Consider the following 57,671-nt stretch of genomic DNA (forward strand, 5'->3'; position numbering starts at 1 on the left):
CGGCAGCGGGGAGGGCGAGCGGTGAACCCCACGCAACTGGCCGTCGCGGCCACGTCGACGGGGGAGGCCGTGCAGTTCTGGGTGCTCGGCACCGTCGCCGTGCTCGGCGGGCTCGGCACGGTCCTGATCCGCCGCGCGGTGCACAGCGCGCTCTGCCTCGCCGGCACCATGATCATCCTGGCGATGTTCTACCTCGCCAACGGCGCCTACTTCCTCGGCGTCGTACAGATCGTCGTCTACACCGGCGCGGTCATGATGCTGTTCCTGTTCGTGCTGATGCTCGTCGGCGTCAGCGCGGCCGACTCCCTCAAGGAGACGCTCAAGGGCCAGCGCTGGCTGGCCGCCTGCTGTGCGCTGGGCCTCGGCATCCTGCTGATCACCGGCATCGGCCAGGCGTCGGTCGGCAGCTTCACCGGGCTCGGCGCCGCCAACGCCGGCGGCAACGTCCCGGCGCTGGCGGAGCTGCTGTTCACCAAGTACGTCGTCGCCTTCGAGGTGATCGGCGCGCTGCTGACGGTCGCCGCCGTCGGTGCCACGCTGCTCACCCACCGCGAGCGGGTGGAGAAGAGCAAGTCGCAGCGTGAGCAGGCCGAGGAGCGGGTGCGCGCGGGCAAGCAGCTGCCCCCGCTGCCGGCGCCCGGCGTCTACGCCCGGCACAACGCCGTCGACCGGCCGGGGCTGCTGCCCGACGGCACCCCGGCCGAGTCCAGCGTCAGCCACACCCTGCGCAGCCGTGGCCAGATCCGCGAGGTCAGCGCCGAACAGATGGCCTCCCTCGCGGCGTTGGAGCAGCGCACCGCCGAGTACCACGGGCAGCCCTCGCCGCGCCGCGGTCCGGCGGAGCCGAGCAGGCGGGCGATCGAGCGTGCCCGGCCGCAGGACGCCGGGGAGGAGCCCGCGGACGGCGACGGCGGGCGTGACAGCGAGCGCGAGGAGGCCGCCAAGTGAGCCCCGCCAACTACGTCTATCTGGCAGCCCTGTTGTTCACCATCGGCGCCGCGGGTGTGCTGCTGCGGCGCAACGCGATCGTCGTGTTCATGTGCGTCGAGCTGATGCTGAACGCGGCCAACCTCACGCTGATCGCCTTCTCCCGGATGCACGGCAACCTCGACGGCCAGATCATGGCGTTCTTCGTCATGGTCGTCGCCGCCGCCGAGGTCGTGGTGGGCCTGGCGATCATCGTCATGCTCTACCGCTCCCGTCATTCGGCCTCGGTCGACGACGCCAACCTGATGAAGCTCTGAGGGGTACGGACCAGTGGAGTCATTGATCGGAGTGCTCGTCGGTGCGCCCCTGCTGGGCGCGGCCGTGCTGTTGTGCGGAGGGAAGGCGCTGGACCGGGCCGGGCACTGGCTCGGCACCCTGCTGGCTGCCGCGTCGTTCGTGGTCGGCGCGGTGCTCTTCTTCGGCATGCTCGGCCGCGCCGGCGACGACAGGGCGATGCACTCGCACCTGTGGTCGTGGATCCCGGTGGACGGTTTCCGCGCCGATGTGGCCTTCCAGCTCGACCAGTTGTCCATGACGTTCGTGCTGCTGATCACCGGCGTGGGCACGCTCATCCACGTCTATTCGATCGGCTACATGGAGCACGACGAGCGGCGCCGCCGCTTCTTCGGCTATCTGAACCTGTTCCTCGCGGCGATGCTGCTGCTCGTCCTGGCCGACAACTTCCTGCTGCTGTACGTCGGCTGGGAGGGCGTGGGCCTCGCCTCCTATCTGCTGATCGGCTTCTGGCAGCACAAGCCCAGCGCGGCCACGGCGGCGAAGAAGGCGTTCCTCGTCAACCGGGTCGGCGACGCCGGGCTGGCCATCGCCATCTTTTTGATGTTCACCACGTTCGGCAGCTTCGCGTTCGCGCCCGTGCTGGCGAACGCCGGGGACGCGAGCGAGGGCAAGCTGACGGCCATCGGCCTGATGCTGCTGCTGGCGGCCTGCGGCAAGTCGGCCCAGGTGCCGCTCCAGTCCTGGCTGGGCGACGCGATGGAGGGCCCGACGCCCGTCTCCGCGCTCATCCACGCGGCGACGATGGTGACCGCCGGGGTCTATCTGATCACCCGCTCCGGCGCGATCTTCAACGGTGCCCCGGACGCCCAGCTGGCGGTGGTCGTCGTCGGCGCGGTCACGCTGCTGTTCGGTGCGATCGTCGGGTGTGCGAAGGACGACATCAAGAAGGCGCTGGCCGGTTCGACGATGTCGCAGATCGGCTACATGATCCTGGCCGCCGGACTGGGCCCGGTGGGCTACGCGTTCGCCATCATGCACCTGGTCACCCACGGCTTCTTCAAGGCCGGGCTGTTCCTGGGCGCCGGCTCGGTGATGCACGGCATGAACGACGAGGTCGACATGCGCCGCTACGGCGGGCTGCGCAAGTACATGCCGGTCACGTTCGTCACCTTCGGCCTCGGCTATCTGGCGATCATCGGTTTCCCCGGCCTGTCCGGCTTCTTCTCCAAGGACCAGATCATCGAGGCGGCCTTCGGCAAGGGCGGCACCCAGGGCTGGATCCTGGGCGGCGTGGCCCTGCTGGGCGCGGCCATCACCGCGTACTACATGACGCGGGTGATGATCATGACCTTCTTCGGCGAGGAGCGCTGGCGCACCGAGCGCACCCCCTCGCCGGACCGGCCCGATGTGGAGCCGGCGGCCTCGGTGCGCGGCGAGCACGCGGAGCCCCACCCCCATGAGTCCCCGGGCGTCATGACGATCCCCATGATCGTGCTGGCCATCGGCTCGGTCGCCGCGGGTGCCGTCTTCAAGCTGGGCGACTCCTTCGTGAACTGGCTGGAGCCCGTCACGCAGTTCGAGCACGGGCATCCGCCGGTGTCCGCCACGGTGGTCACCACGGCGACGATCGTCGCGCTGGTCATCGGCGTCGGCGCGGCCTGGCTCCAGTACGGGCGCCGCCCCGTGCCGGCCGTGGCCCCGCGCGGCAATCTGCTCACCCGGGCCGCCCGGCGTGATCTGCTCCAGGACGACTTCAACCACGCCGTGCTGGTCACCGGCGGCACGCATCTGACCCGCAGTCTCGTCTACACCGACAACAAGGTCGTGGACGGCGCGGTGAACGGTACGGCGGCCGCCTTCGGCGGGCTGTCCGGGCGGCTGCGCCGGGTCCAGAACGGGTTCGCGCGCACCTACGCGGTCTCGATGTTCGGCGGCGCGGCGGTGCTGATCGCCGCCACCTTGCTGATGAGGGCGGTCTGAGACATGTCATTTCCTCTGCTGACGGTCACGGCGGCGCTGCCCGCCGTCGGCGCGGTCGCCACGGCGGCCGTCCCGGCGGCACGGCGCACCGCGGCCAAGTGGTCGGCGCTGCTGTTCTCGCTGGCCACACTGGTGCTCGCCGCCGTGGTGCTGGCCCGCTTCGACCCGGACGGCGGGCGCTACCAACTGACCGAATCGCACGCCTGGATCGCCGACTTCGGGGTCCGCTACGAACTCGGGGTGGACGGCATCGGCGCGGTGATGATCGCGCTGACGGCGCTGCTCATCCCCTTCGTCGTCGCCGCCGGCTGGCACGACGCCGACCCCGGCGAGGAGCGCCCCTCCTCCCGGTGGCGCCCCACCCAGGGCTTCTTCGCGCTGATCCTGGCCGTCGAGGCGATGGTGATCGTCTCCTTCGCGGCCACGGACGTCTTCCTCTTCTACATCTTCTTCGAGGCCATGCTCATCCCGATGTACTTCCTCATCGGAGGCTTCGGGGACCGGGCGCACGCCGCCGGGGAGGACGAGGGCGCCAAGCAGCGCTCCTACGCCGCGGTGAAGTTCCTGCTGTACAACCTCGCCGGCGGGCTGATCATGCTGGCCGCCGTCGTCGGGCTGTACGCCGTCACCGCCGACCAGCTCGGCACCGGGACGTTCTCGCTCCAGCAGATCGCCGAGGCGCGCTCCTCCGGCGAGCTGACGATGGCCACCACCACCGAACGCCTGCTGTTCCTCGGCTTCTTCGTCGCCTTCGCGATCAAGGCGCCGCTGTGGCCGGTGCACACCTGGCTGCCCAACGCGATGGGCGAGGCGACGGCCCCGGTGGCGGTGCTCATCACGGCGGTCGTCGACAAGGTGGGCACCTTCGCGATGCTCCGCTTCTGTCTGGGCCTGTTCCCCGGCGCCAGCGACTGGGCGACGCCGGTGGTGATCGCGCTCGCGCTGGTCAGCATCCTGTACGGGGCGCTGCTCGCGGTCGGCCAGCGGGACATCAAGCGGCTGGTGGCCTACGCGTCGATCTCCCACTTCGGCTTCATCATCCTGGGCATCTTCGCGATGACGAGCCAGGGCCAGGGCGGCGCGACGCTGTACATGGTCTTCCACGGCATCTCGACGGCCGCGCTGATGCTCGTCGCCGGCTTCCTCATCTCGCGCCGCGGCTCGCGTCTGATCGCGGACTTCGGCGGGGTGCAGAAGGTGGCGCCGGTGCTGGCCGGGACCTTCCTGGTGGGCGGCCTGGCCACGCTCTCGCTGCCGGGGCTCGCGCCGTTCGTCAGCGAATTCCTCGTCCTGGTGGGCACGTTCAGCCGCTATCCGGTCGCGGGCATCGTGGCGACGGCGGGCATCATCCTGGCCGCGCTGTACGTGCTGCTGCTCTACCAGCGCACCATGACGGGCCCCGTCAAGCGCCCGGAGATCGAGAAGATGCCGGATCTGCGGGCGCGGGAGCTGGCCGTCGCGGTGCCGCTGGTCGCGCTGCTGGTCGTCCTCGGGCTCTTCCCGAAGCCGCTCACCGAGATCGTGAACCCGGCGGTGGAACACACCATGTCGGATGTGAAGAAGACGGACCCGAAGCCGCAGCGACCGGTCGCCGAGCACGGCTGGTTCGACTACAAGCCGGCTCGGCACAGCGGAGGTGAGCACGAGTGAGCGCGCTGGTTGCGGCCGGCGGCGTCCCGGGTCTGTGGACGCTCGCCGACGGGCAGAAGCTTCAGGCGCCCGACATCGAGTACGGAAAGCTGTCGCCGACGCTGATCGTGCTCGGTGCCGCGGCCGTCGGCGTGGTCCTGGAGGCGTTCCTGCCCCGCAGATCGCGCCATGTCGCGCAGGTGTTCCTCGCCCTGCTGGGGCTGGCCGCGGCGTTCGCCGCCGTGGTCGGCCTCGCGGCCAGCGGCGCCGGCAGCACCAAGGCGCAGATCGCGGGCATGGGCGCGCTCGCCGTGGACGGCCCGGCGCTCTTCCTCCAGGGCACGATCCTGCTGGTGGGCATCGTCGGTGTGATCACCTTCGCGGAGCGCCGGCTGGAGCCGCGTGCGCACGGCGCGCCCGTCGACTCCTTCGCGGCGCAGCCCGCCTCGGTGCCCGGCGGTGAGGGCGAGCAGATGGCCGTCAAGGCGGGCTGGACGACGTCCGAGGTCTTCCCGCTGCTGCTGTTCGCCGTCGGCGGCATGCTGCTCTTCCCCGCGGCGAACGATCTGCTGCTGCTGTTCATCGCGCTGGAGGTCTTCTCGCTGCCGCTGTATCTGCTGTGCGCGCTGGCGCGTCGCCGCCGGCTGCTGTCGCAGGAGGCGGCCGTCAAGTACTTCCTGCTGGGCGCCTTCTCGTCCGCCTTCCTGCTGTTCGGCACGGCACTGCTGTACGGCTACGCGGGCACCGTCAGCTACTCGGGCATCGCACGCGTGGTCTCCGGGGCGGACGCGACGACGGATCCGGTGCTCGCGCAGACGACCGGGAACGACGCGCTGCTGCTGATCGGCGGTGCGCTGGTGGTGATGGGTCTGCTGTTCAAGGTGGGCGCCGTGCCGTTCCACATGTGGACGCCGGACGTCTACCAGGGCGCGCCGACACCGGTGACGGGCTTCATGGCGGCGGCCACCAAGGTCGCGGCGTTCGGCGCGCTGCTGCGGCTGCTGTACGTCGTCCTGCCGGGCCTGCGCTGGGACTGGCGGCCGGTGATGTGGGGCGTGGCGATCCTGACGATGCTGGCCGGTGCCGTCGTGGCCATCACCCAGACGGACATCAAGCGGCTGCTGGCCTACTCCTCGATCGCGCACGCCGGGTTCCTGCTGGTGGGCACCATCGCCACCTCGAAGGACGGCATCTCCTCGGTGCTGTTCTATCTGGGCGCCTACTCGTTCGTGACACTCGGCGCGTTCTCCGTGGTGACGCTGGTGCGGGACGCGGGCGGCGAGGCGACGCATCTGTCCAAGTGGGCCGGTCTGGGCCGCCGTTCGCCGCTGCTGGCCGGGGTGTTCGCGGTGTTCCTGCTGGCGTTCGCCGGTATCCCGCTCACCTCGGGCTTCGCGGGCAAGTTCGCCGTGTTCAAGGCGGCGGCCGAGGGCGGAGCCGGTGCGCTGGTGGTCGTCGGTGTGATCGCCTCCGCGATCGCGGCGTTCTTCTATCTGCGGGTCATCGTGCTGATGTTCTTCAGCGAGCCGCGTGCCGACGGGCCGAGCGTGGCGGTGCCGAGCGTGCTGACCAGCTCCGCCATCGCCGTCGGTGTGGTCGTCACGATCGTCCTCGGTGTCGCTCCGCAGTACTTCCTCGAACTGGCGGGACACGCGGGCGTGTTCGTCCGCTGAGCCCGGACGGCGGGGCCGGGGAAGGGTTCTTTTCCAGCCATCGTCCTACCGGTCCGACGCGTCGCCGGAGGCCACAACTGGCCCTCCGGCGACGCTTTTTGATGCACCAGTGACAACCGGTGCAAAGAAACGGTAGGAATTCGGAGCATGGGTTGTGTGATTCTCCGCCGGGAAGAGGGCGGATACGAGGGGAAGCAGGGCGGCATATTCACCGAGGGGGTGTCTGCCGAGTCCGTCGGCTCGAAGGGTCTGTGCCTGCATGTGCTGCACATCCCGGCCAACTCCAAGGGGGAACCGCATCTGCACGCGGGGCACGAGTCGGCGATCTACGTCGTCAACGGAACGCACGAGATCTGGCACGGCGAGGGGCTCGCCCACCACGACACGCTGTGCCCCGGCGACATGGTGTACGTGCCGGCCAACATGCCGCACATGCCGGTCACCGGTGACGAGCCGGTGACCGTGGTGGTCGCCCGTACCGATCCGCGGGAGCAGGAGTCCGTGCACCTGCTCTCCCCGCGGGAGCCCTGAGCGGGCCGGACACCCCGGGATGCCGGTCCCGCCCGGTCCGCCGCGGCGCCACCGGGCGGGACCGGCCCCGTGAGCCGGCCCCGCGGACCGGCCCCGCAGTCCCGGTTCCGCCCGGTGCCGGGGCTCAGCCGGTGATGTCCTTCAGCTTGTCCTTGGCCCCGTCGGGAACATCCGGCATGTCGGGGACATCGGGCAGCTCGCCCAGATCGCCGGGCGACTTCGGCAGCTTCGCCGGTGCCTTCGAGACCCTGCCGTAGGTGTCCGTCGCACCGCCGTTCCAGCTGACCTTCAGCGTCTTCTCCGCCACCGAGACGACCGTGCCGTTGGTGCGGTCCTCGCCCACGCCGCCCGGGCACTTGAGGACGAGCCCGTCCTTGCCGCCGGAGTCCATCACCCGGCCGGTGCACACCTTCTCGTCACGCACCAGTGAGGCCGCGTCCCCCACGACGGTCAGCACGAGCTTCTTCCCGCCCGCCTGCGCCGCCCAGACGCCGGGCAGCCCGGCCTTCCCGCCGCCGTCCCCCGCCTCGTCCGCCGAGGGCGTCGGGTCCGCCGTCCGCTGTGTGTCCTTCGCCTTGTCCGCCCCGGCGTCCTTGCCGTCCCCTCCGTCGTCGCTGCTTCCGCAGCCGCTCACGAGCAGCGCGACAGCCGCCACCGCAGCCGCCGCCCCCGTCATCCGCTGTGCCGTGCGCACGTACCGTCTCCTTGGTAGTCCAGCAGGGTCACGACAACTTAGCAGTGCGCCGGAAGCGGGGGCCGGGCGTCGGGCGGCACCGGCGGCGCGGGCCGGGTTCAGGCGGCGTAGGGGCGTGCGGCCTTGCCCGCGCGGAGCGTCGCGCCCCACCACGCCAGCTGGTCGAGCATCACCTTCGCCGCCGCCTCCGTCTCGGCCTGGTCCTGGTGGGTGCCGTCCTCGGCGAACCGGTCCCACGGCATGTGGAAGCTGACACAGTCCCGCACGGTGACGGCGTGCAACTCGGCGAAGACCGGCCGCAGATGCTCCACCGCGCGCAGTCCGCCCGACATGCCCCCGTAGCTGACGAAGCCCACGGGCTTGGCCTGCCACTCGCTGTGGAAGAGGTCGATGGCCTGCTTCAGCCCCGCCGGATAGCTGTGGTTGTACTCGGGGGTGATGACGACGAACGCGTCGGCGGCGTGCAGCCGTTCGCTGAGCGCGCCGAGCGCGTCGCGTGCCGGGCTGCCGTGCCCCGGCAGCGCCGCGGGCAGGTCCAGCTCCGCGAGATCGAGCACGTCGACGGTGAACTCCGGGTGCACGGCGGCCCGTTGCTCCGTCCAGCGCCGCACGACCGGCGCGAAGCGCCCCTCGCGCGTGCTGCCGACGATGAGGCCGAGCCGGAGGGGAGTGGGGGCGGTGGTGCTCATGGTGGTGTCCTCTCGACAGGGGTGCGTGCCCTCGCCGCGGGTGTGCGGACGTGGGGCGTCCCCGCGCGGTCCGCCGTGGCGGCATCCGTTGCGGAACACCGATAAAGCTAGGAGTTGAAGTGAACTTCAAGTCAAGGGTGCGCCGTGAGGCCGACCGGATGCCGCGCACAAGCCGGGGCGCCGCGCATCCGCCGGGGCCGCGCACCCGCCCGGACGCCGCGCACGTGCCTGGGCGGGTGCGCACGTGCCCGCGTGCCGCGCCCGCCCCTCGCCGCCTCCTTCCCGGTGGGGGCCTTCCGGGCCCGGTGATCGGGCCCGCCCCCGGCGGTCAGCCGCGCCCCTCCGGCCCGAGAAGCCCGGACAGGACCCGGGTGACGATGCGGTCGAAGATCTGCGCGGGATCCTCGTCGCCCGCCCCGACCGCCGTGCCGGCCCCGTCCTCCCCGGCGGCTGTGCCTGCCTCGCCCTCCCCGTGCTGCGGGACGCCGCCGCCCGCCGCGGTCACCGCCGCCGCCACGTGCGGGTGTTCGCCCGCGGCGACGGTCCTGGCGAGGAACTCCCGGTCTGCGCGCTGCCACCGGGCGAGGGTGCCTCCGTCGGTCCGGCGTGCGCGTTCGGCCCGGGTCAGTGAGCCGACCACGGACTGGAGCACGCCCACGGCCTCCAGCTTCGTCCGCGCCGGAACCGGCACCGGGGCGAGCGCGGCCAGGGCGTGTTCGAGGTAGGCGACCGTGTGCGGTCCGAGCGGGCTGCCGCTCGCCGTCGCCTCCGGCAGCCACGGGTGACGCAGCTGGACCTCCCGGCTGCGGTGGGCCAGTGTGCGCAGATCGTCGAGCCAGTCCCCGGAGCCGAGCCCGTCGAAGCGGACCTCGCCGGCCGCCCGGTCGATCATCAGCTCCAGCAGTTCCTCGCGGGTGGTGACGTAGCGGTAGAGCGAGGCGGGGGCCGAGCCCAGCGAGCGGGCGACGGCCCGCATGGTCACCGCGGCGAGGCCCTCGGCGTCGGCCAGCCGGACACCGGCGTCGGCCAGCCGTTCCCGGTCGAAGGCCGGGGCAGGACCCCGGCCGGAGAGCGCGGGCCGCAGCCAGATGCTCGCGGCATCCCGCGCGGAACCGGCGGCCGGGCCCGGGCGGCCGGGGGGAGCGGACGCGTCCTGCGAACCGGTGCGGTCGGGCACGGGGACCTCCTCGACGGTGCTGTACCCCTGTTTCTGCGAACAGCGTATGCAGTACCGTGACGGAAAGGTACTGCGAACACCGATCGCAGAAAGGCCGGAAGGTGATCCCATGAACGACCCGTACGCCGACGACCTCGTCTGGACCCCGGTCCGGTACGCGCACAACGGCCCGGTCGCCCTCGCCCACGACCGGCTCGACGGGGCACACGGCACACCGCTGCTGCTCGTCATGGGGCTGGGCACGAACCGGTTCTGGTGGCCGGCCGCGCTGTGCCGGGCACTCGCCGAGGCCGGCTTCGCCGTGGCCCGCTACGACCAGCGCGACGCGGGCGGGTCGACGCGGATGCCGGACACCTCCGTCCGCAACCCGTTCAAGGCCCTCTTCGGCAGACGCGGCGAGTCCTACACCTCCGAGGACATGACCGACGACGCCGTCGCCGTCCTGGACGCCCTCGGCTGGGACCGTGCGTATGTCTTCGGCCATTCGCTGGGTGGCGTGATCGCGCAGCGCATCGCCCTGCGGCACCCGGACCGGGTGCGCGGCGTGGTCTCCTCCTCCGCCCTGTCCAGCGACACCGCCGGGCTGCGGGTGCTGCGCCATCTCCGGCCCGGCCTGCCGCTCCGGCTCGCCCGCGCCCGGTTCCCGGAGGGCCGCGAGGGCGAGGTGGAGGCCGCGCTCGCGGTCCGGCGCGGGGTCGCCTCGCCCGGCTATCCGTTCGACGAGGAGGTGGCCCGTGCCTGGGCCCGGGCACAGGCCGACGCCGGGCCCCGGGACACCCGGGCCCAGAGCCGGCAGATCGGCGCCCAGTGGCACGGCCCTCCGCTGCGGGCGCTGCGCCGGCCGCTGCTGGTCCTGCACGGGGAGCAGGACCAGCTGCTGCGGCTCTCCGCCGCCCGGGCCACCGCCCGCGCCGTCCCCGGCTCCCGCCTGGTCACCTTCCCCGGCGTCGGCCACGACCTGCCCGCGCCGCTCGCGCCCGTCGTCGCCCGCGAGGTGCGGGCGCTGGCCGACGCAGCCGACACAGCCGACACAGCCGAGGCAGCCGAGGCAGGCCAGGCAACCGGGGTAGGCGACGCGAGCGGTGCGGCCGGTGTGGCCGGTGCGGCGGACCCGGTGGACACGGCGGGTGCGGCTGACACGGCAGGCGCGGCCGACGCGGAGGGAGTGGTCGACGCGGAAGGCGCGGCGGCGGCCGGGCGGTGAGCGGGTCCAGGTGGGCGGAGCCCGGGGCCGCCACCGGAACGAGTGAAAAGGCGAACCGGTGTGTGGCCGTGCCCCCGGGTGTCCGGCGAGGCGGGGCGGCGGCCGGACGGCGGGTCCCGGCCCCCTGCCACCGGGCGTTTCACCGCATCGCGGGGCCCGGCCCGGTGCCCGGAAGGCGGCCCTGCGCCGGGGCCGGGAGCACCGTGCGGCCCGCACGCGTGTCCCCCGGGCGGCCTATGGTGGCGGCATGCTTCAGGAGAGTGCCGGCGGGGCCCAGGGGGCCGGGGAGTCGGAGGCGCTGCACACGCTGCGCCGGGTGTTCGGATACGACGCGTTCCGCGGCGAGCAGGGCCAGATCATCGATCATGTGGTCGGTGGTGGCGACGCCGTCGTGCTGATGCCGACGGGCGGCGGCAAGTCGCTGTGCTACCAGATCCCCGCGCTGGTCAGACCGGGTACGGGCGTGGTGATCTCGCCGCTGATCGCCCTCATGCAGGACCAGGTCGACGCCCTGCGGGCCCTCGGTGTCCGCGCCGGCTTCATCAACTCCACGCTGGATTTCGAGGAGCGCCGCGTCGTCGAGGCCGAATTCCTCGCCGGGGAGCTGGACCTGCTCTATCTGGCCCCCGAGCGGCTCCGCCTGGAGGCCACGGCGTCGCTGCTGGAGCGCGGCAAGATCTCCCTCTTCGCGATCGACGAGGCGCACTGCGTCTCCCAGTGGGGCCACGACTTCCGGCCCGACTACCTGGAGCTGGCCGTGCTCGGGGAGCGCTGGCCCGAGGTCCCCCGGATCGCGCTGACCGCCACCGCCACCCCCGACACCCACCGCGAGATCGGCCAGCGGCTCGGCATGCCGTCCGCGCGCTCCTTCGTGGCCAGCTTCGACCGGCCCAACATCCAGTACCGGATCGTGCCCAAGCGGGATCCGCGCAAGCAGCTCCTGCGCTTCGTGAAGGAGGAGCACGCGGGCGACGCCGGCATCGTCTACTGCCTCTCCCGCAACAGCGTGGAGCGTACCGCCGAGTTCCTGTCGGGGAACGGGGTGGAGGCCGTGCCCTACCACGCCGGGCTCGACGCGGGCACGCGCGCCGCACACCAGGCGCGGTTCCTGCGCGAGGACGGCCTGGTCGTGGTGGCCACCATCGCCTTCGGCATGGGGATCGACAAGCCCGACGTCCGCTTCGTCGCGCACCTCGATCTGCCCAAGTCCGTCGAGGGGTACTACCAGGAGACGGGCCGCGCCGGGCGTGACGGGCTGCCGTCCACGGCCTGGCTCGCCTACGGGCTCCAGGACGTCGTCCAGCAGCGCAAGTTGATCGAGAGCGGCGAGGGGGACCAGGCGTTCCAGCGCCGCGCCCGCGGCCACCTGGACGCGATGCTCGCGCTGTGCGAGACGGTGCGCTGCCGCCGGGGCGAGCTGCTGGCGTACTTCGGTCAGGAGCCGGAGCAGGGTGCCGAGGGGTACCGCTGCGGCAACTGCGACACCTGCCTCACCCCGCCCGAGACGTGGGACGCCACGGTGCCCGCGCAGAAGGTCCTCTCGGCCGTGGTCCGGCTGAAGCGGGAGCGCGGCCAGAAGTTCGGCTCGGGTCACATCGTCGATCTGCTGCTCGGCCGCAAGACGGCCAAGGTGATCCAGTTCGACCACGACGCGCTCACCGTCTTCGGCATCGGCACCGAGCTGGGCGAGCCCGAATGGCGCGGCGTGGTACGCCAGTTGCTCGCGCAGGGGCTGATGGAGGTGGAGGGCGAGCACGGCACGCTCGTCCTCACCGACGCCAGCGCGGACGTGCTGCGCGGGGCGCGCGAGGTGCGGATGCGCAAGGACGTGCTGCCGGCGCAGCAGGCCCGCTCCGGCGGTGGGCAGCGCTCCCGCGGCGGTGGGGGCGGGCGCTCCGCGGCAGCGGTCGATCTGCCCGAGGAGCTGCAACCCGTCTTCGACGCGCTCCGTGCCTGGCGCGCCGAGCGGGCGCGGGAGCAGGGCGTGCCCGCGTATGTGGTCTTCCACGACGCCACGTTGCGGGAGGTCGCGGTGCGGCAGCCGGGCACTCTCGGGGAGTTGGGGGAGCTGCCGGGGGTCGGGGAGAAGAAGCTGGCGACGTACGGGGAGAGCCTGCTGGGCGAACTGGGCCGGCTGCTCGACGGCGAGGGCGCGCCCGGCTGATCCCGCCCTGCCGGCCCCGCCCCTCCCGTCCCCGCTGGGGAGCCGGAAGGGGCGGGAGCGCGGGAGCCCCGGAAGGGGCGGGCGGGCCAGGGAGCCGTGGAAAGGACGGGCCGGGAAGAAGCTCCGGAAGGATGGGGGAAGGACAGGCAGGAACGGTAGGCGTCAGACGGCCGGGTGCACCCGGCCGGTCACCTCGCCGAGGCCGATCCGCGCACCGTCCGGGCCGGGTGCCCACGCGGCGAGCGTCACCTCGTCCCCGTCCTCCAGGAACGCCCGCTCGCCGTCGGGCAGTTGCAGCGGCGTCTTCCCGCCCCAGGTCAGCTCCAGCAGACAGCCGCGCTGTTCGGGCGCGTCCCCGCTGACGGTCCCGGAGGCGAAGAGGTCACCGGTGCGCAGCGAGGCCCCGTTCACGGTCATGTGCGCGAGCTGCTGCGCCGCCGTCCAGTACATGGCGGAGAACGGGGGTTCGGAGATGGTGTGGCCGTTGAGCCGCACGGTGAGCCGCAGATCGAGGCCCCAGTTCTCGGCGCCGTCCACGGTGTCGTCGAGGTAGGGCAGCGGCGGCACATCGCGCGGCGGCGGGGCGACGCGTGCGGCGTCGAGCGCGTCCAGCGGCGTGATCCACGGGGAGACGGAGGTGGCGAAGGACTTGCCGAGGAAGGGGCCGAGCGGCACGTACTCCCACGCCTGGATGTCCCGCGCGGACCAGTCGTTGAGCAGGGTCACGCCGAACACGTGCTCGCGGAAGTCCTCCAGGCCGACGCGGGAGCCGTGCGGGCTCGGGGTGCCCACGACGAAGCCGACCTCGGCCTCGATGTCGAGCCGGCGGGACGGGCCGAACAGCGGTGCGGTCTCGCCCGGCGGCTTGCGCTGGCCCTGCGGCCGCACGACCGGTGTGCCGGAGACGACGACGGTCCCGGCCCGGCCGTGGTAACCGATCGGCAGATGCTTCCAGTTGGGGGTGAGCGCGTCACCGTCCGGGCGGAAGATCCGGCCGACGTTGGTGGCGTGGTGCTCGCTCGCGTAGAAGTCGACGTAGTCCGCGACGTCGAACGGCAGGTGCAGCGTCACCCCGGACAGCGGGTGCAGATGGCGCGCGGCCCGCTCGCGGTGTGCGTCGTCGGTGAGCCAGGCGCGCAGCTGCGCCCGTACGTCCTGCCAGGTCGAACGCCCGGCCGCCATCAGGGCGTTGAGCGTGGGCTGTTGCAGCAGGTCCGTGTGCGCGGAGCCGAACTCGGCCGCGGCCGCGCCCGCGTCGAGCACGTCGTCGCCGAACCGGACGCCGACGCGGCGGTGGCCGGGGCGGTCCGGGGTGGTGAAGAGGCCGTACGGAAGGTTGTCCGGGCCGAAGAGGGCTGTGTCACTCATGCGGCTCAGGTTATGGCTCCGTACTGCTGTGGTGAAGGCTGCAAAGCACCGGTCAAGGTATGGCCGTGATCATGCCGTCTTGTCCCGATAACTCTTGGCGGAACGGGGGTTCGGCCGTAGCGTGCTGTGCGGGGCACGGAGGGGGGCCGCGGAGGGGAGACCGTGGCGTGCGCACGGGCCGGACCGCCCGGACGCGCCTGCCGTGACGTGCCCCGTTGGGGGGCGACCAAGTGGTGAGCACAGTGCGCGACGGCCTGCACATCGGTCTGGACACCTCGGTGCCCGGGCTCGTCGTGAAGATCGGGAACTATCCGCTGCACCACGGCGGCGTGGGGGCCATCCGCAGCCTGGGCCGGCTCGGGGTGCCGATGTACGCGCTCACCGAGGACAGATGGACCCCGGCGGCGCGTTCACGCTATCTGCGCGAGGCGTTCGTCTGGCCGACGACCGGGTGCGAGCCGGCCGAACGGCTGGTGGACGGGCTGCTCGCGGCGGCCCGCCGGCTCCGCGGACCGGCCGTGCTCTTCCCCACCGACGAGGAGGCGGCCGTGCTGGTCGCCGAGCACCACGAGGAGCTGCGCCCGCACTTCCTCCTGCCGCCCGTCGACCCGGGGCTGCCCCGCCGGCTGGCCAGCAAGCAGGCGCTGTACGAGCTGTGTGTGGAGCACGGGGTGCCCGCCCCGGTGAGCACGGCGCCGCAGACCTACGCCGAGGTCGAGTGGTTCGCCTCGCGCGCCCGCTTCCCCGTCGTCGCCAAGAACCGGGAGGCGTATCTGCGCCGGGCGCGGCCCGCCGTCCCCGGCACGACCCGGGTGTCCGGGCCCCGGGAACTCCTCGCGCTGGCCCGCGGCTGGGGCGACCGGCCGGGCGTCGTCCTCCAGGAGTATCTGCCGCCCCGGTTCGCCGAGGACTGGATCGTGCACGCCTGCTTCGGCGCCGACGGTGAACCCCGCGCGGTGTTCACCGGAGTGAAGGTGCGCTCCTGGCCGCCGCACGCGGGCATGACGGCGGCGGCCTGCACGGTGGACAACCCCGAACTCGCCTACCTGAGCGCACAGTTCGTCAAGCAGATCGGCTACGCCGGGATCGCCGACATGGACTGGCGCTTCGACCGCCGCGACGGCCGCTACAAGCTGCTGGACTTCAACCCCAGGACGGGCGCCCAGTTCCGGATGTTCGAGAGCACCACCGGCGTCGATGTCGTCCGGGCCCAGCATCTGGAGCTGACCGGGCGCACCGTTCCCGCCGGCGAACAGCGCGAAGGGCGGCGCTATGTCGTCGAACACGTCGACGCGGCGGCCCGGTTGGCGTACCTCGGCCGCGGCCGGCGCGACTACCGGCCGCGGGACCTGCCGGCGGGCCGCACCGGCGGCACGGAGCTGGCCTGGGCCGCCGCCGACGACCCGCTCCCGGCCGCCGTCGCCCTGGCCCGACTGGCCCGCCCCGGCGCCCGCCACCTGTGGCAACTCTGGCGCGGCAGCCGCGGGACACACCGCTGACCGGACCCGGCGGCCCGGGCGGGCCCGACGGCAGGACGCACCGAACGGCACGACGGACCGAACGGCACGACGGACCGAACGCACGGCCGCCCGAGCGGCACGACGACCGGGCGAGGTCGGCAACGGGCCGAACCGGCACGGCGATCGAGGACGACAGCGAGCGGCGCCCGACCGGCCCGGCGAGCAGCGGGGCGAGCAGCGCAACGACCGGCACGGCGAGCAGCGCGAGCGAGCGGCACCGGGCGGCGACAGGGCCCGGACCGACAGCGGGAGTCAAACCGGCAACGGGACACACCAACCGGACACCGACGACGGGCCACCGACAACGGGCCACCGACGACGGGCCACCGGCAACGAGGCGCGGAGAGCAGGCCGCCGACAACGAGGCGCGGAGAGCAGGCCGCCGACAACGAGGCGTCGACAACGGGACGTCGACAACGGGACGTCGACAACGGGACGTCGACAACGGGGCAGCGAGAACGGGACACCCACAACGGGACACGCGACCGGACATACGACCGGACATACGACCGGACACACAACCGGACACAGGGAGGGAACCCGGTGAGGACGACACAGCGGGACGGGACCGTCGTGGTGATCGGCGCCGGTCCGTTCGGCCTGTCCGCCGCCGCACATCTGCTGGCGCGCGGCGTGCCCACCCGTACCTTCGGGGATCCGATGGCGAGTTGGCGCGACGCCATGCCCCGCGGAATGCTGCTGAAGTCCACGCCCGCGGCCTCGGCCATCGACGCGCCCCGGCCGGGCCACACCCTCGTCGACTACTGCGAGGCCGCCGGCGAACAGCGCTACGAATCCGACTGGGACGTGGTGCCCGTCGAGACGTTCACCCGGTACGGCGAGTGGTTCCAGCGCCGGCTGGTGCCGGATCTGGAACGCGACCGGGTCGTCTCCGTCGACCTGCGGCCCCGCGGCGGCTTCGAGGTGAAGCTCGACTCCGGCGAAGTGTGCGCCGCCCGCGCCGTCGTGGTGGCCACCGGCCTGACCGGCTGCGCCTATGTGCCGCCGGAACTGGCCCGCGCGGCATCGGACGGCCCCTCGCCCGGCGCCGCCGTCTCGCACAGCTCCCAGCACCGCGACCCGGCCCGGTTCGCGGGGCGCGACCTGCTCGTCGTCGGCGCGGGCCAGTCCGCGCTGGAGACCGCCGTGCTGGCGGCCGAGGCGGGCGCCGCCTCCGTGCGCGTGGTGGCGCGCGGCCGGCGGGCCGTCGGCTTCGGCGCACCGCCGGACCACCAGCCCCGGCTGCGCCCCGAATCCCCGTTCGGCCGTGCCTGGTCGCTGTACGGCATGACATACCACGCCGACGCCTTCCGCCGACTGCCCGGCCCCGTCCGGCACGAACTGGTGCGCAGGGTGCTGGGGCCGCTGGGCGCCTGGTGGCTGCGGGAGCGGTTCACCGGCCGCGTCGGCGTCACCCAGGGCGTCCGCGTGCTCGGCGCACGGACGGTCGCCGACGGCCGGGTCCGGCTGACCACCTCGGACGGGCCCGGGCTGGAGGCCGACCACATCATCGCCGCCACCGGCTACCGCCCCGACCTCGCCGCCCTGGACTTCCTCGGCCCCGGGCTGCGCGCCGCCCTCGCCCGCACCGGCACCTCTCCGCACCTCGGCCCCGGCTACCGCTCCTCCGTGCCCGGCCTCCACTTCACGGGCCTGTCGGCGGCCGCCACCTACGGCCCGGTGATGCGCTTCGTCGTCGGCACCCAGTACGCCTCCCACCGCCTGGCCACGGCCCTCGCCCGCCCGTCGCCCCACCCACCGCCCCATGGGTCGAGCGGTGAGGTGAGGGGGAGGTGGGGGCGGGGCTGAGCGTCGTCGGGGTGGGGTGGGGAAGGGCGGGGGTCAGGTGCGCCGGGGTGGGGTGGCGATGTCGGTCAGGTCGACGGCGACGGGGAACGGAACGGAGACCTTCAGCTCCTCCCGGAAGATCCCGGTGGCCACGTAGGCGCCGGTGCTGGGCTCCAATTCGAAGACGTGGACGACGGGGCGGTCGTTCTCCTTCTCGACACGCCAGTAGTGCGGGATGCCCGCCCTCGCGTACTTGAGGGGCTTGGTGTCCCGGTCCCGGGAGCGGGAGCTGGGGGAGACGACCTCGACGGCGAGCACGACGTCCGAGGGCTCGAACCGCGTCTGGTCGAGCCCCTGGACGGAGTCGGCGTGCACGACCAGCAGGTCGGGCTCGGGCGCGTTCTGTTCGTCCAGCACGGTGGTCATCTCGCGTGAGACCCAGTACTCGGCGGGCGCCAGTTCCCGGAGGCGGATGTTCAGCGCGTCCACGGTCATGGCGTGGAAGAGCGACTGCGGACTCATGAAGACGAGACTCCCGTCGATCAGCTCCGTGTGGGCCGGCAGGTCGGGGAGTCGGTAGAGGTCTTCGACGGTGTAGCCGCCCTCGGGCGGAATGGGCCACAGGTGCCGACGGGGGGCCTGGCCGGACGGAGGGAACTCGCCTTCGACGCTCATCGGTACTCCCATGGGCCGGAGTCTCGTCGGTCCGCCAAGCCTAGCGGCGGGGATTCCGCACGGTCTCCCCCGGAAGAGCGAGCCCGCCCGCCCTCCCGTCGCCCCACCCACCGCCCCATGGGTCGGGCGGGGAGGTGAGGGGGAGGCGGGGGGAGGTGGGGGCGGGGCCGGGCGTCGTCGGGGTGGGGTGGGCCCGGGGGTGACCGCCGCCCGGGTGCGTGCCGTCGAGGCCGGGAGGGCCGGGGTGGGCCCGTGGCCCCGGGCGGTTCGGCGGGGTCAGCCGGCTGTGCGGGGGATGCGGTTTTCCCAGGTGCGGCGGAACAGTTCGGTTTCGCCCTCGTGGCAGACGACCTCGTTCGTGGTGAGGAAACCGGTGCCGTCCGTCGTGATCGTCGAGCGGGTGGTGACGCGGGCGTCCCAGCCCAGCTCGGGGCGGTGCAGCCGGATCTCCCAGTCGGAGCGGGTGGTGGCCGAGAGCGGATCGTTCTCCTGGATGGTGTAGGTCTCCAGGGCGTTCTCGGTGAACTCCAGCCCGTCCGGGTAGACGCGGGTGCCGCCGTAGCGGGGGTCGACCTCCAGGCGCCAGGTGCCGGCCGCGACGTCCCGGACGACCAGGCGTTCGGGACGCTGTTCGGCTCCGCCGGGGTAGCGCACGCCGAGCGGTTCGGCCTGTTCGGGTTCCTCGAAGGTGATCGGGGCGCGGGCGGCGTCGCCGGACGGGTCGCGGACGGGCAGCTCCAGCTTGCTGGCGGACGGGTCCAGGGCCCAGCCCTCCTCGCTGCCGGGGTGCGGCCAGATCCACGGCCAGTACGCGGAGGAGAGGGCGAGCCGGATGCGGTGTCCGGGCGGGAACGCGTGGCCGATGCCGTTGAGTTCGAAGGTGACGTCCTCGGTGGCGCCGGGCTCCCACTCGACGGGGTGTTCGCGGCCGTGCCGGGTGAGCAGGTTGAGCACGCCGCGGGTGACCAGCGTGGAGGAGCCGTCCGGCGCGACATCGCACACGCGGGCGATGACCTGGCCGCGCGGCACCTGCGAGGTGAGGCGCAGCCGGACCCGCGGCCGGCCCAGGATCTCGACCCGGCCGTCCAGGACGGCGGAGTCGAAGCAGACGGAGCGGCCGTCCTCCTCGCGCTGGTCCGGCGGCAGGTCGGAGTCGTTCCCGAACGGGAAGAACCGGCCCGCGTCGACGCCGGTCTGCTGCGGCGAACGGACCGTCATCAGGCCCTGTCCGGGCAGTTCGTACGGCGTCATCGTCACCGACGGTGAGGGCCAGGTGTCGTCGCCCGTCCAGCGGCCGGGCAGCTCGGGGTAGACGGTGGCCGGCGGGTGCGACTCGCTGATCCAGGAGCGCAGCAGCGGCTCGTCCATGACGCCGGTGTCCACGTCCTTCAGCCAGCGGTCCCACCAGCGCAGGGTCTCCTGGAGGAAGCCGATGGCGGGGCCGGGCGGCAGCCCGCGGTCCGGGTACTGGTGCGACCAGGGGCCGATCAGCCCGCGCACCGGGGCGTCGCTCTCCCGCGGCAGGTGCTCGACCAGCCGCAGCACGGTGTCCCGGTAGGGGTCGTGCCAGCCGCCGACGGCGAGGACGGCGGCCTTGATCGCCGAGTAGTCCTCGCAGACGCTGCCGTGCTTCCAGTACGCGTCCCGCGACTGGTGGCCGAGCCAGGTGTGGATGAACGGGTCGACGGCCTCCAGCCGGCGCCGCCACATGTCCCGCCAGGCGTCGCCGACCTGCGCGGGGTCCGGCGGACGGGAGACGAAGGCGAGCATCGTCGAGGCCCAGGCGTGCATGTCGACGGCGAGCACGGAGCCGCCCATGTAGTGCACGTCGTTGTCGAAGCGGTCGTCGGCCGAGCAGACGGTGACGATCGCCTTGAGCGCCTCGGGGGCGCGGGCCGCCAGCTGGAGGCTGTTGAACCCGCCCCAGGAGATGCCGAACATGCCGACCTTGCCGGCCGACCAGGGCTGTGCCGCCAGCCAGTCGATGACGGCGACGCCGTCGGCCAGCTCCGTCTCGTCGTACTCGTCGCCCGGCAGGCCCTCGGAGTTGCCGTGCCCGCGCACGTCGACGCGGACGGAGACGTAGCCGTGGCCCGCGTACCAGGGGTGGCGCTGGGCGTCGCGCGGGGCGGTCCAGTCGCTGAGCCGGTAGGGCAGGTACTCCAGGAGGACCGGCTGGGGCTCGTCGGTCACGGGGCGCCAGATGCGGGCGTACAGGCGCTCACCGTCGGGCATCGGGATCCAGGCGTCCTCGCGGACGACCCGGTACGGGAACTGGTCGTTGCTGCGGATGTGCATACGCGAATCCTCGGACACCTCGGTGACGGTTCGGGACAAGGGGGGCGGGGGGCGTTCGCGCGGGCCCGTGCGGTAGGGCTGTGCGCGATCCGCCCCCCCCGGGAGCCCGGGGCCCCTCCGCGGGTCCCCGGCGGATTCCGGCGGTCGGCGGGCGGTCAGCGGACGGGGTGCATGGTGCGGCGCAGCCAGGGGGCGAGGGCGAAGACGACGAGGGCGACGACGACGGCGACGGCCCCGTTGAGGGTGAAGTAGAGGCTGTCGGCGATCCGCCCGTAGAACTTCACGGTCTGTGCCTGGATACCGGTGGCCAGGGCGAGGGAGAGGAACCACAGGGCGAGCCCCTGGCTGCTGAAGGCGGCGGGCGCCAGCTTGGTCGTCGCGGCCATGCCGGTGGCCTCCAGCAGCACGTCACCGACACCGATGAACAGCACCGCCAGCGCCACCCACACCAGGCTCATCTCCCAGCCCTCGCCGCTGCGCCCCAGCAGCGTCGGCACCAGGACGAAGAAGCCGAGCCCGCCGAGCAGCACCCCGAGCGCCAGCTTGTTCGAGGCGTGCGGCTGGCGTGCGCCCATGCGCTGCCAGGTGCCCGCGATGAACGGCGCGGACAGCACCGAGACGGCACCCAGCGCCGAACTGATCCAGCTGGAGGGCACGTGGTACCCGAAGACACTGGTGTTCACATGCGCGTCGGTGAGCAGCACCAGCACGGTGTACGACTGGAACAGCACGAAGTTGAAGGCCACCGAGGCCAGCCACAGCACCAGGAAGGGGCGCAGCCGTCCCCGTTCCGTGGCGTCCACCCGGGGGCTGCGCCAGATCACGGTGAAGTACACCACCGGCGCCGCCATGGAGATGTAGGTCAGCGAGTCCACGAACCCGGAGAGCGTGAGCGCGCCGAGCAGCGACAGCGCCACGCACACCGCGGCGACGGCGGCGATCCCGCCGGCGATCAGCCACACCGCGCGCCGCATCGCCGCCGGCGGCAGCGGGAACTCGGCCCCCTCCTTGCGCCCGGCCAGATGCCGCCGCCCGGCCACGTACTGGATCAGACCCAGCGTCATGCCGACGGCGGCGGCGGAGAAGCCCAGATGCCAGTTGATGTCCTCACCGAGCAGCCCGGTGACGATCGGCCCGAAGAAGGCGCCGACGTTGATGCTCATGTAGTAGAGCGAGAACCCGGCGTCGCGGCGCTCGTCGGAGGCCGAGTAGAGCTTGCCGACCATGGCGGCCACGTTCGGCTTCAGCATCCCCGTACCGGCGCTGATCAGGCCCAGCCCGACCCAGGTCGACGCCGGATGCGGCAGCGCCATCGCGTAGTGGCCGCAGGCGATGAGGATGCCGCCGTAGAGCACCGCGTGGTACGAGCCGAGCATCCGGTCGGCGATCCAGCCGCCCGCGACCGACAGCAGATAGACGAGTGTGCTGTAGCCGGCGGCGACGGACGCCGCGGCGCCCGGGTCCATGCCCAGGCCGCTGTCCGCCTCGGAGGCGGAGAAGAACAGCACCAGGATCGCCTGCATGCCCAGGAAGGAGAACCGCTCCCAGATCTCCAGGCCGGAGAGCGGCAGCAGCCCGCGGGGCTGTCCCAGGAACCGGGCCTCGGCGCCGGTGTCCCTCCCCTCGCGCGTACCGTTCTCGGGGCCGCTCCCCGGAGCGGGCTCCTGGCTGGATCCGGAGGGGCCCTGTTGGCTGGATCTGGGGGACACGGATGGTGCTCCTGACACGTTCGGCGTTTCGAGTGCCTCTGCTGTCCCGGAACTCACCGGCGAAACACGAACAAGGGGTGACTTGCAACATATCCCGTATATCCCGGCATGGCGCGCCAAGGGCGGTTAGCAGGGCGGGCGCCGACCGTGATCGTTATGTGACCGGTTACGCTGCCAGGAGATGCCAGGAGAAGCGGCAGCAGCAGTGGCACCCACCCCATGGGCGACACTCGGCCAACCCCGGTCGGCCCCCGGCCGGAACAGAACGTGACCTCGCACGATCCGATCCCGCTGATCGTTCCACGGACACAGACAGGAGTACCCCTCGTGACCGTCGTCGAGCCCTTCGGGCTGAGCGTGCGGGACCAGGCTCTTGAAGCCGATGTCCAGGCAGGGTTGGCGGCCGTCGAGGAGGGCCTCCTGGAGGCCACGAAGAGCGACGTGCCGTTCATCACGGAGGCGGCCCAGCACCTGGTGCGCGCCGGCGGGAAGCGCTTCCGTCCCCTGCTGGTCATGCTCGGGGCCCAGTTCGGCGATCCGTACGCGCCCGGGGTCGTCCCCTCCGCCGTCGTCGTCGAGCTGACGCACCTGGCGACGCTCTACCACGACGACGTCATGGACGAGGCCGACATGCGGCGCGGGGTGCCCAGCGCCAACGCCAACTGGGACAACTCCGTCGCCGTCCTCACCGGCGACTTCCTCTTCGCACGCGCCTCGCACACCCTCGCCGACCTCGGCCCCGAGGCCGTCCGTATCCAGGCCCAGGCGTTCGAACGGCTGGTCACCGGGCAGATCCTGGAGACCGCGGGACCCGCCGAGAGCCAGGACCCGGTCGACCACTACCTCGACGTCATCGCCGGCAAGACCGGCTCCCTCATCGCCGTCGCCGGCCGCTTCGGCGCCATGATGTCCGGCGCCGACGAACGCACCGTCTCCGTCCTCACCCAGTACGGCGAGCGGCTCGGCATCGCCTTCCAGCTCGCCGACGACGTCCTCGACATCGCCAGCGACGAGCAGGAGTCCGGCAAGACCCCGGGCACCGACCTGCGCGAGGGCATCCCCACGCTGCCCGTCCTGTACGTGCGCGCCCGCGCCGCCGGGCCCGACGCGACCGCCGCCGACCGCGAGACGGCCGCCCTGCTCGACGGCGACCTCTCCGACGACGCCCGCCTCGCCGACGCGCTCGCCGCCCTCCGGGCCCACCCGGCCCTGGAGCAGGCCCGTCGCTCCACCGTCCGCTACGCCGACGAGGCCCGCGAGATGCTCGCCCCGCTCCCGGACAACGCCGCCAAGGCCGCGCTGTCCGGGCTGTGCACGGCCGTCGTCGAGCGCGCGGGCTGAACTTCCGGGCGCCGCGGGCCCCCGCGGCCTCCGAACCGCCCGCGCGGGGCCGAACTTCCCGCGTCCCGCCCCGAGATGGGACGGCGCGGACCCCGAGACGGGACGGCACGGACACCGAGACGCGACGGCGCGGCCCCTGAGAGGGGCGGGCTCCGACCCTGAGAGGGGCGGCTTCCGACCCTGAGAGGGGCGGCTCGGGCCCAGCCCTGCGCAGGAGGGCCCCTCCTCCCGCCGGAGTACCCCGAGTTGCCTCCGGCGGTTGACGCCGGTCGTCCGGTCATCTGGTGCGATGGACCGCACACCCCGCACCGATCCGGGTGACAATGGCGGCAAGGGGTGGACGAGTGCGACCTTGGAACCGCCGCCGAACACGGAGGTAGGACAGACAGATGGCACAGATCCGACCGAACAAGCCCCGGCACAAGGCGGTGCGCTACGCCGTGCCCGTCGCCGTCGCGGGTGTCGCAGCAGCCACCGTCGGCCTGGTACCGGCCCTGGCCAGCACCGGCGCTCCCGACCTGCCGAAGATCACGGCCGAGCAACTGGTCGCCAAGATGGCCGAGTCCGATGTCCAGCACATGTCCGGGACGGTGAAGGTCGACGCCGATCTCGGCCTTCCCTCCCTGCCGGGCGGCTCCGGCGGCCCGGGCGGCTTCGGCGGCCCGCAGGGCGGGGGACACGACGGGGGAGGGGACGGCAGTTCCGGCAAGCAGGCCGACGGCTCCGGCGCGGCGCCCGGTGCGAAGCTCACCGAACTGGCGTCCGGCGAGCACACGCTGCGCGTCGCGATGGACGGGCCCGACAAGCACAAGCTGTCCGTCGTCGAGGACGCCTCGGAGTACAGCATCGTCCACAACGCACGGGACGTGTGGGCCTACGACAGCGGCAGCAACAGCGCCTGGCACGCCCGTTCGCCCCGGTCCGGCGCGGCGCACGGCGGCTCGGCCGCCGAGTCCGTCACGCCGCAGAAGGCGGCACAGCAGGCCCTCGACGCGGTCGGCAAGTCCGCTTCCGTCACCGTCGACGGCACGGCGAAGATCGCCGACCGCGACGCCTACCAGCTGGTGATCAAGCCGAAGAACGCCCCCGACTCGACGATCGGCGCCGTCCGCATAGCGGTCGACGCCGACAACGGCACCCCGCTGAAGTTCACCCTCACCCCGCACGACGGCGGCAAGCCGGTCGTCGACATCGCCTACCAGGACGTCGACTTCGGCAAGCCCGCGGCCAAGACCTTCGAGTTCAGCCCGCCGAAGGGGACGAAGGTGACGGAGGCGGACCCGGAGAAGCTCGGCGAGCGCGGCAAGTCCGGCGAGCACGGTGAGCACGGCAAGCCCGGTGCGGGCGGGCCGCTCGGCCGGCCCGGGGACGGCGCGCTGCTGGAAGGCGAGGGCCCGCAGAAGGCGCTGGAGGGCCTGTCCGGGCTGAACATCGTCGGCAAGGGCGGCGACTGGAACAAGGTCGCCGAGTTCGACACCGGTATGAAGGGCGCCCTCTCGGGACTCACCGGCTCCGGCGCCGGAGCCGGCAAGGACCCCGGCAAGGGCGGCGCCGGCCCCGACGCCGGGAAGCTGCTCGACAGCCTCACCGACGAGGTGAAGGGCGACTTCGGCACCGGCCGCGTCGTCAGCACCCGGCTCGTCAACGCACTGATGACGGAGGACGGCAAGGTGTACGTAGGTGCCGTGACGAAGGAGGGCCTGATCAAGGCCGCCGAGTCCGCCGCCGAGTAACACCGCTGCCCCGCCTCTCCGAAGGGCCCGGCCCACCCGCGGGCCGGGCCCTTCACCACGACCCTGCCCCGCCCGCCTCGCGAACGGCCGGGCCCGGCCCCTGCTGAGCCACCGTCCGTCCACCGTCCGTCCACCGTCCGTCCACCATCCGGCCGCCGTCCGGGCGTCCGGCGCGGAACGGACGGCGGTCCGGGACCGTTCACGGGGAAGGGCTCCGCCGCCGGGGCCCGCACCGCACGGCGGAACGGACACCCGGCGACGCCCGCGGCGGACCGACGACGGAGGAGACACATGCCACAGCCGAACGGCGCGGACGGCACGACTCCGCAGTCCGACACGACCGCGCCGAGAGGGCGCGGACCGTCCGGCGGCGGCTCCGTGGACGCGGGTTCGTCCGGCGGTGGCTCTGCCGGTGCCGGTTCGTCCGATGGCGGCTCTGCGGCTGTCGGTTCGTCCGGTGGCGGTGCGGGCGGTGCGGGCGGCGCGGGGGCGCCCGGCGACAGGAGCGGCGACGCGGGTCCGTCCGGCGGCGGCACCAGCGGTGCGGAGGCGGAACCGTCCGGTGGCGGCGCGAGCGGTGCGGGGGCGGTCGGCAGGGGGAGCGCCGAAGCGGGCGCGGCCCCCGGCGGGTTCGGGGGAGCGGCTTCCGGCCGGGGCGCGGTGATCGCCACCCGGGGGCTCACCAAGCGGTACCGGGGCGGGCAACTCGCCGTCGACCGGCTCGACCTCACCGTCCCCCGCGGCAGCGTCTTCGGCTTCCTCGGCCCCAACGGCTCCGGCAAGACGACGACGATCCGCATGCTGCTGGGCCTCATCGGCGCCACCGACGGCACGGTTCGGTTGCTGGACGAGCCCATGCCCGACGCCGCCCGGCGGGTACTGCCCCGCGTCGGCGCACTCATCGAGGGCCCCGCCCTCTACGGCTTCCTCTCCGGCCGGGAGAACCTCGTCCGGTTCGACGCCGCCGACCCCACGGCCGATCCGCGTACCCGCCGTGCCCGCGTCGAAGAGGCCCTGGACCGGGTCGGACTCCGGGCCGCGGCGGGCAAGAAGGCGCGTGCCTACTCCCTCGGCATGAAGCAGCGCCTCGGCCTGGCCGCCGCGCTGCTCCAGCCCCGCGAACTGCTGGTCCTGGACGAGCCGACGAACGGCCTCGACCCGCAGGGCATGCGTGAGATCCGCACGCTCGTACGGGAGCTGGCCGGGGACGGCATCACCGTCTTCCTCTCCTCCCATCTGCTGGACGAGATCGAGCAGGTGTGCACCCACACGGCCGTCATGAACAGGGGCGCCCTGATCACCCAGGGCACCGTCGCCGAGGTGACCGGCGGCTCCGCCGCGGCCCGCGGTCGGCTCACCGTCCTCACACCCGACGCCGGGGACGCCGCGCGCGTCCTCAAGGAGCACGGCGTCACCGACCTCGTCACCGACGGCGACACGCTCACCGGTGACCCGCCGGAGGGCACCGACGTCGCCGATCTCAACACCGCCCTCGTCCGCGCGGGGATCCGGGTCCGCTCCTTCGGGGTGCAACGGGCCTCGCTGGAGGACGTGTTCGTCTCGCTCACCGGGGAGGGTTTCGATGTCGCGGGCTGACACGGCAACCGACACGGCAACTGACACAGCGGCCGGCGCAGCGGCCGACACAGGGCGTGCCGGAGCCGGAACGGCCCGGCCCGTCGCCCCGCCGGCCGCCCCCGCCCCCGCCCCCGGCCTCGGCGCCGGTGCAGGCCGGGGCCCCGGCGCGGCCCTCGGCCTGTTCCGCAGCGAACTCACCCTCACCTTCCGCCGCTGGCGCAGCCTCGCCCTGCTCGGCATCCTCGCCGTCCTGCCGATCGTCGTCGGCATCGCGGTCAAGATCGAGACGAGCGACGGCGGTTCGGTCGGTGGCGGCGGAGGCGAAGGCCCCGCGTTCATCTCGCAGGTCACCAACAACGGCCTGTTCCTCGTGTTCACCTCACTCGCCGCCACGCTGCCGTTCTTCCTGCCGATGGCGGTCGGCGTGATCGCGGGCGACGCCATCGCGGGCGAGGCGGCCTCCGGCACCCTCCGCTATCTGCTCGTCGCCCCCGCCGGACGCACCCGCCTGCTGCTGGCGAAGTTCACGACGGTGCTGGTCTTCTGCCTGGCCGCCACCCTCGTCGTGGCAGCCTCCGCCCTCGCCACCGGCGCGCTGCTCTTCCCCACCGGCGAGGTCACCCTGCTGTCCGGCACCTCGGTACCGTTCTCGGAGGGTCTGCTGAGGGCCCTGGCCATCGCCGCCACGGTGGCGGCCAGCCTCGTCGGGCTCGCCGCGCTCGGCCTGTTCGTCTCGACGCTGACCAACAGCGGGATCGCGGCCATGGCCACCACCGTCGGACTCGTCATCACCGTGCAGATCGTCGACACGATCCCCCAGCTCGACGTCGTCCACCCGTACCTGTTCCCCCACTACTGGCTCAGCTTCAGCGACCTGCTGCGCGACCCGGTCTACTGGGACCACCTCACCAAGAACTTCGGCCTCCAGGCGCTCTACACAGCCCTCTTCGGCTCAGCAGCCTGGGCCCGCTTCACCACCCGCGACGTCACGGCCTGACCGACGGCCCTGTCCGAAGAAGAGGGAAGCGCACGAAGGCGGGGGCTGGCGAGACAGGGAGGACCTTGGGCGAACCATGCAAACGTTGCCGTCGTGATCCAGCGGCTCGTGCCATACACGAGTCCGACTTCTTCTCCCCGACTCACGCACGACGCGCTTTTACCCCTGCGGGCGGTGCCCTCCCCGAAAGGTAACAGCCGGAACGATCTGCTGCGGGCTCAGCTCTACTGATCTGAGTCGATGCGCCCCATCAGCCTGGCCAGCGCATCGTCGTAGACGGCATCACTTTCTGGGAGCAACTCCTTCATCTTGGTGAAGAATTCGGTGCCTGCACGCTGAAGCGTCGCAACGAACTCGCTTTCGCTGACGGAGGCGACCCGGCGGACGTCGTCATACGTGAGAGAAACAAGGAGCATCCCGCCGCCCACCTGCTTGAATCCGAAACGGATCGGCTGATCCGGAAAGTACGTCGCCACTTCATCGCTGTGGCGGAAGTCCGAGACCATGTTGCAGATGTAGGCCCACAGGTGATCGACGTCGTCCCACAGCTCTCGATCCAGGATCTGCACCCCATTGATCGTCAGATCGATTGCGCCCTCGACGTGCCGTGGGTCCGGCGGAGACTGTGAGGCGTGCGAAATCTCGATGAATTGACCGGTCTCGGTGCGGAGGTATGAGACGACATCGATCACGGTCGCTCCTTAGAGAGTTCCAGGGTAGAACTGGCCGACATGGCCATTTCTGATACCCACCACGTAGTTGACGCCATTCACCTTTCCTTCAATTTGATACATTCTTGAGGTGCGGGAAGCCACTGCGTCTCGATTCTGGCGCAGCACCTCGGTGATGGTGTCCTCGACATCTTGTACGGACATTTCCTTGTCGAGGAAGGACTGCTTCTTCTTGACTGATCCATCCCAGTATTTTGGATGATGCCTCTCCAGGAAATGGGTCATATCTTTTTTGTCGACCAGTAGTTGTTTGTTGCCGAACTGGTAATTCTTGCTCCTCCAGTCTTTGAGGGCGTTCTGAACCGTGCATGTGGCGAGGCCCAGTGGGTCTATCTGCCCATGCGGATTATCAACGTAAGCCCGGTCGTTCGGCCCAGCCCCCAACCCCAGCGGGTCAGCCGAAAGGTACCGTCCGCCCTCCGGGTCGTAGTACCGGAAGTAGTTGTAGTGGAGGCCGGATTCGGGGTCTGCGTACTGGCCTGGGAAGCGGAGGGGGCAGGTGAGGGTGTCTCCGGCTTCCGTTGAGGCGGGGGGTGGGAGGGGAGTGCCCCAGAGGGTGGTGCGGTGTTGCCAGGTCAGCTCGCCGGTGGGGGTGAGGAGTTCGGTGGGGGTGCCGGTGAGGTCGGTGAGGACGGCGTGGAAGCGGGGCGCCGTGGTGTGGGGGTCGGTGAGTTTGGTGAGGAGGGATTGGCCGGGGATGCGGGTGAGGGGTGTGTGGTCGGTCTGGGTGAGGGGGCGGTGGGTGCCGGGGGCGTGGTCCCAGGTGGTGGTGCGGCCTTCGTGGGTGGTTTGTTCGGCGAGGCGGGTGCCGTCCCAGGTGAAGGTGAGGGTGTGGCCGTCGGGGCCGGTTTTGGCGACGCGGCGGCCGAGGGCGTCGTAGGTGTAGGTCCATACGGCGCCGTCGGGGGTGCGTAGCCGGGTGAGCTGGTCCTCGGCGTTCCAGGTGTGGGTCCAGGTGCGGCGTCGGCCGTCGAGGAGGCGGCGGCAGGTGGAGATGCGGCGGCCGGCGGCGTCGTGCAGGTAGGTGGTGCGGCCGGCGCGGTGCTGGAGGGTGCCGGTGTTCTCGCGTTCCCCGTTGGCCGGATGGTGCGGTGCCTCGGCGTGGGTGAGGTTGCCGGCCGGGCCGTAGGCGTAGGTCTCGTGCCAGCCGTGGGCGCTCACCCGGTGTACGCGGCCGGTGGCGGTGAGGCCGAACCTGCGGGTGCCGGTGGCGAGTTCGCGGATCTCGGTGAGGTGGCCGTCGGGGCGGTAGGTGTAGGCGCGGTGCTGGGCGAGGGCCGAGGGGGTGCGGGCGGTCTGTGTGGTGAGGCGGTCGGCGGCGTCCCACTGCTGGGTGAGGGTGAGGTCGCCGGTGCGGCGTTCGGTTTCGCGGCCCGCGGCGTCGTGGCTGAAGGTCAACGTGCCGTGGTCGGTGGCCAGTTCGGTGGGGCGGCCCTCGGCGTCGTAGCTCCAGGTGGAGGTGATGCCGGAGGGGGTGGTGCGGTGGGTGCGGCGGCCGAGGACGTCGTAGGCGTAGGTGACGGTGCGGGGGCTGGTCTCCGCCGTGGACGCGGATCCGGCTGTTGCCTCGGGCCCGGCGGGGACGGCGGTCGACGGTTCGGCGCCGGACGTCCTCCGTTCCGTCGGGCGGGCTGCCGGGGACGGGGTCGACCCGCCAGGAGGCCTGCCGAAAAGGACTGTGGTCTCGGTCAGGACGCGGCCGAGGGGGTCGTGGGTGAACGTGAGGTCGGTGGCGGGTGTGGTGGCCCGGGTGAGGTGTCCGGCCTCGTCGTAGGTGAAGCGGGTCACCGCGCCGGTGGTGAGGTCGTGTTGGGCGGTGACGCGGCCGAGGGTGTCGCGGGTGTAGCGGAGGGTTTCGGCCGCGGCGTTGGTGCGGCCGAGCAGGAGGCCGTCGGGGTCGAGTGCGTAGGTGAGACGGGCGCCGTTGAAGTCGGTTTCGGAGGTGAGGCGTCCGGCCGGGTCGTAGGTGTAGGTCCAGTGGCGGCCCTGGGGGTTGGTGACGCGGGTGAGCCGCATCTCGGTGTCGTAGGTGAAGGTGTAGGTGGCGCCGTCGGGGTCGGTGCGGCGCAGGGGGACGTCGAAGGGGCCGGGCTCGTAGGTGGTGGTGTGGCCGGCCGCGTCGGTGTGCCCGAGCAGGTTGCCCTCGCCGTCCCAGGTCCAGGTTTCGCGGGCCCCGGTGGCGTCCTCACGCCAGGCGGGCCGGCCCTCCACCGTCCAGGCCATGCGGGTGGTGTGGCCCAGCGGATCGGTGATCGCGGTGATGCGGCCGAAGGTGTCGCGCCGGACGTGGGTGGTGTGTCCGAGTGCGTCGGTGACGGCTGTCGGGAGTCCTGCCGGGTCCGGGACGATCCGGCGGGTGTGGCCGAGTGCGTCGATGACGGCGGTGAGGTGGCCGCGCGGGGTGTACCGGTAGCGGGTGGTGGCGCCGGCCGGGTCGACGGTGGCGGTGAGATTCCCGGCCTCGTCGTAGGTGTGCTGCCACCGGGCTCCGCCCGGCTCGCGGATCAGGGTGGGCAGGTGGAGCGCGTTGTGTTCGACGGTGGTGACGGTGCCGTCGGGGTGGGTGACGGAGACGAGGTTGTCGTACGCGTCGTAGGCGTAGCGGGTGGTGCGGCCGGACGGTTCGGTGACGGTCACGGGTGCGGTGCCGTGCGCGTTCCATTCCGTGCGGGTGGTGTGGCCGAGCGGATCGGTCTCCTCGACGACCTGTCCCTCGGTGTTCCAGCGGCAGATGCGGCGTCCGCCGTAGGAGTCGGTGAGGACCGTGGTGCGCGCGGCGTCGTCGTAGGTGAAGCGGTTGGCGTAGATGCCGTCGGGGCCCGCGGTGGCCACGACGCGTCCCGCGGTGTCGTACTCGTAGCGGAAGAGGGTGCCGTTGCGGTCCTGCCAGGTGAGCATGCGCCCGGCCGAGTCGTAGGTGAACCGCAGCGCCTTACCGGTGGAGTTGACGACCTCGGCGAGATTGCCTGCCTCGTCGTAGGCGTACCGCAGCACCGTGGTGCCGGGGGCGGACGAGCCGGACGCGGCGGCGTAGGGCGAGGGCGCCTCGTCCATGAGGCGTAGGGCGGTGACCCTACGGTTCTCGGTCTCGACGGTGACGTAGTAGCCACCGGAGTGCCGCAGCCCGGTCGGTACTCCGCCGGCGTCGCGTTCGATGTCCACCCGCTCGCCGTTGCGGTCCTCCCAGCAGGCCAGGGGGAGGCAGATGACGCCGTCCTCCTCGGTGGGGCCGGGATCGGCGAATGTGCGGACGAGGCCGGAGTGCGGGTCCGTGACCCGCATGGCACCGTCGGGCCCGCCGTCCCACTCCAGCGTCCAGCGGGCCCCCTTCGCGGGCAGCACCGGGACCCCGGGTTCCGGTACGGGGAAGACCAGACGCATGCCGTCGGCACCGGCGTAGACCACGCCGTCGGCGTCGAGCTGGACGTGCTCGTCCAGCGTCGAGGCCCAACTGGGGCCGAAGCACACGCCCGCACGGTAGGAGGACAGGTGCGTGCGGGAGACGACGAGGGGGAGCGCGCCGGGGAGCGACAGGTCCGTCTGCTCCATGAACATGTCGCCGCCGGCCACATCGACCGGCTCGCCCCGGCCCGGCAGGTCCTTGCCCCTGCGCGCGGCGGACGGCGGGATCAGCTGGCTGCGCAGCGAGGACGGCCGCAGGGCCACGGGGCGCTCCAGCGAGAACGTGCCGCGGGAGAGCGGCCCCAGCACCGCGCCGGTCAGCGATCCCGTCTTCGCCGCGTTGGCGACCTCGTCCAGGCTGTAGCCGTCCTGGTGGCCCGTGGCGATCCGCACCGACTGGGCGACGGCCAGGTCCATCGTCGCGGATTCCACACCGCCCAGCGCGGCGAGGACCACGGCGTCCGCGAAGATCTGGGCGGCTCTGGCGGAGATGTTCACTCCGGCCGCTGCTCCCATGGCGAGGACTTCTCCGACCACGCCCTCGGCGAGCAGGTCGGAGGCGCCCGCCGTGGCGGGGGTGAAGGCGATGGCGAGGACGATGGCCGTGGCGCTGATGCTGATCTCGGTCCACAGCCGGTCGACTTCCTTGTCGATCTGGTCGGCCACTCCGTCCAGACCCTTGGCCAGCTTCTTGGCGGCCCTGGACAGGTTGCGCAGCCAGCCGTCGGTGTCGTCCTTGCCCACGTACCGGCGCCAGAAGTGCTCGAAGGCATCGACGGCTTCGCCGCTGTTGATCTCGATGATCGAACCGGCCGACTTGTTGGTGGCCGCGATCACGTCGTCGACGTTTTCGGCGAAGTCCCGCCATGCCTGGGCCGCGTCCCGCAGCTTCCCCGGGTCCCCGTCGGGCCATTTCAGGCCCACCGTCTCCAGCGCCGCCTTGGCCTTCTCCGCCGTGGCGTCGAGGAAGCTCACTTGTCTTCGCCGCCGTCCGCGCCGTCGCCCTTCCCGCCCTCGGCGGCGACGCGGGTGAACATGCCCTTGATCAGGTCCTCGTTGTCGACGTGCCCGTCCTTCATGTCGTCCAGGGCTTCGTGGATGCTCACCAGCCCGAGCACGAGGATGCCCGCGGTGCTCTCCACCGACTTACGGGCCTGAATATAGGGCTTCTCGAACTCCTCCTCGATGTTGCCGTCGGTGCCCCACGGCTTGCCCAGTCCGTCGAGCTTGGTGATCAGCGTGGTCAACGCCGTGCTGAGCTTCTTGCTCTGGGTGCCGAACACCGGTGCGGCCAGCCTGAGTTCGGGTACGCCGATCCCCAGGACCTCGCCGCCCTTGCCGGCGCCCGCGCCGTAGTCCGAGGTCGTCGTCTGGGCGAGCTGCATGTGCGGGGAGTTCGTGGGCTCTGACACCGGGAAGCTCCTGCGGAACGTGTGATTTTCGGCTGACGAGCGCGGTGCAGCAGCCTACGTCCGGGTTCGCCGCGCGGTACAGGTGGTGCTCGGACAGGGCATGCGGGCGCACTCCGGGGGCGGGGAGCGGGCGTTGTGCCGGTGTGGTCGGCCTCGGTCGGGAATGCGCGCGTGGTGGCGGGACTTGACCAGGTGAGGGAAGTCGGGCCGGGAGGCGGAAGATCGAAATCCGGCTCGCAGCAGTCGACTTGGGGAGGCGGTCCGCTGATGCGTGTGTCGTACGAGGTGTTCCACAAGGACGTCGCGGAGCTGGTGCGGTTCTATGTCGCCGTGCTGGGGTTCGAGGGGCCGGAGAACCCCGGGGCCTCGGACTATGTCGTCGTCACCCGCGGGGAGGTGCGGGTGGGCTGCTGCCGGCACGGTGACGCGGACGACACGCCGCGCAAGCCGCCGGCGGGGAGCGAGATCGTGCTACGGGTCGACGACGTCGAGGCGGAGCACGCCCGGGTCGTCGCCGCGGGCTGGCCGCTGGCCGATCCGTTGATGACGCGGCCGTGGGGCATGACGGACTTCCGGGTGTTCGACCCGTCCGGGCAGTATCTGCGGATCACGAACACGAGAGCTGCCGCCGGGGAGTCGTCCGGGGCGGGGGAGTAGGCGGGCTGTCGGGGCCCGGGCGCACGGCTCGTGGTGGCCGGTCGCCGGCCCGGGGTCCCGGTCTGGCCGGGGATCCTCGGGCCGAGGTCTCAGACCGGGCCGGGCCGCCGGTGCGGAAGGGTCAGGACGGCTGCCGGTCCGGGGACGGTTCGGGGCCGGTGGTGGCCGTCTCCTGGCCGGACTTGGCCGCGGCCTGCACGGCCGCATCGCGGAGCGCGGCCCGCCCCTTGCGCGCGGTGCGCAGCGCGTCCCAGGTGAGGATGCAGAGCGCGGCCCAGACGAGACCGAAGCCTGCCCAGCGCTCGGGGGGCATCTCCTCGTGGAAGACGGTCAGGCCGAGGATGAACATGAACGCCGGGGCCATGTACTGGAGGAGGCCGATGGTGGAGAGGGGGAGGCGGACGGCGGCGCCGCCGAAGAAGATCAGGGGGAGGGCGGTGGCCAGGCCGGAGAAGACGAGCAGCAGGGTGTGGCCGACGCCGTCGGTGGTGAAGGTGGAGTCGCCGCGCGCCCAGAGGTAGCAGAGGAAGCCGAGCGCGGGCAGGAACTGGATGGCGGTCTCGGCGCTGAAGCCCTCGACGCCGTCGAGCTTCACATGCTTCTTGATGAGGCCGTAGGTGGCGAAGGACAGGGCCAGGCAGAGCGAGAGCCAGGGCAGCTTGCCGTAGGCGAAGGTCATCACGACGACGGCGAGGGCGCCGATGCCGACGGCCACCCACTGGGCGGTGCGCAGCCGTTCGCGCAGCAGGAGCACGCCGAAGGCGATGGAGACCAGCGGGTTGATGAAGTAGCCGAGCGAGGACTCCAGGACGCGGTCGGCGCTCACGGACCAGATGAACAGGCCCCAGTTGACGGTGATCGTCATGGCGGCGAGGACGACGAGTCCGAGCTTCTTGGGCTGCCGTATCAGCGCGGGCACCCAGGACCAGCGGCGCAGCAGGGCCAGGACGAGCAGTGCGGTGGGCAGGGACCAGACCATGCGGTGGGAGAGGACCTCGCCGGCTCCGGTGTCCTGGAGGGCGTGCCAGTAGAGGGGCAGCAGGCCCCACATGCCGTAGGCACCGAACCCGAACAGCAGACCGGTGCGCTGTGTGCTCCGCGATCCCATGGCCGCCCCCTCCTCATGGTCGTGCCGGCCACCCGAAGGTAATGGGGCGGGACGGGGCGTGTCATTTCCGTTTCGCATTTCGGTCCTGTCGGCTGGATCACGTCGCCGGACCCTCGCTCGTCGCCGGGCCCCGCCGGTGCCGGGCCCTCATGCGCAGCGTCCCAGCACGGCCGCGTCGTCGCGCCCGGAGGCGGCCGTACGGCGTACCCCTGGCGCCCCGCGCCCCGGGCGGGCAGCGCCGAGGCCCGGCACCCTCGGTGGGTACCGGGCCTCGGCGGTGGTGCGCGGGCGGCGGCTCAGCCGACGATCGTCCAGGTGTCGTTGCCGTGCATCAGCGCGGACAGATCGCCCTTGCCGTGCTGCTCGACGGCGAGTTCGAGCTGCTCGGCCATCTGCGTCTCGTACACCGGCCGTTGCACGTTCCGCAGGACGCCGATCGGGGTGTGGTGCAGCGTCTGCGGGTCGGCGAGGCGGGAGAGGGCGAAGGCCGTGGCGGGCGAGGTGCTCGTCGCGTCGTGCACGAGGACGCCGTCGGTGCCCTCCTCACGGACGTCGACGATGCGCAGCTCGCCGGTGGACGGATCGCGGACGACGCCGTGGGTGCCGAGCCCGTCGCCGTCCTCCAGCGGGGTGCCGAAGCGGATCGGTTCGCCGTGCTCCAGCCGGATCACCGCCTGCTGGGCCTGCTCCTTGTCCTTGAGGACCTCGAAGGCGCCGTCGTTGAAGATGTTGCAGTTCTGGTAGATCTCCACGAGCGCCGTGCCCGGGTGGTCGGCGGCGGCGCGCAGCACGCTGGTGAGGTGCTTGCGGTCGGAGTCGACGGTGCGGGCGACGAACGACGCCTCGGCGCCCAGCGCGAGCGAGACCGGGTTGAACGGCGCCTCCAGCGAGCCCATCGGCGTCGACTTGGTGATCTTGCCGGACTCGGAGGTGGGGCTGTACTGGCCCTTGGTGAGCCCGTAGATCCGGTTGTTGAACAGCAGGATCTTGAGGTTCACATTGCGCCGCAGCGCGTGGATGAGGTGGTTGCCGCCGATGGACAGCGCGTCCCCGTCACCCGTGACCACCCAGACGCTCAGATCGCGGCGGGCCGCGGCGAGGCCCGTGGCGATGGCCGGGGCGCGGCCGTGGATGGAGTGCACCCCGTAGGTGTTCATGTAGTAGGGGAAGCGCGAGGAGCAGCCGATGCCCGAGACGAAGACGATGTTCTCCTTCGCCAGGCCCAGCTCCGGCATGAAGCCCTGCACGGCGGCGAGCACGGCGTAGTCGCCGCAGCCCGGGCACCAGCGGACCTCCTGGTCGGACTTGAAGTCCTTCATCGACTGCTTGCCGACCGCCTTGGGCACCAGCGAGAGCGCCTGCGGGCCGCCGGCCTCCTGCGTGGGAGCAGCGGGCTCAGCCATGTGCGATGGCCTCCTTGAGTGCGGTCGCGAGCTGCTCGGCCTTGAAGGGCAGTCCGCGTACCTGCGTGTACGACTGCGCGTCGACGAGGTACCGGGCCCGGACGAGCGTGGCCAGCTGGCCGAGGTTCATCTCGGGCACGATGACCTTGTCGTAACGCCGCAGCACCTCCCCGAGATTCCCCGGGAACGGGTTGAGATGGCGCAGATGCGCCTGGGCGATCGCGTCGCCGCCGCGGCGCACGCGCCGCACGGCCGCCGTGATCGGTCCGAACGTCGAACCCCAGCCCAGCACCAGGACCCTGGCGTTCCCGGTCGGGTCGCTCACCTCGACGTCCGGCACCTCGACGCCGTCGACCTTGGCCTGCCGGGTGCGGACCATGAAGTCGTGGTTGGCCGGGTCGTAGGAGATGTTGCCGGTGCCGTCCTGCTTCTCGATGCCGCCGATGCGGTGTTCCAGGCCGGGCGTCCCGGGCACGGCCCAGGGGCGCGCGAGGGTCTGCGGATCGCGCTTGTACGGCCAGAACACCTCGGTGCCGTCGTCCAGTTCGTGGTTGGCCGCGGAGGCGAACCGCACACGCAGATCGGGCAGCGAGTCGACCTCCGGGATGCGCCACGGCTCGGAGCCGTTGGCCAGATAGCCGTCGGACAGCAGGAAGACCGGCGTGCGGTAGGTGAGCGCGATACGGGCGGCGTCCAGCGCGGCGGTGAAGCAGTCGGCCGGGGTGGCCGGCGCGACGATCGGCACCGGGGCCTCGCCGTTGCGCCCGTACATGGCCTGGAGCAGGTCGGCCTGTTCGGTCTTGGTCGGCAGGCCGGTCGAGGGGCCGCCGCGCTGGATGTCCACGATCAGCAGCGGCAGTTCGAGCGAGACGGCCAGCCCGATCGTCTCCGACTTGAGCGCGACGCCGGGCCCGGAGGTGGTGGTCACGGCCAGGGAGCCGCCGAAGGCCGCGCCGAGGGCGGCGCCGATACCGGCGATCTCGTCCTCGGCCTGGAAGGTGCGCACGCCGAAGTTCTTGTGCTTGCTCAGCTCGTGCAGCACATCGGAGGCCGGGGTGATCGGGTACGAGCCGAGGAACAGCGGCAGGTCCGACTGCTGAGACGCGGCGATCAGCCCGTAGGACAGCGCCAGATTGCCGGAGATGTTCCGGTACGTCCCCGGAGGGAAGGCGGCCGAGGCCGGGGCGACCTCGTAGGAGACGGCGAAGTCCTCCGTCGTCTCGCCGAAGTTCCAGCCGGCGCGGAAGGCCGCGATGTTCGCGTCCGCGATCGTCGGCTTCTTGGCGAACTTGGCGCGCAGGAACGCTTCGGTCTGCTCCGTCGGCCGGTGGTACATCCACGACAGCAGGCCCAGCGCGAACATGTTCTTGGAGCGCCCGGCCTCCTTGCGGCCCAGCTCGTACTCCTTGAGTGCCTCGACGGTGAGCGTCGTCAGCGGCACCTGGTGGACGCTGTACCCGTCCAGCGAGCCGTCCTCCAGCGGGCTGGCGTCGTAGCCGACCTTCGCCATCGCACGCTTGGTGAACTCGTCGGTGTTGACGATGATCTCGGCGCCGCGCGGCACATCGGCGATGTTCGCCTTCAGCGCGGCCGGGTTCATGGCCACGAGCACGTCCGGTGCGTCGCCCGGCGTGAGGATGTCGTGGTCGGCGAAGTGCAGCTGGAAGCTGGAGACACCCGGCAGCGTGCCCGCGGGGGCGCGGATCTCGGCCGGGAAGTTCGGCAGGGTCGACAGGTCGTTGCCGAACGACGCCGTCTCGGAGGTGAAGCGGTCGCCGGTGAGCTGCATGCCGTCACCGGAGTCGCCCGCGAACCGGATGATCACCCGGTCCAGGCGCCGCACCTCCTTGTCCTGCACGCCGTCCTGGGCGCTCCCTTCGACGCCCCCCTCGTCCTGTCCGCTGCCCGGGCCCCCTCCGGGGCCGGACTGCTGCCCGACTGGGCTACTGACCTGACTGGTCACGGTGGATCGGACCTCCCTCAAGGCGGCGGCTCGCCAGCCATCGTACGTCGCTAAGGGTTACCTTCCCCCGGCTGTTCCCATGCTGGACAGCGATCTGAGACGCCGTGAAGACCGCACCCGGTCGCCGGCTCCCGGCGTACGACCCGGCCCCACCGGCGCACGACCCGGCGTACGGGCCTCAGCTTCCGTGCTCTGCCTGGCCGTTCGTCCGGTCGGGTGGCGGGCCGGCGGCCGGCGGGAGATCAGGAACCGAGGTAGGTGAGCACCGCCAGCACCCGGCGGTGATCCGCGTCACTCTGCGACAGGCCGAGCTTCAGAAAGATGTTGCTCACATGCTTCTCGACCGCACCGTGGCTGACCACCAGCTGCTGGGCGATCGCCGCGTTCGTCCGGCCCTCGGCCATCAGCCCCAGCACCTCGCGCTCGCGCGGGGTCAGCCCCGCCAGCACGTCCTGCTTGCGGCTGCGCCCCAGCAGCTGTGCCACGACCTCCGGATCGAGGGCCGTGCCGCCCGCCGCCACCCGGGCGACCGCGTCGACGAACTCGCGCACCTCCGCCACCCGGTCCTTCAGCAGATAGCCGACGCCCCTGCTGGCCCCGGCCAGCAGCTCCGTGGCGTACTGCTCCTCCACGTACTGCGAGAGGACCAGCACCCCCAGGCCCTCGTGGCGCTGCCGCAGCTGTACGGCGGCGCGCACCCCCTCGTCGGTGTGCGTCGGCGGCATCCGGACGTCCGCGACGACGACGTCCGGCAGCTGTCCCTCGTCCGCCAGCTCGCCGACGGTCTTCACCAGCGCCTCGCCGTCCCCGACACCGGCCACCACCTCGTGCCCGCTGTCGGTCAGCAGCCGCGTCAGGCCCTCGCGCAGCAGGACCGAGTCCTCCGCGATCACGATCCGCACACCGCGCTCCACGCTGCCCCCTGCCGGTCGTCTCCCCTGCGAAAGTGCCCCCAGCATCCCAGATTCCGGGACAACCCACCCGGGGCCCGGTGCGCCGCGTGCGGGGTCACCCGGGGTTCTTCCAGGGGAGTTCGGCGGTGACCTCGGTGGGGCCGCCGGCGGGGGAGCTGATGAGCAGCAGGCCGTCGATGGCGTTCAGGCGCTGGGTGAGACCGGTGAGCCCGGTGCCGCCCGCGGTGGTGGCGCCGCCGCGGCCGTCGTCGCTGATGTGCAGAAGCAGGCGGTCGCGGGTGGCCCAGGTGTCGATGTGGGCCCGGGTGGCGCGGCTGTGCTTGGAGATGTTCTGGAGGAGTTCGGAGGCGGTGTAGTAGGCGATGGCCTCGATGGCGGGCGGGGGACGGTGCGGGAGGTCGATGGTGGTGGTGACGGGCACGGTGCAGCGGGCGGTGAGGGCGGAGAGCGCGGGGCCGAGCCCCCGGTCGGTGAGGATGGCGGGGTGGATCCCGCGGGCCAGGTCGCGGAGTTCCTGGAGGGCCTGTTTGGCCTCCTGGTGGGCGTGGTCGACCATGCGGGCCGCGGTGTGCGGGTCGTCGGGGAGCTTCTCCTTCGCGAGGCCCAGCTCCATGGCGAGGGAGACGAGCCGGGCCTGCGCGCCGTCGTGCAGGTTGCGTTCGATGCGGCGCAGATCGGCGGCAGCGGCGTCGACCACCACCCCGCGGTCCGACTCCAGCTGTGCGACGCGCCGCTCCAGCACGTCCGACGGCCCCAGCAGTGCCAGCACCAGCAGCCGGTCCACCTGCGTCAGCCCCCGCGCCGCCCACGGCAGTACGGGGAAGCACAGCAGTGCACAGAAAACCGAGCAGAAGCTCAGCCAGCCCCAGGGCAGCCGGATGAACGCGTAGAGCGCGTGCCGCCAGGCCACCGGGTCGCGCAGCTGTGCCCACACCCAGCCCACGAAGCCGGGGTGCTCGGCGCGCAGCGGGCTCGGCTCGCGCAGCTCCAGCCGCAGCAGCAGCCGGGCGCGGGCCCGCTCCACGCGGGCGATCCCCCGGCAGCCGAGCAGCAGCAGTGCCAGGACGGGCAGACCGAAGACCAGGACGGAGGTCAGCCCGCCGACGAGGACGCAGACGGCGATGTAGCAGAACGCGAGCGTGTCCACGAACGGGTTCAGCAGCAGATGCAGGACCTCCCGCGCGGTCCCGGCCGGGCGCGGGGAGGAGGGGGAGCGGCTCGCGGTCATGCGGTTCAGCGTGCCGGGCCCGCCGGGGCGGCCGCCATGGGGGTGCGCGGGGGTCCCGGGGTGGGGAGAACCCCACCACCGGCCTCGCCGGGCGTGCTCCGGGCCGTGGACAGCGGAGCGTGACGGGGCGGTCCAAAGCGTGCACCACAGGGCCTAGACTCCCGTGCGTACAGATCGTCGAACGTTCCGCGACGTCCCGGCCGCCGGGCGCGGGACGGTGCGGGGCGGGAGCGGAACGAGACCGAAGGACGGGGAGGACGTGCCGGACTACTTCCACGGCTACTCGGTCGTCGGGCTGGTCGCGGTCGTCGGTGTGCTCTTCGTCGCCGTGGCCTTCGCGGCGGGCCGGCTGCTGCGCCCGGTCGTGCCGACGCAGGAGAAGATGCTCACCTATGAGTGCGGTGTCGACCCGGTCGGCGAGGGCTGGGCCCACACGCAGATCCGCTACTACGTCTACGCCTTCCTGTACGTCGTCTTCGCCGTCGACTCCGTTTTCCTCTTCCCTTGGGCGACGGTTTTCGCCGCTCCCGGGTTCGGCGGGATCACGCTCGCGGAGATGTTCGTCTTCCTCGGCTTCCTCGCCGTCGGACTGCTGTACGCGTACAAGAAGGGCGTCCTGGAGTGGACGTGACACGAAACACGACGGACCTTCCGGCACCCGTGCGCCTCGGGCCGCTGGCCCGGCTGGCTCCGGAACCGATGAAGGTGGTGCTCAACTGGGGCCGCCGCTACAGCCTCTGGGTCTTCAACTTCGGGCTGGCCTGCTGCGCCATCGAGTTCATCGCCGCGTCGATGTCCCGGCACGACTTCATCCGGCTCGGCGTCATCCCGTTCGCGCCGGGGCCCCGGCAGGCGGACCTCATGGTCGTCTCGGGCACGGTCACCGACAAGATGGCCCCCGCCGTCAAACGGCTGTACGAGCAGATGCCCGAGCCGAAGTATGTGATCTCGTTCGGTGCCTGCTCCAACTGCGGTGGCCCGTACTGGGATTCGTACTCCGTGACCAAGGGCGTCGACCAGATCATCCCCGTCGACGTCTACGTCCCCGGCTGCCCGCCGCGTCCCGAGGCGCTGCTGCAAGGCATCCTCAAGCTCCAGGAGAAGATCGCCGAGGAGTCCACGGCGGACCGCTACACCGCGCGGCCCGGTGCCCCCGCGGCCCCCTCGGCCGCCGCGCTGACCAGCGGCCTCGTCGCACCGCCCACCGCCTCCCCGACGCCCTCGGACGGCCCGTCCGGCGGGGCGCCGGCCGGTGAAGCCCGGGACGCCCGGGACGCCGACAAGGCAGCCGGTACGGGCGGTGCGGACGGCGACGGCGCCGGCGGCGAGGAGGCCGGACGGTGACCGGGCCGGACGAGACGACGGAGCCCACGGGGACGACGGGATGGCTGCCGCGCCCCACCGAGGACCTGTTCGGGGAGGGCGCCACGGCCGAGGAGGCGTACGACCTGCTCACCGTCGACGTCCCCGCCGACGGCTGGCTGGACGCCCTGACCGTCGCCCGTGACGACCTGGGCTGCACGTTCTTCGACTGGCTCAGCGCCGTCGACGAGCCGGGCACCGGCTTCCGCGTCTGCGCCCATGTGGTGGCGCTGCCCGGGCCGCCGCCGGGCCGGCCGTCCGACACGGAGAGCGGCGGCGGGCTGCGCCGTCTCCTGCTGCGTACGACCGTGCCGCACGAGGAGCCGACGCTGCCGACGGCGACCGGCGTCCACGCGGGCGCGGCCTGGCACGAGCGCGAGACCCACGAGATGTTCGGCATCGTCTTCGCCGGGCACCCCGATCTCGCGCCTCTGCTGCTGCCGGACTCCTTCGAGGGACATCCGCTGCGCAAGGACTTCGTGCTGGCGGCCCGGGTCGTCAAGGCGTGGCCCGGGGCCAAGGAACCCGGCGAGTCCGGGCACGGCGGACCCAAGCGCCGCCAGATGCTGCCGCCCGGCGTGCCCGACCCGAACGAGTGGGGCCCGCTCAAGGGACAGCTGCCGCCCGCGCCCACCCGTGAACGCCCGCGCCGGGCCCGTGGCGCCGACGGCCCGAGGCGCACCCGCACCGCGTCCGGTGGCTCCGCCTCCCAGGCCGGCGACTCCGCGGCGCAGACCCCGCGGGGGCCGGAGGGGCCCGAGGCCCCGCAGTCTCCGGACGCCGGGGGAGCCGCCCCGCAGGCCGGTGGGGAGACGCCCCGTACCCCGCGCCGGATGCGCTCCGCCGGCGGCGGCTCGGCCTCGCAGCGCGCCGCGGGAGGCGGGGCGTCCGCCCGGCCGCGCCGGATGCGCTCGGCGAGCGGCGGCTCCGCGTCCCAGCGCGGCCCGGCACCGGCGGACGAGCCGTCCGGACCGGCGGGCGAACCGTCCGCCGCCGCGGGCGGACCGTCCGGGACCGGCACCGGCTCCGCGAAGGAGCCGCCCCGCTCGACGGACGCGCCCTGGCACCACGCCCGCCCGGCGCACGGGGACGACGCCCCTGCCGGGGAAGCCCCCGACAAGGAAGCCCCCGACAGGGAAGCTGACAAGGAAGCTCCTGCCAAGGAGTCCTCCGCCGGGGAAGCCCCTGCCGGGGAGAACCGGGCCGAGCCGGCGCCCGGGCCGGGGGCCTCGCAGGACGACGACGGGCGGGGAGGCGACGACTGATGGACGCGCTGGACGTGACCGTCCGCATCGTCGCGGTGCTGCTCGCCTTCCTCGTGCTGCCCCTGCTCGTCGGGCAGACGGAGCACAAGGTCATGGCGCACATGCAGGGCCGGGTGGGCCCGATGTACGCGGGCGGCTTCCACGGCTGGGCACAACTCGTCGCCGACGGGGTCAAGTTCGCACAGAAGGAGGACATCGTCCCGGCGGGCGCGGACCGCCGCGTCTTCCAACTCGCCCCGGCCCTCGCGCTGTTGCCGTATCTGCTGGTGCTGGTGGCGATCCCCGTCGCGCCGGGCGGCGGCGTCGCACAGGCGCTGGACGCCGGGATCTTCTTCGTGCTGGCGGTGATGGGCGTCGGGATCCTCGGCTCGCTCATGGGCGGCTGGGCCTCGGCGAACAAGTTCTCCCTGCTCGGCGGCCTGCGTACCGCGGCCCAGCTGATGGCGTACGAGCTGCCGATGCTGCTGGCGGCGGCGTCCGTGGCGATGGCGGCCGGCACCCTGTCGCTGCCGGGGATCCTCGGCGTCTGGGAGTGGTGGTGGCTGCCCTGGCAGCTGATCGGCGGCGTCGTGTTCTTCACGGCGGGCCTGGCCGAGCTGCAACGCCCGCCGTTCGACGCACCCGTCGCGGACTCGGAGATCATCTTCGGTGCGTACACCGAGTACACCGGGCTGCGCTTCGCGCTCTTCCTGCTCGCCGAGTACGCGGGCATCGTCGTGCTCTCCGCGCTCACAGCTGTGCTGTTCCTCGGCGGCTGGCACGGCCCGTTCGCGGACGGCCTGGGCTGGCTGTGGACGCTGCTGAAGACGGGCGTCCTCGCGTTCGGCGTCATCTGGCTGCGGGTGAGCTATCCGCGGCTGCGCGAGGACCAGATCCAGCGGCTGTCGTGGACGGTGCTCGTTCCGCTCGCGCTCGTCCAGATCGCCCTCACCGGTGTCGTCAAGGTGGTGATGTAGGTGTCGCGGCCCGGCCGGCACGAGGCACAGGGGAGCGGGGAGCCGGAGGACGGCGGCAGCAGCCGCGGAAGTCAGCACCGGCACGACCGGCACGACCGGCACAGCAGTGACGTCGAGCGTGGGAACGACGGGAGCAAGGAGCGGAAGGTGTTCGGCACCGGCCTGGCCAAGGGGCTCGCGGTCACGCTGCGCACGATGACCCGGCGCGCGGTCACCGAGCACTACCCGGAGGCGCAGCCCGAACTGCCGCCCCGCACCCGCGGGGTGATCGGTCTGTTCGAGGAGAACTGCACGGTGTGCATGCTGTGCGCCCGCGAGTGCCCCGACTGGTGCATCTACATCGACTCGCACAAGGAGACGGTGCCGCCCGCTGCGCCCGGCGGGCGCGAGCGCAGCCGCAATGTGCTGGACCGCTTCGCCATCGACTTCGCCCTGTGCATGTACTGCGGCATCTGTATCGAGGTCTGCCCGTTCGACGCACTGTTCTGGTCGCCCGAGTTCGAGTACGCGGAGACGGACATCCACGAACTGACGCACGAGCGCGACAAGCTGCGCGCCTGGATGTGGACGGTGCCCGAGCCGCCGGCGCTCGACGAGGCGGCCGAGGACGCCAAGGAGCTGGCCACGGCCCGCAGGACGGCCGACAAGCTCGCCGCCCAGGAGCGGGCCGAGGCGTCCGGCGGGCGGGGCGCACAGGGCGGCGACGGCCCCGGGGAGGGCGCCTCGTGACGCTCGCCGCCGGGCACCCCGGCTTTCTGTCCCCGACCGGCGTGGAGGTCGTCTTCCTCCTCGTCGGTCTCGTCACCCTGGGCGCTGCGATCGTCACCGTCACCACCCGGCAGCTGGTGCACGCGGCGCTGTGGCTGGTGGCCGCGCTCGGCGGGGTCGCCGTCGAATATCTGCTGCTGACGGCGGAGTTCATCGCCTGGGTGCAGGTGCTGATCTATGTGGGCTCCGTCGTCGTGCTGCTGCTGTTCGGGCTGATGCTGACCAGGGCGCCCATCGGGCGGTCGCCGGACGCCGACGCCACCCGCCGCTGGCCGGCGCTCGTCGTGGCGCTCGCCGCGGCCGGCACGCTCGTCACGGTCGTCGTCGACGCCTTCCGGTCCACCTGGGTGGAGGTCGACGGCGCGGTGGCCGGGGCCTCGAAGGTCACCGGCGTCGCCCTGTTCCGGCACTGGGTGCTGCCCTTCGAGGCGCTGTCGGTGCTGCTGCTGGCGGCGCTCGTCGGCGCCATCGTGCTGTCCCGGCGCAGCGGGGACGGCGCGGGCCGGACCGGAGGCCGCCGCGCGGACGAGCGGGGCGGAAAGGGGCGCAGCTGATGCATCTCGCCTATCCGGCCGTTCTCGCGGTACTGCTGTTCTGCGTCGGCCTGTACGGCGTGCTGGCCCGGCGGAACGCCGTACTGGTGCTGATGTCGGTCGAGTTGATGCTCAACGCCGTCAATCTGAACCTCGTCGCGTTCGACGTGTGGCTGCGCGACTCCCTGCACGCCGGGCAGGCGCTCACGCTGTTCACCGTCGCGCTCGCTGCCGCCGAGATCGGCATCGGGCTGGCCATCGTCCTCCAGGTGTACCGCAACCGCGGCACCTCGGACATCGACCGGCTCCGCGACCTGCGTGAGGACGCCGACCCGCCGCCGTCGCCCGCACATCTGCCGTTGCGGACGGACGCGCAGGAGACCGAGCAGGAACTCGCACAGCAGAGCCGGGAAAACGGCCGGGAGCAGAAACTCGCGCAGCAGGGGCGGGAAACGTCCGCAGGGGGGCAGACCGAGTGAGCACCATCGTCCTCGCCGCGCTCGTCCCCGCCCTGCCGGCGCTCGGCGCCGTCTTCGGGCTGCTGCTGGGCCGCACCGCGCCCGGCTTCGTGCGTCCCCTCGCGGTGCTGCCCACGCTCGCCGCGACCGTGCTGGCGGTGCTCGTCGCCGTCCGGCAGGGCGGCGGCCCGGCCCTGCGCGCAGCCACCGAGCTGGCGCCGACGGGCAACGACGCGCTCGCCGTCCATCTCGCCCTGAACCTCGACGGGTTCGCCGTCCTCGTCGCGGTGCTGGTCGGCGTCGTGGCGTCGTGCGTGCAGCTGTACTCGACGGGCTATCTGCGCGAGGACCCGCGCTATCCGTCGTATGCCGCGCTGGTCTCGCTGTTCACCGCGGCCATGCTGCTCGTCGTCTACAGCGACGACCTGATCGTGCTGCTCGTCGGCTGGGAAGTCATGGGCATCTGCTCGTACTTCCTCGTCGGGCACTACTGGGAGACACCGGCGGCGCGGTCGGCCTCGCTGAAGGCGTTCCTGGTCACCAAGCTCGGCGACGTGCCGTTCTTGATCGGCATCCTCGCGCTGGCGTCCGAAACGGGCTCCTTCCGCATCAGCACCGTCCTGGCCCGGCTCACCTCGCCGCTGTCGGGGACGGACCTCGCCCATCCGACGCTGATCGCCCTGCTGCTGCTCGCCGGGGTCGCCGGCAAGTCGGCGCTGTTCCCGCTGCACTCCTGGCTGCCCGACGCCATGGCGGGCCCGACGCCGGTCTCGGCGCTGATCCACGCCGCGACGATGGTCGCGTCCGGTGTGTACGTCGTCGGCCGTCTGCTGCCGGTGTTCACCGCCTCCGCCGCCGCGCTGGTCGTGCTGGCCGTCGTCGCCGGCGTCACGATGACCGGCGCCGCGCTGGCCGCGCTCGCCCAGGACGACGTCAAACGCGTGCTCGCCTACTCGACGATCAGCCAGCTCGCGTACATGGCGGGTGCACTGGCCGTCGGCGACCGCGGCGCCTCCGTCTTCCATCTGCTGACGCACGGCGCGTTCAAGGCACTGCTGTTCCTGTCCGCCGGTGTCCTCATCCACGCCGCCGGCACCAACTCGCTGACGGTGATGTCCCGCACCGGCGGCCTCGCCAGGCGGGTGCCGGACGCCTTCTGGACGATGAGCATCGCCCTGCTGGCGCTGGCCGCGATCCCGCCGTTCTCCGGCTTCTTCTCCAAGGAGGCCGTCCTGGCGGCCGCCGAGCACGCCGCGTTCGGAGAGGAGGCCGGGATCCCGGCCGCGGCCGGCTGGCTGGTGCTCGTCGCCGGCCTGGTCACGGCGCTGCTCACCGCCTCCTACGCAGTACGGCTGTGGCTGCTGGCCTACCGTCCCCCGGTCGCCCCGCCGCAGGGCGCCCCCGGCCCGGTGCGCGCGCGTGCGGAGGCGGACACGAAGGCCGCCGAGGGCGTTCCCGAACACGTGCCGCAGCAGGCGCCCGAGACGGCGCTCGCCGCCCCCGAACCCGTCCACGAAAAGGACGGACAGCTGCGCGAGCCCGCCGTGATGACGACCGTGCTGTGGGTGCTCGCCGTGCCCTCCCTCGTGCTGGGCCTCGGTTTCCTCCCGCTGCCCGACTGGTTCGACGGCCGCTCCCTCGCCCCCACCGTCACCACCTCCGTGCTCGCCACCGGCGTCTCCCTCGTCGGCGGCCTCGTCACCTACGCGACCTGGCGGCACTCCGCCACGCTGGCCGCCGCCCGCCCGCACGGCGACCCGGACCCCGGCCTGCTGCTGCTCGGGCCGCTGCACCGGCACGCAGCCGCCGGCTTCCACCTCGACGCGCTGTACACGGCCGCGGTCGTCCGCCCGGTGCGCGGCGCCGCACAGCTGGTGCGCTTCTTCGACCGCGCCGTCGTCGACACCTATGTGCACGGGGCCGGCCACGGAGCCCGCCTGCTGGGCGCCGCCGTGCGCCGCGCGCAGACCGGCAACGTGCAGACGTACCTCGGCGCGCTGCTCACGGGCACCCTCGTGCTCGCCGTCGTCGCCGTGCTCGCCGCGACCGGAAACGGAGGGGCGTGACCGTGATCCCGCTCGACGAGAGCGTGCTGCGCTGGCTGCTCGCCGCCGTCGTCGTCCTGCCGCTGCTCGGCGCCCTCGGCGCGCTGCTCCCCGCACCGCCCGGACTGCGCGGCCGCGGCCCCGAACAGGCCGTGCTCCGGCACGGCGTGACGGTGACCGGGGCCGTGCTCGCCGCCGCTGTCGTCCTCGCCCTCGGCTTCGACCACGACCGGCCCGGCCGCATGCAGGCGCAGACCGACCTCAGCTGGGTCCCCGCACTGGGCGTACGGCTGCATCTGGGCGTGGACGGCATTTCGCTGCCTCTGCTGGTGCTGACCGCGCTGCTGACGTTCCTGTGCGCCCTGTACGGCTACTTCCGCATGCCGCAGGGGCCCGCGCCCAAGGCGTTCGTCGCGCTGCTGCTGCTCCTGGAAAGCGGCAGCCTGGCGGCCTTCGCGGTCCTGGACCTGGTGCTGTTCTTCCTGGCGTTCGAGATGGTCCTCGTCCCGATGTACTTCCTCATCGCCCGCTGGGGCGGTGCCGGACGGCAGCACGCCGCCTGGAAGTTCGTGCTGTACACGCTGCTCGGCTCCGTCGTCATGCTGCTCGGCCTGCTCGTCCTCGGGCTGAACGCCGGCACCTTCGACATGGTGCGCCTCGCCGAGCAGCACGGCTCCGGCCTGGGCCACGGCGTCCAGGTGCTCGCCGCCCTCGCCATCGGGCTCGGCCTCGCCGTGAAGGCGCCCATGTGGCCGCTGCACAGCTGGCTGCCCGACGCGCACACCGCCGCGCCCACCACGGGTTCGGTGCTGCTCGCCGGCGTCCTGCTGAAGATGGGCACCTACGGCTTCGTCCGCATCCTGCTGCCGGCCGTGCCCGAGGGCGCGCACACCTTCGCGCCCTATCTGGCCGCCTTCGGCGTCGTCGGGATCATCTACGGTTCGCTGGCCTGCCTGGCGCTCGCCCGGCGCGGCGCCGGCGGCGACCTCAAGCGGCTCGTCGCCTACTCCTCCGTCGGCCACATGGGCTTCGTCCTGCTGGGCATCGCCACCCTCACCAGGACCGGCGTCAACGGCGCCCTGTTCGCGAACATCGCGCACGGCCTCGTCACCGGTCTGCTGTTCTTCCTCGCCGGCGCCCTGAAGGACCGCACCGGAACCCTCGACCTCGACGCGCTCGCCGGGCGCACCGGTGCCGCGCTGTACGGCAGGGCTCCCCGGCTCGGCGGGCTGCTCGCCTTCGGCGCCGTCGCCTCCCTCGGCCTGCCCGGGCTCGCCGGGTTCTGGGGCGAACTGCTCGCCCTGCTCGGCTCCTACGACCCGGCGCCCGGCCTCAGCAGGCCCGCGTTCCTCGTCTTCCTCGCCCTCGGCGCCCTGGGCACCCTCCTGACGGCGGCCTATCTGCTCGTCGTCGTCCGGCGGGTGTGCGCGGGCGATCCCGCGGCGGAGCCCGGGCCCGGGGTGTTCGCCGGCACCGTTCCCGACGTCCGGGGCCACGAGTTCGCCGCCTGGACGCCCCTGGTCGTCCTCACCGTCCTGGCCGGACTGTGGCCCGCGCTGCTGCTCGGGCTGACCGAACCGGCCGTGCAGCACCTCCTGCCGGGAGTCAGCCGATGACCGCGCCGACAGCCGCCCTCGCGACCGGCCTCGCCGGTCCCGGACAGCACCTCGCCCGGGGCGCCGGGAACCCCGGGGCCCCGGGGAGCGCGGAAAGCCTGGTGCAGAGCGTCGACTGGGCGGCGATCGCCCCGCCCACGATCGCCGCCGTCGCCGCGCTCGTCGTCCTCGTCGCCGATCTGTTCCTCGGCGAGCGCCGCAAGCCGCTCCTCGGCGCCCTCGCGGCGGCCGCCCTCGCGCTGGCCGGGCTCGCGCTGCTGCCGCTCGTCGGCGAGGACCGCGCGACCTTCTGCCTCACCTCCGGGTCCGGCGCGTGCAGCTACGTCGCCGACCCGTTCACACTCGTCGTCCAGCTGCTCGTGCTCGGCGGCGCCTTCGTCACCGCGCTGCTCTCGCTCCCCGCCGTCCGCCAGGAGCGGCTGCCCGCCGGGGAATTCTGGTTCCTGCTGCTGTCGTCGGCCGCCGGTGCCGCACTGCTGCCGGCCGCCCGGGATCTGGCCACCCTGGTGATCGCCCTGGAGGTCGCCTCCCTGCCGGCGTTCGCGCTCGTCGGCCTGCGGCGCGGGGAGCGGCTCTCCTCCGAGGCCGCGCTCAAGTTCTTCCTGTCCTCGGTCACCGCGACCGCCGTCATGCTGCTGGGCGTCGGCTTCGTCTACGCGGCGACCGGCAGCCTGCATCTGCGCGACATCGCCGAGGGCCTGCCCGCCGTCGACGGCCGGCTGGGCACGCTCGCCGCCACGGGCGTCGTGCTCACCCTGGTCGGCTTCGCCTTCAAGACGGCCGCCGCGCCCTTCCACTTCTGGGTGCCGGAAACCTATGTGGGCGCCCCCGTGCCCGTCGCCGCCTATCTGTCGGTCGTCGGCAAGGCCGCCGGCTTCTCCGGCCTGATCCTCGTCACCGTCCGCGCCTTCCCGTCCTACGCGCACGTCTGGGGCCCGGTGCTGGCGGTGCTCGCCGCGCTCACCATGAGCGTCGGCAACCTCGCGGCCCTGCGCCAGCGGCCGGACCGCCCGCACAGCGCGGTACGGCTGCTCGCCTGGTCCTCCGTCGGCCAGGCCGGATACCTGCTCGTCCCGCCGGCCGCCGCCGGCTGGGCCGACCGGCCCGGAGATCCCGTCGGCGCGACGCTCGCCTACGCGCTGATGTACGCCGTGGTCAACCTCGGCGCGTTCGCCGTCGTCTGCGCGCTGCGGCCCGCCGGCGGCGACGCCCGCATCGAGGCACACCGCGGACTGGCGGCGGGCCGCCCCGTGGTGGCCCTGGCCCTCGCCTTCTTCCTGCTGTGCCTGGCCGGGCTGCCGCCGGGCGTCATCGGGCTGTTCGCCAAGGTCACCGTCTTCGGCGCGGCCGTCGACGCGGGGCTGGGCTGGCTCGCCGTCGTCATGGCCGTCAACGTCGTGATCGCCCTCGTGTACTACCTGCGCTGGACAGCTGTCCTCTTCCGCCCCGGGCAGCCCTCGGACGGGGCCCGCGTGCCGTTCCCCGCGCCTTTGACGGCGGTGATCGCGCTCACCGGCGTGCTCGCCCTCGCCGTCTCCGGAGCACCGCAGCTCATCCTCCGCTTTGCCGGGATGACGCTCTTCTGAGCCGGGCGCCCGCCGGAGCCGAACCTTCCACAGCTGTGGACGCGTCCCCGCCGACGGGACGGCCGCGACCGGCCGTACCCGGCATCTCTTCGGAGGGGGACGACGGATGAGCATCGACAGACGCACACTGCTGAAGGGGACGGCCGCCGCCGGCGCGGCGCTCCCGCTGGGCGCGCTCGCCACGGGCCCGGCCCAGGCGGCTCCGGCGTACGAGATCGCCGTGCTGGACGTGAACCGGAACAACGTCTGTGTCTTCGACCGGAACGGCGCGTTCACCGACGACCGCATCAAGTGGAGCTTCAACCCGGGCTGGGGCGACGTCCTGGAGACCCGCTTCCGGGACACCACCAACGACGGCTCCGTCTTCCTGCTCGCCGGCGGCGGCCCCGGCAAGGGCAAGGGGCACGCGGAGATCCGCCGGCGCGCGGACGAGAAGCTGCTGTGGAAGGCGACGTTCGACAACTATCCGCACTGCGTCGAGCGCGTACGCGGCCCCGGAGCCGTGATCGTGGCGGGCACCCGCACCGACCCCGGCAAGGAGGGCGGCTCCCTCCACCTGTTCGCCCCGACGAACGGCTCCATCAGCTCACTGAAGTATCTGCGCTCCTACCCGTTCCACCAGGCGCACGGTGTGCTGTGGGACCCGCTCTTCGGTCTGCTGTGGGCGGTCGGCGGCACCGCGCTGCGCTCGTACCGCGTCGAGGGCACCTACCAGGACATCCGCCTCGTCCAGGCCGGCGAGTGGAAGATCGCCGGCAACGGCCACGACGTCCAGCCCGACTACACCGACACCAACGTCCTCTACGTCACCGACTCCGGCCACGTGTACCGGGTCGACAAGCGCAACCCGGCCGCCATGGAGGTCAGCAGCACCCGCAAATATGTGAAGTCCTTCTCGCGGCACCGCAGCGGCGAGGGTGTGTGGACCTCGGCACCGCAGGACGCGAGCAACCCGTTCGGCACCTCCTGGGTGCACTTCCGCTGGCCGTCGGCCGCGACCCAGCGTCCGGGCGGCCGCCTGTACAAGGCCCGCCTCGTCGAGACGGCGTACCAGTGACGGCCCGCAGCTGACACCCCGCACCGGCGACCCGGCGGCGAAAAGGTCCCGCAGCAGAGGAGCAGCGAAAAGGGGCCACAGCAGAGGAGAGGCAAAAAGGGGTCACAGCAGAGGGGAGAGGCACAAGGCCCCTCGGCCCACGGAGAACGAGGGCGGAAGGGGCCCGGCAGCCAGGCGGACGGTCGGGCCGACGGCAAGGGGGAGAAGGGGCCGACGCCAAGAGGGAGAGGGGGCGACGGGAGAGCGAGCCGGGTCACACCCGCCGCTCTCCCGGCACCCGCAGGGAACCGGCCACAGCCGCGGTGCGTTGTCCGGCCAGGGAGGGTCCACTGGAAGGGGCCGCTGACGGTGGAAGGATCATCCGGCTCAGGGTCCCCCTGTCGCACCACCTGGAGGGCGCACCGTGCACCGCCGGCACAACGGGCTGAAGACGGCCCTGCTTCTCGGGGGGCTGTCCGCTCTCATCCTCGTCGTGGGGAGCTTCTTCGGCACGACGGGCCTGGTCGTGGCGCTGCTCGTCGCGCTGGGCACCAACGCCTACGCGTACTGGAACAGCGACAAGCTGGCCCTGCGCGCCATGCGGGCACGCCCCGTCAGCGAGTTCGAGGCGCCACAGCTGTACCGGATGGTGCGCGAGCTGTCGACGGCCGCGCGCCAGCCGATGCCCCGGCTGTACCTCTCGCCGACGCAGGCCCCGAACGCCTTCGCCACCGGCCGCAACCCCCGCAACGCGGCCGTCTGCTGCACCGACGGCATCCTGCGGCTGCTGGACGAGCGGGAGCTGCGCGGCGTGATCGGCCATGAGCTGAGCCACGTCTACAACCGCGACATCCTGATCTCCTCGGTGGCCGGCGCCCTCGCCTCGGTGGTGCTGTTCCTGGTCAACTTCGCCTGGCTGATCCCCTTCGGCCGCTCCGACGACGACGAGGGCCCGGGCCTGTTCGGCATGCTGCTGATCATGCTGCTGGGGCCGGTGGCCGCCTCCCTCATCCAGCTGGCCGTCTCCCGCTCCCGGGAGTACGAGGCGGACGCCTCCGGGGCCCGGCTCACCGGCGATCCGCTGGCGCTCGCCTCGGCGCTGCGCAAGCTGGAGGCGGGCACCCGTCAGCTGCCGCTGCCGCCGGAGCCCCGCCTGGAGACGGCGAGCCATCTGATGATCGCCAACCCGTTCCGCCGCGGCGACGGCATGACCAAGCTCTTCTCCACGCACCCGCCCATGGCCGACCGTGTCGCCCGGCTGGAGAAAATGGCAGGCTGGGACGGGTGAAGACCCTTCTCAACGTCATCTGGCTGATCTTCTCCGGCCTGTGGATGGCCCTCGGCTATCTCTTCGCCGGGGTCATCTGCTGCATCCTGATCATCACGATCCCCTGGGGCATAGCGTGCTTCAGAATCGCGTCCTACGCGCTGTGGCCCTTCGGCCGGACGACGGTGCAGCGCCACGACGCCGGGGCGCCGTCCGGCATCGGCAACGTGGTCTGGCTGATCTTCGCCGGGATCTGGCTCACCATCGGGCACATCACCCTGGGCATCGCCCTGTGCGTGAGCATCATCGGCATCCCGTTCGGCCTGGCCCACTTCAAGATGGTGCCCATCTCGCTCGTCCCGCTGGGCCGCGAGATCGTCCCCACCGACGCGTCCACCGCCTACCCGCGCTACCGCTGGTGACGAGCGCCCCACCGCGCGCTCCCGCCCGGACGCACTGACGCGGCCACGCCGGAGGGCATGGCCGCGTCGGTGTCCCCGTGCACCCGTCCACCCGTGCGCCCGGTCCGCCGGGGCACGGACCGGACGGTCAGCGGTAGTTGACGAACTGCAACGCGAAGTCGAAGTCCTTGCCCTTCAGCAGGGCGATGACCTCCTGCAAGCTGTCCCGGCTCTTGGACGTGACCCGCAGCTCATCGCCCTGCACCTGCGCCTTGACGCCCTTGGGGCCCTCGTCGCGGATCACCTTCGCGACCTTCTTCGCGTTGTCCTGCGAGATCCCCTCCTGGAGCGTGGCGGCGATCCGGTACTCCTTGCCGGACGCCTGCGGCTCCCCGGTCTCCAGAGCCTTCAGCGAGATGCCCCGCTTGACCAGCTTGGACTGGAAGATGTCGAGCACGGCCTTGACCCGCTCCTCCGAGTTCGCCCGCATCTCGATCTTCTCGCCCGACCACGCGATCGAGGCGTCCACACCCCTGAAGTCGTAGCGCTGGGAGATCTCCTTCGCCGCCTGGTTCAGGGCGTTGTCGACCTCCTGCCGCTCGACCTTCGAGACGATGTCGAAACTGGAGTCGGCCATGGTGAGTTGGCTCCTCGTACGTAGATCCGGCAGAAACAGCCCCCCGACGACGTACGGGGCGGCCGACCGAAAGCCTAGCCACCCGCCCGCCCCGCCCCGGCGCTCCGAGGCCCCTCCGGCCCCGGGCCTCCGCGGAGATCAACCGGGTGGCGAACCACCCCCCTGGATCAGGTATGGTTTACACCGTTGCCACGGCGCACCGCCCACAGCGGGGCGCAGGCAGCACAACCCAGGCGGTGTGCCCGAGCGGCCAAAGGGAGCAGACTGTAAATCTGCCGGCTCAGCCTTCCTAGGTTCGAATCCTAGCGCCGCCACAGAACTGGGAAAGGGCCCCTGACCAGCCATCCGGCAAGGTCAGGGGCCCTTCGCTGTGTTCGGGCGGGGAGGGTGGACCGTCTCACGCCGTGCCCGGGTCGAGGAGGGCGAACGAACCGGCTCGCTCTCTCCCGTCGTTCCCGCACCGGAACTCGGCCGGTCCCCTCACGCCGCGCGGCCCGTCCCTGTCGGGGCGGGCCGCGTCGTGGGGAGTACCCGGCCCCGGCGGCGGGGCTCGTAGGGCCGGCCGGGGTGCTCAGCGGGCGAAGTGGCGGGCGATGCGCAGCTTTCCGAAGTCGACGGTGGCGCCCACGCGTCGGGCGCGGATGAGGACGCCGGCGGTCCGGACGGTGATCATGGCCAGGACCATGAAGATGAACGCCGTGCCGTAGGTGGCGGCCGGGACGTGGTGTTCGGTGGAGAACGTCACGAGGGCGTGGGTGAACCAGTGGGTGGAGCCGTAGGCGAAGCCCATGCGCAGGGCCATCGCGACCGTCCACAGGGCGGCGTAGGGCCAGCCCGCGACGGTGATCAGGCGGGAGTCCGCGGGGTCGCGGCGGACGTCGATCAGGGCGATCGAGGCCAGGCCGAACAGCAGGCCGACCGCGAGCCCGGCCGCTTCGATCAGGTGGGCCGTGCTCCCCGAGGGGATCTCCTTGAGGTACTTGAAGCCGACGCCCGCGACGATCGCCACCGGCAGCAGGAGCCGCCGCGCGTCCGGCCGTCGGGTGCCGAGCTGCGTGGCGAGTATCGCGATGAACAGGCCGGTGTACAGCAGGTAGTCGCCAAGGCTCACGGTGTCTCTCCCACAGGTCGTGCTCGCTGTCTTCGTCCGCCACGATGTATCCCGAGAGATGAATCTGTCAAGATGCATCTGTTGTAGATGCATACACCGGAGATGTAACTTGGGGGTATGGAGATGAGCGAGCTGTACCAGCTCGGCCGCCGCCTGGCCGAGATCGCCTTGGAGGACATGGGGTCCGACGCACCCGATCTCGCCCCCGGCGAGTTCCTGGTCCTCCAGGACCTCTTCCTGAACGGACGCAGCGCCGTGGGGGACATCGCCAAGCGCACCGGCTTGGCCCAGAGCCGCGTCTCCACCAGCGTGCGGAACCTGGTCGGCCGCAACTGGGTCACGACAGCGGCCGACCCCGCCGACGGCCGCAAGACCCTGGTCGAGGTCACCGAGGCCATCCGCACCGCCGGCGACCGGCGCCGCGCCGGAGGCGCCGACAAGCCACTGGCCAACGCCCTGTCCGAGGTGGACGACGACGAACGCGCCACCCTCATCGCCGCGCTCGCGCGACTCCATCAACTCCTCGTCGCGGGCCGCACGCAGCGCCGGTTCCCGGACACCGTCACCACCTGAACCGCCCGGCGGCCCCGCCACGCCTGCCCGAGCACGCGTCGGTCCCGTTCCGGCACGGCGCACCGCCGTACCGGAACGGCTGCCGGGCGGGGCCGCTCGCCCGGCGGGAACCGGAACCGGCGCGGACGGCCGGGCCGGGCGCTGTCACGCGGACGTGGACGCGGTCGGCCCGGCCGAGCGGGGCCCGTCTCGTCGAGGCGCGTCCCGTCCGTGGTCCGCCGTCCCCCGTGCGAGCTACGCGGGGCCTGCCCCTGTGCGGTGATGATTCCGGGGCGTCGCCGTCCCTATAGTTCCCGGGTGATCACTCCTCGGCGGGTCCCGCAGCTGTGGCGGCGGTTCGGTCTCACGGCCTGGTACGCCCCGCTCGGACTGCTGCTCCTGGCCGCGTCGTTCGTGCCGGCGTTCCATACACACGGCACACAGCTGGGCGGGGTCGCGCCGCACTCCTTCGACGTACTGGCCGTCGTGGCGATCGTGTTGCAGTGTCTGCCGCTCCTCGTGTGCCGGCGGTGGCCCGTCGCCGGCCTCGCCGTGGTGGCGGCCGGCTTCGCCCTCGATCAGCTGCGCGGCTACCACTCGTTGGCCGGCACCGCGCTGCCCCTCGCGCTGCTGAGCGTCGGCTGCCACCTCGAACGGCACCGGCGGATCACCGCGTTCGCCTTCTCGGCCGCGTACGTGCCGCTCGCGCTCGTCCTCTCCCGGGTCGGATCGGGGGAGTCGGCGGGCGAGTTCGTGACGTTCTATCTGGCGCTCGTCCTCGCCTGGGCGCTCGGCGCGTGGCTGCGCTCCTCCCGCGCGGCGGAGGCCGAGCGCCGCCGCCGGGTCGCCGAGGACACCCGCGCCGCCGAACGCGCCCGTATCGCCCGGGAGTTGCACGACGTCGTCACCCACCATGTGACGGCGATGGTCGTGCAGGCCGAGGCGGCCCGGTATCTGACGGCGGCGCCCGAGCGGCTGGAGACGGCGCTGACGGCCGTCTCCGACACCGGCCGGCGGGCCGTCACCGATCTGCGGCACCTGCTCGACCTGCTCGACCCCGGCCACGGCACGGAGGCCGGGCCACCGGCGGTCGGCCGGCTGCTCACGCTCGTGGAACAGACGCGGCGGGCGGGCCAGCCGGTGGAGTTCACCGAGGAGGGGACACCGGCGGAGTCGACCGGCAGCGCCGACGTCGTGGCCTACCGGGTCGTCCAGGAGGCGTTGACGAACGCGCTCAAGTACGCCCGGGGGAGCCGTACCTCGGTCCGGGTGCGGCACGGCGAACGGG

48 protein-coding genes and 1 tRNA gene (2 of these 49 running past the window's edge) are annotated in these 57,671 nt (G+C 72.4%); 32 read left to right on the plus strand and 17 right to left on the minus strand.

The window, feature by feature from the left end:
* The 7 genes from nuoI to SCA03_RS05905 all read left to right on the plus strand — a co-directional run.
* Positions 1-25, plus strand: the end of a protein-coding gene (gene nuoI / locus SCA03_RS05875; protein ID WP_030880256.1) for an NADH-quinone oxidoreductase subunit NuoI. 647 nt of this gene lie to the left of the window's left edge; only the last 25 of its 672 coding nucleotides appear in the window; the start codon falls outside the window, past its left edge; it ends in the stop codon at positions 23-25.
* Positions 22-948: an NADH-quinone oxidoreductase subunit J gene (locus tag SCA03_RS05880; RefSeq protein WP_030880253.1), complete on the plus strand. Its 927-nt coding sequence runs from the start codon at positions 22-24 to the stop codon at positions 946-948. The genes nuoI and SCA03_RS05880 overlap by 4 nt, the downstream gene beginning before the upstream one ends.
* Complete coding sequence (nuoK, locus tag SCA03_RS05885) at positions 945-1,244, plus strand: NADH-quinone oxidoreductase subunit NuoK (RefSeq protein WP_030880252.1); 300 nt, start codon at positions 945-947, stop codon at positions 1,242-1,244. Before SCA03_RS05880 ends, nuoK (SCA03_RS05885) begins: the two co-directional genes overlap by 4 nt.
* 13 nt (positions 1,245-1,257) lie before the next feature.
* Positions 1,258-3,204: an NADH-quinone oxidoreductase subunit L gene (gene nuoL, locus SCA03_RS05890; protein ID WP_030880249.1), complete on the plus strand. Its 1,947-nt coding sequence runs from the start codon at positions 1,258-1,260 to the stop codon at positions 3,202-3,204.
* A 3-nt stretch (positions 3,205-3,207) separates the two neighbouring features.
* A complete protein-coding gene (locus SCA03_RS05895) occupies positions 3,208-4,854 on the plus strand; it encodes an NADH-quinone oxidoreductase subunit M (RefSeq protein WP_030880246.1) in 1,647 nt (548 codons plus the stop codon).
* Positions 4,855-4,859: 5 nt separating this feature from the next.
* Positions 4,860-6,506 carry an NADH-quinone oxidoreductase subunit NuoN gene (gene nuoN, locus SCA03_RS05900; protein ID WP_086816788.1) on the plus strand — a complete coding sequence of 549 codons (1,647 nt, stop codon included), beginning with the start codon at positions 4,860-4,862 and terminating at the stop codon, positions 6,504-6,506.
* Between the two features lie 147 nt (positions 6,507-6,653).
* A complete protein-coding gene (locus SCA03_RS05905; RefSeq protein WP_030880240.1) occupies positions 6,654-7,037 on the plus strand; it encodes a cupin domain-containing protein in 384 nt (127 codons plus the stop codon).
* Between the two features lie 124 nt (positions 7,038-7,161).
* Here SCA03_RS05905 and SCA03_RS05910 read toward each other — a convergent pair whose 3' ends face one another.
* The 3 genes from SCA03_RS05910 to SCA03_RS05920 form a co-directional block, all read right to left on the minus strand.
* A complete protein-coding gene (locus SCA03_RS05910; protein ID WP_030880239.1) occupies positions 7,162-7,731 on the minus strand; it encodes a hypothetical protein in 570 nt (189 codons plus the stop codon).
* A 98-nt stretch (positions 7,732-7,829) separates the two neighbouring features.
* A complete protein-coding gene (locus tag SCA03_RS05915) occupies positions 7,830-8,420 on the minus strand; it encodes an NADPH-dependent FMN reductase (protein WP_086816784.1) in 591 nt (196 codons plus the stop codon).
* A 328-nt stretch (positions 8,421-8,748) separates the two neighbouring features.
* Positions 8,749-9,597, minus strand: a complete 849-nt coding sequence (locus SCA03_RS05920) for a TetR/AcrR family transcriptional regulator (protein ID WP_158102329.1) — start codon at positions 9,595-9,597, stop codon at positions 8,749-8,751.
* 109 nt (positions 9,598-9,706) lie between these two features.
* Here SCA03_RS05920 and SCA03_RS05925 point away from each other — a divergent pair, with 109 nt between their 5' ends.
* Positions 9,707-10,801, plus strand: a complete 1,095-nt coding sequence (locus SCA03_RS05925) for an alpha/beta fold hydrolase (protein ID WP_176602526.1) — start codon at positions 9,707-9,709, stop codon at positions 10,799-10,801.
* A gap of 247 nt (positions 10,802-11,048) precedes the next feature.
* Positions 11,049-12,965, plus strand: a complete 1,917-nt coding sequence (gene recQ, locus SCA03_RS05930; protein ID WP_051846893.1) for a DNA helicase RecQ — start codon at positions 11,049-11,051, stop codon at positions 12,963-12,965.
* Between the two features lie 162 nt (positions 12,966-13,127).
* Here the strand turns inward: recQ and fahA are convergent, their stop codons facing one another.
* Entirely contained in the window at positions 13,128-14,333 is a 1,206-nt protein-coding gene (fahA, locus tag SCA03_RS05935; protein ID WP_086814744.1) for a fumarylacetoacetase, read from the minus strand.
* Between the two features lie 233 nt (positions 14,334-14,566).
* On the opposite strand from fahA, the gene SCA03_RS05940 reads away from it, so the two are divergent.
* Both SCA03_RS05940 and SCA03_RS05945 read left to right on the plus strand, forming a co-directional pair.
* Positions 14,567-15,832 carry a carboxylate--amine ligase gene (locus tag SCA03_RS05940; RefSeq protein ID WP_230988507.1) on the plus strand — a complete coding sequence of 422 codons (1,266 nt, stop codon included), beginning with the start codon at positions 14,567-14,569 and terminating at the stop codon, positions 15,830-15,832.
* Between the two features lie 564 nt (positions 15,833-16,396).
* Positions 16,397-17,662 carry an FAD-dependent oxidoreductase gene (locus SCA03_RS05945; protein ID WP_141275241.1) on the plus strand — a complete coding sequence of 422 codons (1,266 nt, stop codon included), beginning with the start codon at positions 16,397-16,399 and terminating at the stop codon, positions 17,660-17,662.
* Between the two features lie 33 nt (positions 17,663-17,695).
* Here SCA03_RS05945 and SCA03_RS05950 read toward each other — a convergent pair whose 3' ends face one another.
* From SCA03_RS05950 to SCA03_RS05960, 3 genes are all read right to left on the minus strand, one after another.
* On the minus strand, positions 17,696-18,316 hold the full coding sequence (locus SCA03_RS05950; protein ID WP_030893027.1) for a Uma2 family endonuclease: 621 nt from the start codon (positions 18,314-18,316) through the stop codon (positions 17,696-17,698).
* A gap of 276 nt (positions 18,317-18,592) precedes the next feature.
* Complete coding sequence (locus tag SCA03_RS05955) at positions 18,593-20,614, minus strand: CocE/NonD family hydrolase (protein ID WP_030889629.1); 2,022 nt, start codon at positions 20,612-20,614, stop codon at positions 18,593-18,595.
* 155 nt (positions 20,615-20,769) lie between these two features.
* The gene (locus SCA03_RS05960) at positions 20,770-22,323 is read right to left on the minus strand and encodes a peptide MFS transporter (protein WP_086814579.1); all 1,554 of its coding nucleotides are present in this window, start codon (positions 22,321-22,323) and stop codon (positions 20,770-20,772) included.
* 327 nt (positions 22,324-22,650) lie between these two features.
* On the opposite strand from SCA03_RS05960, the gene SCA03_RS05965 reads away from it, so the two are divergent.
* The 4 genes from SCA03_RS05965 (at position 22,651) to SCA03_RS05980 (ending at position 27,972) form a co-directional block, all read left to right on the plus strand.
* Positions 22,651-23,664 carry a polyprenyl synthetase family protein gene (locus SCA03_RS05965; protein WP_086814578.1) on the plus strand — a complete coding sequence of 338 codons (1,014 nt, stop codon included), beginning with the start codon at positions 22,651-22,653 and terminating at the stop codon, positions 23,662-23,664.
* 389 nt (positions 23,665-24,053) lie between these two features.
* Complete coding sequence (locus SCA03_RS05970) at positions 24,054-25,397, plus strand: LolA family protein (protein WP_141275242.1); 1,344 nt, start codon at positions 24,054-24,056, stop codon at positions 25,395-25,397.
* 660 nt (positions 25,398-26,057) lie between these two features.
* The gene (locus tag SCA03_RS05975; RefSeq protein WP_030888693.1) at positions 26,058-26,993 is read left to right on the plus strand and encodes an ABC transporter ATP-binding protein; all 936 of its coding nucleotides are present in this window, start codon (positions 26,058-26,060) and stop codon (positions 26,991-26,993) included.
* Complete coding sequence (locus tag SCA03_RS05980) at positions 26,980-27,972, plus strand: ABC transporter permease (protein WP_141275243.1); 993 nt, start codon at positions 26,980-26,982, stop codon at positions 27,970-27,972. The genes SCA03_RS05975 and SCA03_RS05980 overlap by 14 nt, the downstream gene beginning before the upstream one ends.
* A 224-nt stretch (positions 27,973-28,196) precedes the next feature.
* Here SCA03_RS05980 and SCA03_RS05985 read toward each other — a convergent pair whose 3' ends face one another.
* The 3 genes from SCA03_RS05985 to SCA03_RS05995 are packed head-to-tail and all read right to left on the minus strand — an operon-like array spanning position 28,197 to position 33,490.
* On the minus strand, positions 28,197-28,664 hold the full coding sequence (locus tag SCA03_RS05985; RefSeq protein ID WP_086817807.1) for a hypothetical protein: 468 nt from the start codon (positions 28,662-28,664) through the stop codon (positions 28,197-28,199).
* A gap of 9 nt (positions 28,665-28,673) precedes the next feature.
* Entirely contained in the window at positions 28,674-33,080 is a 4,407-nt protein-coding gene (locus SCA03_RS05990) for a DUF6531 domain-containing protein (RefSeq protein ID WP_141275244.1), read from the minus strand.
* A complete protein-coding gene (locus tag SCA03_RS05995) occupies positions 33,077-33,490 on the minus strand; it encodes a hypothetical protein (protein WP_086815102.1) in 414 nt (137 codons plus the stop codon). The genes SCA03_RS05990 and SCA03_RS05995 overlap by 4 nt, the downstream gene beginning before the upstream one ends.
* A 294-nt stretch (positions 33,491-33,784) precedes the next feature.
* Between SCA03_RS05995 and SCA03_RS06000 the strand changes: the two genes are divergently transcribed.
* On the plus strand, positions 33,785-34,174 hold the full coding sequence (locus SCA03_RS06000) for a VOC family protein (RefSeq protein ID WP_051846213.1): 390 nt from the start codon (positions 33,785-33,787) through the stop codon (positions 34,172-34,174).
* Between the two features lie 121 nt (positions 34,175-34,295).
* On the opposite strand, the gene rarD is transcribed toward SCA03_RS06000, so the two are convergent.
* The 5 genes from rarD to SCA03_RS06025 all read right to left on the minus strand — a co-directional run bounded on the left by rarD (position 34,296) and on the right by SCA03_RS06025 (position 40,790).
* The gene (rarD, locus tag SCA03_RS06005) at positions 34,296-35,282 is read right to left on the minus strand and encodes an EamA family transporter RarD (RefSeq protein ID WP_086815101.1); all 987 of its coding nucleotides are present in this window, start codon (positions 35,280-35,282) and stop codon (positions 34,296-34,298) included.
* Positions 35,283-35,578: 296 nt separating this feature from the next.
* Complete coding sequence (locus tag SCA03_RS06010; RefSeq protein ID WP_086815100.1) at positions 35,579-36,685, minus strand: 2-oxoacid:ferredoxin oxidoreductase subunit beta; 1,107 nt, start codon at positions 36,683-36,685, stop codon at positions 35,579-35,581.
* On the minus strand, positions 36,678-38,648 hold the full coding sequence (locus SCA03_RS06015) for a 2-oxoacid:acceptor oxidoreductase subunit alpha (protein WP_086815099.1): 1,971 nt from the start codon (positions 38,646-38,648) through the stop codon (positions 36,678-36,680). The genes SCA03_RS06010 and SCA03_RS06015 overlap by 8 nt, the downstream gene beginning before the upstream one ends.
* Before the next feature lie 242 nt (positions 38,649-38,890).
* The gene (locus SCA03_RS06020) at positions 38,891-39,550 is read right to left on the minus strand and encodes a response regulator transcription factor (protein WP_280526392.1); all 660 of its coding nucleotides are present in this window, start codon (positions 39,548-39,550) and stop codon (positions 38,891-38,893) included.
* 106 nt (positions 39,551-39,656) lie between these two features.
* A complete protein-coding gene (locus tag SCA03_RS06025; RefSeq protein WP_086815104.1) occupies positions 39,657-40,790 on the minus strand; it encodes a sensor histidine kinase in 1,134 nt (377 codons plus the stop codon).
* A 259-nt stretch (positions 40,791-41,049) separates the two neighbouring features.
* Here SCA03_RS06025 and SCA03_RS06030 point away from each other — a divergent pair, with 259 nt between their 5' ends.
* The 13 genes from SCA03_RS06030 (at position 41,050) to SCA03_RS06090 (ending at position 54,104) form a co-directional block, all read left to right on the plus strand.
* The gene (locus SCA03_RS06030; protein ID WP_030888755.1) at positions 41,050-41,421 is read left to right on the plus strand and encodes an NADH-quinone oxidoreductase subunit A; all 372 of its coding nucleotides are present in this window, start codon (positions 41,050-41,052) and stop codon (positions 41,419-41,421) included.
* Positions 41,412-42,134: an NADH-quinone oxidoreductase subunit B gene (locus tag SCA03_RS06035; RefSeq protein WP_086816195.1), complete on the plus strand. Its 723-nt coding sequence runs from the start codon at positions 41,412-41,414 to the stop codon at positions 42,132-42,134. Before SCA03_RS06030 ends, SCA03_RS06035 begins: the two co-directional genes overlap by 10 nt.
* Positions 42,131-43,417: an NADH-quinone oxidoreductase subunit C gene (locus SCA03_RS06040; protein WP_086816181.1), complete on the plus strand. Its 1,287-nt coding sequence runs from the start codon at positions 42,131-42,133 to the stop codon at positions 43,415-43,417. The genes SCA03_RS06035 and SCA03_RS06040 overlap by 4 nt, the downstream gene beginning before the upstream one ends.
* On the plus strand, positions 43,417-44,373 hold the full coding sequence (locus SCA03_RS06045) for a complex I subunit 1/NuoH family protein (RefSeq protein ID WP_371863897.1): 957 nt from the start codon (positions 43,417-43,419) through the stop codon (positions 44,371-44,373). The genes SCA03_RS06040 and SCA03_RS06045 overlap by 1 nt, the downstream gene beginning before the upstream one ends.
* 195 nt (positions 44,374-44,568) lie before the next feature.
* Positions 44,569-45,102: a 4Fe-4S binding protein gene (locus tag SCA03_RS06050; RefSeq protein ID WP_086816200.1), complete on the plus strand. Its 534-nt coding sequence runs from the start codon at positions 44,569-44,571 to the stop codon at positions 45,100-45,102.
* Positions 45,099-45,695, plus strand: coding sequence for an NADH-quinone oxidoreductase subunit J family protein (locus SCA03_RS06055; protein ID WP_030888769.1), 597 nt, complete (start codon positions 45,099-45,101; stop codon positions 45,693-45,695). The genes SCA03_RS06050 and SCA03_RS06055 overlap by 4 nt, the downstream gene beginning before the upstream one ends.
* On the plus strand, positions 45,695-46,153 hold the full coding sequence (gene nuoK, locus SCA03_RS06060) for an NADH-quinone oxidoreductase subunit NuoK (RefSeq protein ID WP_086816179.1): 459 nt from the start codon (positions 45,695-45,697) through the stop codon (positions 46,151-46,153). The genes SCA03_RS06055 and nuoK (SCA03_RS06060) overlap by 1 nt, the downstream gene beginning before the upstream one ends.
* Positions 46,150-48,198 carry an NADH-quinone oxidoreductase subunit 5 family protein gene (locus SCA03_RS06065; protein WP_030888776.1) on the plus strand — a complete coding sequence of 683 codons (2,049 nt, stop codon included), beginning with the start codon at positions 46,150-46,152 and terminating at the stop codon, positions 48,196-48,198. Before nuoK (SCA03_RS06060) ends, SCA03_RS06065 begins: the two co-directional genes overlap by 4 nt.
* A gap of 2 nt (positions 48,199-48,200) precedes the next feature.
* Positions 48,201-49,793, plus strand: a complete 1,593-nt coding sequence (locus SCA03_RS06070; RefSeq protein WP_086816197.1) for a complex I subunit 4 family protein — start codon at positions 48,201-48,203, stop codon at positions 49,791-49,793.
* Positions 49,790-51,379: an NADH-quinone oxidoreductase subunit N gene (locus tag SCA03_RS06075; protein WP_030889673.1), complete on the plus strand. Its 1,590-nt coding sequence runs from the start codon at positions 49,790-49,792 to the stop codon at positions 51,377-51,379. Before SCA03_RS06070 ends, SCA03_RS06075 begins: the two co-directional genes overlap by 4 nt.
* A gap of 106 nt (positions 51,380-51,485) precedes the next feature.
* A complete protein-coding gene (locus tag SCA03_RS35970) occupies positions 51,486-52,436 on the plus strand; it encodes a twin-arginine translocation signal domain-containing protein (RefSeq protein WP_051846215.1) in 951 nt (316 codons plus the stop codon).
* A 403-nt stretch (positions 52,437-52,839) separates the two neighbouring features.
* Complete coding sequence (gene htpX, locus SCA03_RS06085; protein ID WP_030888794.1) at positions 52,840-53,703, plus strand: zinc metalloprotease HtpX; 864 nt, start codon at positions 52,840-52,842, stop codon at positions 53,701-53,703.
* A complete protein-coding gene (locus SCA03_RS06090; protein ID WP_030888795.1) occupies positions 53,700-54,104 on the plus strand; it encodes a YccF domain-containing protein in 405 nt (134 codons plus the stop codon). Before htpX ends, SCA03_RS06090 begins: the two co-directional genes overlap by 4 nt.
* Positions 54,105-54,231: 127 nt before the next feature.
* On the opposite strand, the gene SCA03_RS06095 is transcribed toward SCA03_RS06090, so the two are convergent.
* Positions 54,232-54,720, minus strand: a complete 489-nt coding sequence (locus tag SCA03_RS06095) for a YajQ family cyclic di-GMP-binding protein (protein WP_030888797.1) — start codon at positions 54,718-54,720, stop codon at positions 54,232-54,234.
* 232 nt (positions 54,721-54,952) lie between these two features.
* Between SCA03_RS06095 and SCA03_RS06100 the strand changes: the two genes are divergently transcribed.
* A tRNA-Tyr gene (locus SCA03_RS06100) sits at positions 54,953-55,034 on the plus strand.
* A 257-nt stretch (positions 55,035-55,291) separates the two neighbouring features.
* Here SCA03_RS06100 and SCA03_RS06105 read toward each other — a convergent pair.
* On the minus strand, positions 55,292-55,831 hold the full coding sequence (locus SCA03_RS06105; protein ID WP_086818097.1) for a hypothetical protein: 540 nt from the start codon (positions 55,829-55,831) through the stop codon (positions 55,292-55,294).
* A 117-nt stretch (positions 55,832-55,948) separates the two neighbouring features.
* Here SCA03_RS06105 and SCA03_RS06110 point away from each other — a divergent pair, with 117 nt between their 5' ends.
* Together SCA03_RS06110 and SCA03_RS06115 are read left to right on the plus strand one after the other, a co-directional pair.
* Complete coding sequence (locus SCA03_RS06110) at positions 55,949-56,404, plus strand: MarR family winged helix-turn-helix transcriptional regulator (protein WP_051846216.1); 456 nt, start codon at positions 55,949-55,951, stop codon at positions 56,402-56,404.
* A 261-nt stretch (positions 56,405-56,665) separates the two neighbouring features.
* Positions 56,666-57,671, plus strand: partial view of a sensor histidine kinase gene (locus tag SCA03_RS06115; RefSeq protein WP_212767479.1) — the 5' portion only. The gene runs 185 nt beyond the window's last position; only the first 1,006 of its 1,191 coding nucleotides appear in the window; it begins with the start codon at positions 56,666-56,668; the stop codon falls past the right edge of the window.

The sequence above is a fragment of the Streptomyces cacaoi genome (assembly GCF_006539165.1).
Lineage (GTDB): Bacteria > Actinomycetota > Actinomycetes > Streptomycetales > Streptomycetaceae > Streptomyces > Streptomyces cacaoi.

Excerpts from the sequence above, each read along its gene's own strand:
- SCA03_RS05895 (WP_030880246.1), top strand. The coding sequence starts at position 3,208 with ATGTCATTTCCTCTGCTGACGGTCACGGCGGCGCTGCCCGCCGTCGGC.
- SCA03_RS05905 (WP_030880240.1), top strand. The coding sequence starts at position 6,654 with ATGGGTTGTGTGATTCTCCGCCGGGAAGAGGGCGGATACGAGGGGAAG.
- SCA03_RS05915 (WP_086816784.1), bottom strand. The coding sequence starts at position 8,420 with ATGAGCACCACCGCCCCCACTCCCCTCCGGCTCGGCCTCATCGTCGGC.
- SCA03_RS05925 (WP_176602526.1), top strand. The coding sequence starts at position 9,707 with ATGAACGACCCGTACGCCGACGACCTCGTCTGGACCCCGGTCCGGTAC.
- recQ (WP_051846893.1), top strand. The coding sequence starts at position 11,049 with ATGCTTCAGGAGAGTGCCGGCGGGGCCCAGGGGGCCGGGGAGTCGGAG.
- fahA (WP_086814744.1), bottom strand. The coding sequence starts at position 14,333 with ATGAGTGACACAGCCCTCTTCGGCCCGGACAACCTTCCGTACGGCCTC.
- SCA03_RS05950 (WP_030893027.1), bottom strand. The coding sequence starts at position 18,316 with ATGAGCGTCGAAGGCGAGTTCCCTCCGTCCGGCCAGGCCCCCCGTCGG.
- SCA03_RS05955 (WP_030889629.1), bottom strand. The coding sequence starts at position 20,614 with ATGCACATCCGCAGCAACGACCAGTTCCCGTACCGGGTCGTCCGCGAG.
- SCA03_RS05970 (WP_141275242.1), top strand. The coding sequence starts at position 24,054 with ATGGCACAGATCCGACCGAACAAGCCCCGGCACAAGGCGGTGCGCTAC.
- SCA03_RS05980 (WP_141275243.1), top strand. The coding sequence starts at position 26,980 with ATGTCGCGGGCTGACACGGCAACCGACACGGCAACTGACACAGCGGCC.
- SCA03_RS05995 (WP_086815102.1), bottom strand. The coding sequence starts at position 33,490 with ATGCAGCTCGCCCAGACGACGACCTCGGACTACGGCGCGGGCGCCGGC.
- SCA03_RS06000 (WP_051846213.1), top strand. The coding sequence starts at position 33,785 with ATGCGTGTGTCGTACGAGGTGTTCCACAAGGACGTCGCGGAGCTGGTG.
- rarD (WP_086815101.1), bottom strand. The coding sequence starts at position 35,282 with ATGGGATCGCGGAGCACACAGCGCACCGGTCTGCTGTTCGGGTTCGGT.
- SCA03_RS06010 (WP_086815100.1), bottom strand. The coding sequence starts at position 36,685 with ATGGCTGAGCCCGCTGCTCCCACGCAGGAGGCCGGCGGCCCGCAGGCG.
- SCA03_RS06025 (WP_086815104.1), bottom strand. The coding sequence starts at position 40,790 with ATGACCGCGAGCCGCTCCCCCTCCTCCCCGCGCCCGGCCGGGACCGCG.
- SCA03_RS06045 (WP_371863897.1), top strand. The coding sequence starts at position 43,417 with ATGGACGCGCTGGACGTGACCGTCCGCATCGTCGCGGTGCTGCTCGCC.
- SCA03_RS06050 (WP_086816200.1), top strand. The coding sequence starts at position 44,569 with ATGACCCGGCGCGCGGTCACCGAGCACTACCCGGAGGCGCAGCCCGAA.
- nuoK (WP_086816179.1), top strand. The coding sequence starts at position 45,695 with ATGCATCTCGCCTATCCGGCCGTTCTCGCGGTACTGCTGTTCTGCGTC.
- SCA03_RS06075 (WP_030889673.1), top strand. The coding sequence starts at position 49,790 with ATGACCGCGCCGACAGCCGCCCTCGCGACCGGCCTCGCCGGTCCCGGA.
- SCA03_RS35970 (WP_051846215.1), top strand. The coding sequence starts at position 51,486 with ATGAGCATCGACAGACGCACACTGCTGAAGGGGACGGCCGCCGCCGGC.
- SCA03_RS06095 (WP_030888797.1), bottom strand. The coding sequence starts at position 54,720 with ATGGCCGACTCCAGTTTCGACATCGTCTCGAAGGTCGAGCGGCAGGAG.
- SCA03_RS06110 (WP_051846216.1), top strand. The coding sequence starts at position 55,949 with ATGGAGATGAGCGAGCTGTACCAGCTCGGCCGCCGCCTGGCCGAGATC.